Origin of the sequence: Enterobacter sp. 342, assembly GCF_036663495.1 — a bacterium.
Taxonomy (GTDB): Bacteria; Pseudomonadota; Gammaproteobacteria; order Enterobacterales; family Enterobacteriaceae; genus Enterobacter.
In genome coordinates this window covers 1-57,671 of sequence record NZ_JAWUEI010000012.1, presented here as the reverse complement: position 1 = coordinate 57,671, position 57,671 = coordinate 1, and the positions used below count along the sequence as shown (strand labels likewise).

The following is a 57,671-nucleotide window of genomic DNA, read 5'->3' as shown; positions in this document are numbered from 1 at the left end:
CTTCATAAAAGTAGTTCACGGTGATCATGCACCAGATGCCACCCGTCAACAGTTTCTCGTTGTCTTTCACCATCTGCGAAGGCACCAGGGCATCCTTAATGCCAAGGTTAGAGAGCTGGGCTTCGTAAACGTCTTTCTTCTGGTTTAACTTTACCGTGACCTTATCGATAATTTTGTAAGAACCACGCTCACGAATCAGTGATTTTACTTTTTCCGCTTCATCCGGCCGGACGTAGTTATCAGAGAGAATACGCTTAACCGACTGTAGCCCCTGTTCGACAACCTCATCGTCATCGGAGGCACAGTACATACCGAGAAGATATTCCAGTACGTAAACCGGAACATTCGCCCCTTCTTTCAGCTGCTTCGTCAGGTCCTTACGCACCACGCGACCGCGAAAGTGCTGATTCAACAATGAATCCAAGTCCTGAGCCAACACAGAGGCTGCTTCCATGTTACTGGCTGAGTTATCCTGCTGTTGCATAACGCCTCACTTAGAAGAAGTCATCCTGGAATGCCAGGTCGATCGTTATCGGGTAGCGACCATACTCTGTTGCGCTGTCCGCATTCTCCAGGATCAGAACATATTTGTTTTTACGGTTGAATGCCGTCCCCATGAGTTTCATGGTTACATCGCGGGTGCGTTTACCCATATCGTCACTATCACTGTCAAAGCAAACCGTTTCCGTGCCGGAGACAACCTGGTTGTTTTCATCTACGATAAAGATATTCAGCGTGCGCGGCTCATTTAGCTCATTCACTGCCGAAGTCTGAATAAAACCGACTTTATCAATGCTGTTAACCAGCTTGATCACCTGATCCCGCGCAACAACGGACACGGGCTGTCGCTGGAGTTGCTTCTCAGCCGCTTTCTTTTCAAGCGAGCGAATCTTCAACACAGGAACACACACCTCCTGCAGCATGGCTCCGCCATGAACGAAACGAGCCCCCCCTACGAAGTGGAAACGCTGTATCCCTTTGGGTAACAGGAATTCACTCTCATCGCTTGAGCCAGCAGTATCTGCCAGTTTACCGTGCCAGCAAAATTCACTTTCAGGCAGCTGATGACCCACAATAAAGCGCTTATTCGCTTCAATAGTGTCTTTGGCTTTACTTTCCAGTTTCGTTTTATCCTGCTCCACCAGCGCTTGTTGTTGGAACAAGAAACCATGATCGGAGGTAACAAAAATTCGGCTGGCATTAAATCGGCTACGCAGGCGTGAAACCAGATCTTTTAGCTCAGTGATTGCACTTCGGCAGGCCTCAAACGTTTTATCTTCGGTTGCCGCCTTATCACCCATGGCATCGATAGTGTCGTGCCAGATATAAACCACGGAAGCGTTGCGGATTTGCTCGTTCACTTCCTGGTTATTGGCGTTCTGCAAGTCCTTTGCTTTCAGCGCTACCCCATTCACTTTCTTCAGGATAGCGGCGCGTTTATCAAATCCGTAAGTGGACATCCCATCGGCGTAGACTACGCCAGAATTATCAGGAAGATAGCTCAACGACTCATGGGGTAACAGCGCGGCCATACCCAGTTGGGTATAGCTTGGGAGCACTCCAGTCTGGGAGCGCAGCTCTGCGCTGAAGTGCTTCTCATGGTTGATATGCCTGCCCAGCTCTTCCGCCACTTCGTAGCGCAGTGCATCCGAGATCACGACAAAAACGCGTTTCACCTGAGAGGTGTCAAACTGACGTTTAACATTCTCCTTATAGAAATTGCGCTGCAGTGGTATGCCAGTAAATTGCCATGCCTGCATACGGTTTTCCGCTTCCAGCAGTTTGTTCCAGCCGCGACTCAGCTCAGCCAGATACCAGTTGCTGTACAACTCTTCAATGAATTTATCCAGTTCATGCAGGATCATAGCCCCTTTGCTGTGCACCGGTGCGGCATATTCATTAAACAAACGATAGGTCTGATCGAAGCGATAAATTTCGTCGCAGTAGGCCTTCCAGAACGCGCCTGTATCGGGGAAATTAAACCCGTCAGTGTAGCGGTTACGCAAATTCAGCAAGCGTTCCGCCTGACGAATAGCATTCCAGATAGAAAGATACTCTGGGCGGGTTTGGCTCCAGTATTTCGCACTGCGCTCTGAAACCAGCGCTTTAAACGAATCTCTGTCCAGAGTAGTGCTCTCTTCCTGCAACTGTGTCACCAGACCACGGATAATAAGTTGTTCAATGGCCTCGAAGGTTTCACATTTTGCCAGGGCGTACGGTGAGCTGTAGTTGTAGTGCTCTTTTGGCAGCAGTGTCTGCTGCAAATCCTTTGCACAATAATCGTATTCTGCTTTATAGCGACGATCGTTACGCCACGCTCCCATAAAGGCCAGAGAAGATGCTCGGCCAGCAGCGGTAGCCAGTACATTTTTACTTAACCAGTCACGATGCGCTTCATCACCCTGCGCCCAGAGATCGGTACAGAACAGTTTCAGCAGCAGGTTTTCCAGTGACGGAGTTTCAAACTGGTACCCTAGCTCAAGGCGAAGAATTTCCCAGAGCACCTCATCCAGGCCAAGTTTCTTCAGTACAGCGAAGGTGTTCTCCAGCGCACTATCATCCTGCTGCCGTGCCGCGACAAACTGCTGAACCAAAGCAAACAGAATCTCTTTGGTTTCAAATGTACTGGCCCCAACCACCACCGCTAGCATTTTCTTATCGAGAGAGCTTTCTGTTTCCCGTTCAGTGACCCACCCTTTTAGAATCTGAGTGCGTTTGACGGTAAAGAAGGCTTTGCGCAGCTGAATATGTTCGCGTAACCCCAGCTGCGGAATACCCAGCGAATTCAGAGTTATCGCCGCATAATCAGCGTGGAATTCGGTGCTATAGAGGCGAATATCCAGCAACCAGTCCTGTTCGCGAGCGGGAACCTCACTGGTGAAATAGAGTAAAAATTTCTGCTCAGGCTCGTCGATTTCGAGTCGTTTTTTTGTTGCGAGCACAGAAACGCCGCGCATTTCCAGCAGCACAACGTTGTCGAGATCCAGTTCATTGAGCGAATCAGTGAAACGTTGTTCTGGGTCATGCCAGAAGACGATGCGGTTGTCGGTAAACTTCTGACGAAGTCCGGATTCCAGTTCTTTAAATTGCATAATTAATTTTCTTCTACAGGCAAATTCATTTCATGCCAAATAAAGTCAAGGTCAGCAGGCACCGGCATTTCTCTGAACCATACATCAACTGAAATCGCTTTCGGCATAGTAAGTAATCGCATGAAAGCGGGGGTCACAACGGCTTTATAAAATTTTTTGCCGTGAACAATGGTGCGCAACTGTTCATCAACAGGTAACTGGCGAATTTCGGACAGCTTGTTCTGATATCTTTGCAGCAACAGCCCAGGCTCCAGATGTTCATACCAACGCTGGCAATGAGTCAGAAAACCCTGCTCAGTAATCACCTGCTGAGGATCAAGAAGGTCTCGGTTAAACCCGAGTGATCGCAGTTCATCCCAAAGCGGGTTGATAATAGACCATGCTGCTCCAAACTGAATCCAGCTATCCAGATTTTCGGTGATTAAGGCTGTAATCGACTGTACAGCGACTTCCCTTTCTGGTGGAAGATTTGCTCTTCGCATTGCTGGCAGTCCGGACAAAAGCTCACTCGGGACAACAAGATAGTTTTCAATGCAAAATCTGGGCAAAACTAGCAGGTTACGAAGTTGCTGTTGCCTCTGGCTAATTTGAGCATTATCCCACTCATCTCTATCAACAACGCCCAGCCATGTCGGCTGCGCTGCAAGAATTTCTACCACATTGCGTTTCCCACCAACTTCGGCAAGAACCCATCTCGTTTCCCATTGGGGATCAACTTTTTTTAGGAGCTGAGTAAAAACGAGTTCGTCCGTTTTTCCCTCAACGACTAACGCTCTTTTACCTTCGGTGATTTTTGTCTCAAGGATGGTCTTGATATGCCACTCAAACTCCTTCATTGCTCATCACCTTTTTCAACCGAAAGAGGATAGCGGAGTCCTAAACTTTCGTAGCGCAGCCAGACGTCAGTAGCATGGGAAGTTAAAATAAGCTGACCATGCTTTTTCTGGATAATGTTTTCCAGTGTCGCAAGCAGAGGCGAAACCAGAGAAGGGTGAAGGTGCAGATCCGGTTCGTCGATTAATACGACGCCACCCGGCTGAAGCCAACGTTGAACCATAAAGAGCATGATCAAGACCTGATGCTCACCAGAACTCAGTTCATCCAGCGTATGAGTATCGCCGTTAGCAAGTTTGACCTGCTGACGCTGTCCCGGCAGTATCTCTTCTTCAATGACTTTCCCTGAGAAGAACTGATTCAGCGTTTTCATCATCTCTGGATACAGCTCAGGGAGCGTCGCTTTCATGTTGAACAGCGAGGCTTCCAGCTGATCTTTCCAGTCAGTGGATGGAGAGTAAGTAGCTAACCAATTTTTACTTAGGTCATCAGGCGCTAATGAAGAAAGATTGTTCTTTGGAGTAATCCAGCGGCGTTCTTCTGCATCCAGATAGATGATATTTGGAACGGTCAGAGTCATACCTGAATTGAGCCTTCCAAGTACAACTTGTGCACGAGTAATTGAAAGTGTCTGTAACCACTCATCAAGCACGTAATCTGTGACAAAGCCATTTTGAGTCATCAGGCTGGCTTTCTTTTTCCCCCCACTAACTTCCCCAATCCAGATTGTGTTAGACGGTTGTTTAGTGATGAGTTGATCAACAGCGTCCTCATTTCCGAAGAATAAACCAACACGAATAGGGGACTGGTTAGAACATTTGAGATCGGAGAAAACCACGGCAAAAGTGCCCCAGCGCTCTAACCACTTTCTTGCCGAATGGCTCGCAGGCATTGGCTTTTTATGATCAAGCCAATACCCTAATGCATCCCACAACATAGCTGCGCCACGAAGCAGCGTCGATTTACCGCATCCGTTCGGGCCGGTGAGCAGGACATTATCCTCCACCTCTCCCGTCCAGTCGTTTTTGAAGCTAATTTCCGCATCGCCCAATGGGCCAACACTCTGCGTATAAATCGCCGCTATTTTCATCAAATCTCCTCAGGTGCGCTACCGGTAATGGCCTTCACATCCGCCAGCAGATCGCCAAATTTGCCGTAGTTAACCTTAACGCCGTCATCGAGATCAATAGTGATACGCATATCAGCATAGTGACGCAAGCGATCGTCAAAATTGCGTAGCTCGTTGAATTTTTTGGTCAACCCATCCAGCTCTTTTTTCAGGCGCGTGGTGGCAGCTCCCGATTCAGCACTCTTAAGCTGATCGTTTACCAGGTCGATATTGCCCTGGTAGCGCGCCAGCAGCGGAACTACGTATTCGGTACGCATACGCGACAATGTGCCTTCATTATAACGGTGCAGATACACCAGGCACTCAAACGCTTTCTCTTTACCGGAGCTGAACAGCCAGTAAATCGGGCGTTTTTTGTACATCTTCATATGATCTTTCCAGAACTGAGTGGAAAGATAGCGGCGAATAGTATCCAACGAAGATTCGCCTTTTTTCGGCTTGATTGCGTACAAACAGAGACTTTCGGCTATGAAATCGAGGTTTTCCTGCTGGTGTTCTTCCCCCCAGACGGTGCGGACAAACTCTTTCACGCGGGCAGTAACGTCGTCGTCGAACCAGTTGGAATCCATCAGCGGCAGAATGCCATCTTGGTCGGCAGGGAAGGTTTTGTAGGCACCTTCGGCGACTAATTCAGCAAAACCTTTGTTACTTTCGTGGGCGTAGACTAGGCCTTCACGATCAAGGGAGTAGCGGCCCATCTGGCAGCCAATAGCATATGAAATAACATCACTGATAATATCACAACACTCTCGTGATTTTATATCCTCATTATTAATATAGCGATATGCTGGATTTGATAGCAATGTAATTTCTTCCGGCTTTAATGATACATTAGCAAATTTTAAATCATATGCCTTAGCAATTACATCATTAATTTGCGTTTCAATACGGTAAAGTTTATTATATATTTTTTGAGAGAAGGTGATGAACATTTCATAGCTTTCTTTAATTTCATTGCTTTTTCTGAAAACCAATTTGTCAGTACTAAAATCAGGTGCTAACTCATACATATTCCAGTCAAGCACTGAAATATCATAAGCTTCCTTGGCTAAACTATCGACACTTGTAACATCCTTATATGGGATTTTCTTTACGCCAACCATATTAAAATCTAGTGTCGGACACAAAACATCAAAAAATAATTTAGCAATTTTTGAATTTAACAACGCCGCAGTTGAGTAAATGCTAACATCAGGGCCAAATAAACAGCTACCTTTCGTATCGAATAGAAAACCCGATGGGCTTACCCTGCAACCGAAGTCGCCGCTGGATAATGCAGAATATGTTATATTTGGCAAGCAATAGTACTCTCGACTTTTGAGTCGAACATTCATCCCTTGAGTCAAAGTAGAGGTAAACGCCTTCATTTCTTTGCCATTTTCATACCAATTCACAACTAATTCATTATTACCGAACCATTTTTTATAGGAGCCTCCCTTGTTATACGGGAACCATTTACCTGCTGATTTTTTTAAATCATCAGGATTCTGGCAAAGCCTATCAATCTTATTTAAATCAACCTCAAACCAGTACCTCAAAAAACGTTCATTATCTGAGGTTGCCATGCCTTGCCTAAACAACCAATTATTTTCAATTGGTTGAAAAGACAAAAAGGTATTTATTATGCTTTCATCAACCCAATAAGCAACTGGTGCACCCGGTATTTTTTTAAAATCATATTGAATAATATTATTAAAACTATTTTTTCGCTCAAGCAAGGCATTTTTTTTATGTTCTTCGATACCGTCTGTTAATCGAAAAAATACCGGCTGATATCTTTCAGAAGAGTTATTACTTATCACCCATGCCGTTGTTTGAACGACTTCGCCTGAAATCTGTCCAAACGCCCGCGCCCCCAAATGTGCCATAGTGATAAAAGTTTTATTATCCAGCAGCCAACCGCGAAGCGCTTCATAGCTCGACAGGAACATCCACGACTGCATATTTACTTGCGCATTAAAGCCGTTCTCTTTGAGCAAATAAAATGCATGCTGCATAAACATCGCAAATAAATCAGACTTACTGTCAGGAAATTGATTTTTAGCAAATTTCTTCAGCTCACCATTCATCCCTTTCCCCCCCATATACGGCGGGTTCGCTACCACCGCATCATAGCGCTGCGCCAGGATCCACGCCTGCTGTATATACGGGATCAGCTCCGCCGCTGCTTCCTTCTGCTGAATGTCGCCCTCAATAGCCAGACGATACAATCCATCCAGAAACGCTTTCAGCGCCGCTTCATCTTCATGTGGAACCTGAATCAGCGATCCCAACGTTTTTGCGCTGGTGAAAAGCGCCAGCGTACGTATCAGCAGCTTATATTCAGCGCTGTCAATATTGGTCAGTGCCGCCCCTTCTGCAAACATATCTCCCATGCTGCCGCGCTGCACTTGCTGGTGAAAGTTCAGCTTGGTCCACAGTTCAGCGATATCCAGTTTACTTTCCTGCAGCGAAACGATATTCAGGCGAACGCCACGGCCCAGAATACGACGATCGTCCTGACGGGCAAGCATCAGCATCGCAAAACCGGAAAGCTGCGCCGCACGGTCATCAATATCTAGGCCGAAAATATTGTTTTCCAGAATCAGTTGCGGAATGTCACGGGTACGGTAACCGCGCTCTTCGTAAATCGCCTTCAGCACTTTATAAGCTTCGGTCAGGATATGCCCGGAGCCACAGGCCGGGTCCAGCACTTTAATACGTTCCGGTTCAATACTCGATGGGGTGATAGCTGCCAGCTGCGCCTGCACCTCTGGCGTTTGCTCCGCTGGCTCAATGTAGTACGGCATTTTGCCTTTCAGGCTGGAGTCCGGATAGGTTTGCAGCCACTGGCGACCCACCGAGTTTTGCACCAGATATTGCACAATCCAGTTCGGAGTAAACAGCTGGGTAGCAGCAGGAATATCTTCGCTCTTCACCACCTTGCCGATCACGGCATCTTTTTTCTCGGAAATATAGAACTGATACAGCCAGCCGATCACTTCGACCTGTTCCCAGTCTTCTTCAGGAATGGTGTCCACCAGACCGCGCAGAATGGAGTCGGTGCGAGTCAGGTTATCCGGCAGAACCAGTTCGATATCATCATTGACTGCTTCGAACAGGAAAGGCATCGCGCCGTGCAGCGCATGGCATTGTGCAAGCAACAGTTCACGGTACAGCTCTTCATCACGATCGCCAGCCAGCTTCATCTCCACGAGGCGCGCTTTGTCCAGATCCAGAGCTTCAGCCACTTCCGGCACATGATCCAGAACCTCAAAACCACCTTCCAGCGTCGGGTGAGACAGCATACGGAAACCGTGCTCAAGATAGCCATGCAGCTCCATATAGCGTATGGCGCAGAAGCGGTTAAACCAGGTGTAAGCGATATGCTCAACCAGCACTTCGTAACCCTGATTTTCTGCACGTTTGACCAGACGCTCACGACGTGACGCCAGTGATTTATCCAGCGAGAACTGACCATAACGCACACTGTCGCCAAGATCGGTTGCTTGCGCAATTTGCAGGTTGCCTTTTTTATCGGCCTCAATACCCAGCGTGGTCAGTTTTTGCATGACCGCATCGCGGAACTGTTTACGTGCCACTGGGGCGTATTTTTTGATATTTGACGTATTCATGTGAAGTCCTGAAAAGGGCAGACAACGCCTGCCCTGAAAATGGGGAATATTACTGAAGCTGTACGCGTTCGCCTGCGTTAATGGCATCCATGAGCGTTTTATGCAGCTGTTCCAGCGCTTTGTCGACCTGTTCGGCGTTATCCAGCGTTGTCACACCCGCAGCTCGTTCCATTGTTTTACGCGTGTTCACGTAGATGGTCTTTTTCAGTTTGGGTTCAGGCTTATCGATGGGGTCGATAATTCCTGGCTGAGGCGGTTTTTTCGGGTCAGGCACTTTCTTACGCTGTTCCTCAACCCAGCTGTTCAGCCGTTCGTTCGCTTTAAATTGAAGCGCCCTAACCTCAGCCTGTTCTTCCATGATTTGCGGAATCAGACCGTTCTGCTCTACTTTCTTACGCGATTGCTGCATCGGGTGTAAAAGCGAGTGCTGCAAGTCAGCAGGGACGTGCATCTCCAGCATGCTTTGCTTCAGCTCATTGATATGACCATCGATCTGTAGCAGCGCATGGCTTCGGTATTCTTCCACCAGACGCTGGTTGATGGTTTCAACGGTTTCAATCAGCGGGATAATCCGGTGCAGCTCTCCGTAAGGTCGTGCCTTACTGTAGATCCCTTCCAGCTCCTGCAAAGCCTTATGGGCCGTTTCGTCTTTATCTAGCGCGTTACGGTTAGCTTTGAAACTGCCATTCAACGCCATACTCAAGCGCTGCCAGGTGGCGTACTGGTTTTTGTAGAAACTGACCAAATCGTCCCAGTCTTCCGAGAAATCTTTAAGATCGTCAGCCGCTGCGGTGATTTTTTCAATCACCGCGTATTCTTCTTTCTCGTTGAGGATCCCGTTCAGCAATACCAGGCCTTCTTCTATCTCTTTACGGCCAGGGTTTTGTCCATTCTCTGCACGAGTTTTAAAAACGGTCAGTTCGCTCTTCCAGCGGCCAAAGAGTTCGCGAATATGAGAGACTAGAGGCTGTTCTTCACGCTCGTTAAACGGTTCTCCGGCAATCTCAGCCATCAGCTGCGCAGCTTTAGTCAACTGCGCTTCGTCATGGCGACGAACTTTATGCAGACGCAAATCGCTGTAACGACGTGAATTATTAAACGCATCCCACGCCTGCTTCAGTGCGATTTCACTGCCTTGCAGAGTGAAGCTGTATTTACCGCTGCGTGCCAGACGGGCCACCAGCAATTTGACCTCATCCTCCGGCCAGCCAAATGGGCGACGGCCAAAAGTGGTAAGAATATCCCGCAGGTAAACTGGCTTATGAGTCTCAATACTCATACTGATCCAGTTGTCCACTTCACGCATCGCCTCTGGGTTGGATTCTTCCATATCACCGAGGTCGAGCTGGGTATCATTTTCTACTGTCAACAGCGCGTGAGTTTCACGATTTACGTCTCCGGTACTAAGACGCAGCAATTTTAGCTTAGAGAAACTGTTCTCGATAACGTAACCGCAGGCTGCATCCACGATAGCTAACGGCGAAGAGGATTTCTTATCCAGCCGTTCGCCCAGCGCCCAGACATCAGCCTGAGCCAGCAAGCCTTCGATCTGCGCCTTCAGCGTTTTTTCGCGCATGCCATTTTCACGGCCTTTTTCTGCCAACAGCGTTGCCTGTTCCGGGCGTTGACCACTTTGCTTGCTAAGGAAGGCTTTGGTCTGCGCGTACATGGTCAGGTCTTGCCAGGTACGAGCCTCGTCAGGCAGGCAAATTAAGATGCAGTCTTTACTGTCCGTCATCAGCAGACTGTTGGAATGCGCCCCCTTGTAGCTCTCGTAGTTCGAGTCCAGTGGCGTGAGCACTTTAACCACCAAATCGTTAAGATTTGCGCCATCCAGCGGATGCCCGTTACAGAAGCGACTGATATCAAAATCCTGCTTATTGGCCGGATAGCGATATCTTTTATTCTTTAGGATCTCTTCGAAAATGATGGTTGAGAGCTGCTTATTGATAGTAGTGAATTCCACGTCAATATTGCGGATTTCGTTTTCAATCTCTTTTTCTTCGTTAGTGAGGAAAACGAATTTGTCATCTATACGCGAAATCAGCATCTCAGCCTGCAGACGATTAAGACTGGCTTCAATCTGTCGACGGAGTTCCACTTTGTCAGTATCAATACGCTCGATAGAGAGCGTGACGAGATTGTCGAGAGTACTTTTCAGCACATCGACGTAGCGGATTAGGAACAGCGTCTTCAAAAGTTTACCGTCAAATTCCGTCAGCGACGGAGACTGACAGGCCTGAATGATAGTGCGGCTAACGGCGGGTTCCAGGAAGCTTTCAATCGCAGAATAGAAACGCCAGAAGGGGACCAAGCTATCCAGACCATCTTCAGAAATCTGGACTGCTGCCGACTGGAAGGCATCCAGCAGAGAGCGCTCCCCCATTGCCAGTTGCTTACCAGCTGCCCCTTTGGTACGAATAGATTCAAAGACCTTTTGCAGGATCTGGTAATGCCACGGTACAAACGGATAGTTATCCACGAACTCGCGGCTGTTTGTATAGGCACGCAGCGTAGCTGTCGTTGTCGTGTCAAACGCCAACTGGTTACGCAGAATATCGCCTTTTTCCTGCCAGACAGCTTCCAGCGCCGGTATTGCCGCTTCTGTTTTCACCAGCAGACGTTTTTGGATAACTTCTGAGGTATTTGAGCTGGAGAGTTGTAAGCGCGTTGAGAAACGTCCCTGAATCTTGGAGAAATCCTGACCGTCGCGACTGCTCATACCGCCAATGGCGGCATTAATGTCGGCCTGGGAAGTCACAATCACCCATGCGCGTCCACCGCAAATAACGCCCAAGTTTTCGGTGATGGTTTGCAGCTTCAGCATCATCTGGGCATCTTTGCCAATAAACTGCCCAACTTCATCGACCATAAACAGGATGTTGCGGTTGCCTTGACTATCCAGCCACTCTTTAACCCACGTACAGAAATTTTTGATATCCAGAGGGAAGTTCTTATCAAGTTGCTCGATCCACTGGCGAGAAGACTCTTCACTCTGGCCTGTAGCAACACTCAGCGCCTGAGCCATCTGATCGTTTATCATCAGATAAACATCACGTTCATCTTCCCAACGAGAGCCAGTGATATCCGCAAAGGTGGCTTTAAAGGTATCAAACTGTCCACGCTTATCGAGTTCACGTTCCAAGTGTGCAATATGCGGGAAGTCCCCACAATAACCAGCCAGTTCGTTAAAAACTTTCAGAAAGACTTTGAGGATGGCATCCACGCCATCTTCAACATTCGCACGTGAGTCAATATTGAATAGAACGGCATCAGTCGGATGCTGAACCGATTTTCTAATATCGGCCAATAGCAGTGCATCATCAATTTTCTCTTCAAAGAAGGAGAGCGCATTACGCGTGACTCCATTGTGGCTAACTTCGCGGTTCGCCAGCAGATAGGAAAGGATCTTAATGAAGTGTGATTTACCGGACCCAAAGAAGCCTGAAACCCAGACGCCCATTTTGTCGGCAAGCTGTAATCTGCCTGGTCCAGTAGCAGGGGCATAGACTTCAAAGAACTGACGCAGGTGACCATCGAGCTCCCGAGTAATGACGTACTCATCCAGTTCTATCCAGGCGCTTTCGTCGTCGGTCTGCTCGGCTTTAACCACGCCGTTAATATTACGTTTTAGCGGTTTCTCAAAAATTTGTTCAATATTCATTGCTGTCGTCTTTTAACGAGGAGTCAAAGTCGCCGCAGGTCCGGTTTCAGGTACCAGTCTGAAGGCGCGGTAATAGTTACGGGAATTAATGCCAGCGAGTGGTGAAAGATCATATCCGCTGTAGGTGCCTGGATAGAACATCAGCAGTGGTGTAAACCCCATCACGTCCTGAAGTGCGCTCATAAGCTCATGACCGCGAACCAATGGCCAGGCGTTACCGAGGCCCGTCAGAATGACAAATTGCTGCGCCGGAAGATCGACCGTGCGCGCAATATATTCCGCGATTTTTTTCTGGCTCAGTGGGGCTGCCAGATGCTTTTTCAGTGTTTCAAGGCCAAGCTCAGGCTCTCGCTGACAGATACGGTCAAAGAGCTTACGTTCCTCCAGCATATCGATGATTATCTGGAAGATATTTAGTGTTTTATAGGTGTACTTTTTATCCAGTTTTTTGAATAAAAAGTGCAGGTATTCGCGGACCTGAAGCTCTTGCTTTGCCGGATAATCAAAGATCCAGAATCCAATCTCATTGCCGGAACCTTGGTTTTTCAAAAAACGGTCGTCGCCGATACGTTCTTCTAACTGTTTTAATCGATATTCAAGGATCGGGTCATTCATACGTTACCCTCCAGAATAGGGAGCAGTTCGGCTTTGTTTAAACGATGCAAGGCCGTTGCAACATCTGGTTGAAGGAAAACGTTTTGTAAATTGCGGCGGCGTGGGCTATCCAGGTAACCAGCTTCTGCCAGTGCCTTAATCAGATTGTTACCCATCTTTTGGATAGATGAATCAGAGAAAGCCGCCAGCTCCGGGTGCAATCGCAGATTCTCATCCACAAACTCCCTCCAGCAATTTATACCAAGCTTTTCTTTAAACTGTTGACGAGCCGGATTTACGACATCAGCAACAAACCCCGCAACAATTGGAGACTGGACCATCAATGCAACCAATAGCATTTGTAGACGTTCGCTTTCACTACCATCAGCAATCAGTTTCCAGCACTCCCGATCCAGGGTCATCAATCGCAGCCTTAAGGTTCGGGCATAACGATTTGCGGTACTGATAGAGGACGTCTGAAGAATGTTTTCATTGATTATTTGCTGCTGCCAGGTCGTTTCATCTGGTTCAGAAAGCAACAGTTCAGCAATGGTTCGGCTCTCCCGGACCATCAACGAACCGCCCAGCAGATCGCCAATCCAGCGTTTGTCATTTTTTATCATGGTGTTTGTCATCAAAAATCCGGAATGCTGCTCGCAAAAATCAAGTAATGATTGTAATCGGCATGCAGGATAGATGCTATGACTATGGTCAGCTCAATATACGTTCACAGTACGAGTGCGTTCACAAAAATAGGAGGGTTAACCTTTTCCTGTATCGTAAGCGTTAACCGGACGCCGTATTGACACTGGTCAGGCAGGTATAGCCACGTTCCACGGCAGAAGTTCACCAACCCTGTTGGAAGGCCACTCAGGCAGAACGCTCAGGATGTGGCGCAGATACGCTTCCGGATCGATACCGTTCAGACGGCACGTTCCGATCAGTCCGTACAGCAGTGCACCACGTTCGCCACCATGATCGCTCCCGAAGAAGATGTAGTTTTTCTTTCCCAGGCAGACTGCGCGAAGCGCCCGCTCCGCGGCGTTATTGTCGGGTTCCGCCAGACCGTCACGGCAGTAGTAACACAGGGCATCCCACTGGTTCAGGGCATACGTGAACGCCTCTCCCAGCCGGGATTTTTTCGACAGTGTCGCACTTTTCTCCACCATCCACTCATGCAGTGACGCCAGCAGCGGCGCACTCCGCGACTGTCTGGCCGCCAGACGCTCTGTCTCCGGCATGCCGCGTATTTCCGCTTCGATGGCGTACAGTTCGCCGATGCATTTCAGCGCTTCCTCCGCCGTGGCGCTCTGGCTGCTGATGTACACGTCGTGGATTTTTCGGCGGGCATGCGCCCAGCATGCCGCCTCTGTCAGCACGCCGCCTTCTCGCGATGTACTGAACAGCCGGTCATACCCCGCGAAGGCATCTGCCTGCAGGACGCCACGGAAGGAGCGAAGGTGCAGCTCCGGGTGTTTTCCCTGCCGGTCCGGTGAGTACGCGAACCACGCTGCCGGAGGATCTGACGAACCGGCATTCCGGTCATCCCGGACATACGTCCAGATACGCCCGGTTTTCGTCTTCTTTCTGCCCGGTGCAAGCACCGGAACCGGAGTGTCATCCGTATGCAGTTTGTGGCAGTCCATCACGTAGTGGTAAAGGGCCTCATCCAGCGGGGCCATTAACCGGCAACATGCATCCACCCAGTTGGAGAGCAGAGCCCGGCTCAGATCCACGCCCTGACGGGCAAAGATTTCGCACTGGGGATACAGCGGCAGGTGTTCGCAGTATTTGGCCGTTAACACGCGGGCCAGCAGACCCGGCCCGGCGATACCCCGATCGATGGGACGTGATGGCGCGGGAGCTTCAACGATACAGTCACATCGGGTGCAGGCCTTTTTCACCCTGACCGTGCGGATCACTTTCAGGGCGCTGGAGACCAGTTCCAGCTGCTCCACGCTGACTTCGCTGAGGTACGCCATACCGCTGCCGCATTCCGGACAGCTGGTTTCCGCAGGATCCAGCCGATGTATCTCGCGGGGAAGGTGTGCCGGTAACGGGCGACGATGGCGGGACTGACGTAACTGCCGAGGTACCTGCGGATCGTCTTCCCGTCCGTTGTAGCGATCGCTTTGCTGCTCCTGCTGTTTCAGCAGGGCTTCGGCTTCTTCAACCTGTCGGCGAAGTTTTTCGGAGCGGGTACCGAACAACATTCGACGCAGTTTTTCTATCTGTGCCCGCAGATGCTCTATCTCGCGCTCTTCGTTCTCTATTTTCTCTTCTGCGCGGGCCAGTGCAGAACGCAGGAACGACTCAGTCTCTGCAACGAGACTGAGCTGACTGTCTTTCTGGCGAAGCGTGTCTTCCAGCGCAGCGATACGGGCGAGATAGTCGTGATTCATAACCGCTTTTATAATGCGGTTATGATTTTTTTACAACATTGTCAGTGAGTTAAGGCGGGATATTTTTGGCTGGCGCCAGTCCAGCTTATCAAGGAGCATGGCAAGTTGTGAGCGGGTGATCGCGATTTTGCCGTCGCGTACAGCAGGCCAGACGAACTGTCCCTCTTCCAGGCGTTTGATAAACAGGCACAGACCATCAGCATCAGCCCAAAGTATTTTCACGGTATCGCCACGGCGTCCCCGGAAGATAAACAGATGGCCGGAGAAGGGATCCTCATCCAGAACGTGGTGTATCTGTTCGCCCAGCCCGTTGAAGGATTTACGCATATCCGTGGCCCCGGCGACCAGCCAGATGCGGGTGCCTGACGGGAGGGATATCATTGTGTCCTCCCGGTCAATTCGCGGATCAGCACAGCCAGCAACTCTGACGACGGGTTCTCCAGCGTCATTTTCCCATGGCGGAACTCAACATGACAGGAAGTGGCGCTGGCGTGAGCGGAGGAGAACGTACACAGAGTGTCATTCTCTGCGGCGGGCAACGGGTCGTTGATAACGTCGACGGACAACAGAGTCGGAGAAGCCGGAAGAGATTGAGGTACCACCGGCCCCACGATAGTTGCAGGCATTCGACGAGAGATTCGCCCCTCTCTCTGCCAGAGGCGTAGCCACTTAAAAATGAGATTATTATCAACGCCATGTTCCCGCGCCAGTTGTGCGACGTTGGCATCTGGTCGTGAAGCCAGTTCGACCATCCGAAGTTTGAAGTCACTGGAATAGACGGTACGCGATTCAGTTCGCCAGTTGGCAGCATTTTCCATGAACAGAACTCCTTCTAAATTAGACGGAGCTCTAAGCTAGCGATCCCGGGACTGGAATCACAGGCGGCAGTGACTTGACGCTTACGAATGATTGATGTTCTAGGTCCAGAGAAGCGCAGACGGCGCAGCGTTCAGGAAAAAATCGCCATTGTTCAGCAGAGCTTTGAGCCCGGAATGACCGTGTCGCTGGTCGCCCGTCAGCATGGCGTTGCTGCCAGTCAGCTGTTCCTGTGGCGTAAGCAATATCAGGAGGGAAGTCTTACTGCTGTGGCTGCCGGAGAAGAAGTCGTGCCTGTCTCTGAACTCACAGATGCGCTGAAGCAGGTTCGGGAACTTCAGCGCCTGCTGGGCAAGAAGACGATGGAAGTTGAGATCCTCAAAGAAGCGGTGGAGTACGGCCAGTCGCGAAAATGGATAGCGCACGCACCCTTGTTGCCAAAGGACGGGGAATAGCCCTGGTCAGCCGCACCATGGGTGTGTCGCGTGCGCAGCTGTCACTGCGAATTAACCGTTCTGTCGACTGGCAGGACAGACGCTGTAACCGGCGTAATGACGAAGCAGACGCTGAAATACTGTCGAATATTCTCGACATCATCAGCGATATGCCCAGTTACGGCTATCGTCGTGTGTGGGGTATCCTGCGTAAGCAACGCCGCAGAGAGGGACTCCCCCCGGTCAATGCCAAACGGCTTTACAGGGTAATGAGCGAGCATAACCTGTTGTTGTTGCATGACAAACCAGAGCGACCGAAGCGTGAACATAAGGGCAAAGTCGCGGTGGCAAAAAGCGATATGCGGTGGTGTTCAGATGGCTTCGAGTTCGGCTGCGATAACGGCGAAAAACTGCGGGTAACGTTCTCGCTGGACTGCTGTGACAGAGAGGCCATAGACTGAGCAGCAAGCACGGGAGGCTACGACAGTTCGACGGTGCAGGATGTGATGCTGAGGTCGGTGGAAAAGCGCTTCGGCGACAGGTTGCCAGCCACACCAGTGCAGTGGCTGACGGATAACGGTTCAGCGTATACCGCGCATGAAACGCGGAGGTTCGCGAGAGAACTGAATCTGGAGCCCTGCACAACAGCGGTGAGCAGCCCGCAGAGTAATGGCATGGCCGAGCGGTTCGTGAAAACGATGAAAGAAGACTATAGCGCGTTCATGCCAAAACCGGATGTGAGAACAGCCCTGCGAAACCTTGCAGCAGCGTTCACGCATTACAATGAAAACCACCCGCACAGCGCGCTGGGATATCGTTCACCACGGGAATACCTGCGGCGGCGAACCAGTAATGGGTTAAGTGATAAAAAGTGTATGGAAATACAGGAGCCAATCCACTAAATTTTTAGAACATAACGCTTATTTATTGTTGTTTGATTTTTTTAAGGAAAAAGATTGTGAATACATTTAACCGAACTACCACATGCATCGTGATTTCCGCAGCATTGTTACTTGGAGGCTGTGCCAATACCGGAAGCTCTCTCCTGTCTGGGACAAAGCCGGATCCTCGCCTTACCACCACAGAACAATCACAGTTTTTTAGCGCTTCTGGTGCACAAGGTTGTGGCGTAGGCGCCGTATCCGGCGCAGCTCTCGGCGCGTTAGTAGGGGCGCTAGCAGGTGACTCGAAGAAAGCGCTTGCCGGCGCTGCAATTGGTGGCGCTGCTGGCTGTGCTGCAGGTATGACCGCTAACTACTATCTTGACAGACTGAAAAAAGATTATGCCTCCACCGCCGATCGTCTGCAGGCAATGGATAACGACATCAGCAAAGATACCGCAGCGGTTGAAAAATCGACGCTGGCGATGAAACAAGTTATTAGCGAAAACCAGGCCACCTTAACCAAAATCAGCATCCAAAAAGATAAAGCTGGATTTGATAAAGCCGGTGCGAAAACCCAGCTGGCGCAAATTGATGCCAACATCAGCAAGATGAAAGAGACCATGAAAGGCATGAAGGATAAAGAATCTGCCTATAAGGTCGCTTTACAAGGTCAAACGACCACCACAAGTGCAGAGAAAAGCAAGCTGGCAAATTTGAACAAAGAATATGCCAATCTCAATAGCAAGATTGCTGCTCTGGAACAAGAAACCAACGAGCTGTATGAACAGCGCCAGGCGATCTCCCTTGGTTAACCCTTTCGGCCGATAGCATTATCGGCCGGTTTAAGACTGCTTAAAGCAGCGTTATTCGACGCTAATGATGGATTATTTGATGAGAAAATACGCACTTCTTGCCGCCCTTGTCCTTACGGGTTGTACTACGTCTCCCCAGGACTGTGATTTACACGCACAAGATCCAAGCTTTATTACCAAACTGAGCTGCGCCACGTCGGGTGGTTATCGTCAGCAGGTTGATCAAAAAGAACAGCAGGTTCGCCTGAGCCAATATCAAAATGAATCGGCCAGGCAACAGCAGGATTATACCCAAAACAGACAGCAGACCTTAAATCAAAAGCTGGCAGATGAACAAGCAAGGCTAAATGCCGTGCGTTCGGATCTGTCGCAGACTCTCGCAAAACTGAAATCAAGCAAGATTCAAAGCCGCGAACGCCAGCAGGAAATTGCCAAATTGCAGGAGCTGCAGCGCCAGTCACAAACGGCAACGAGCGCCAGCGAAATTTCAGCGATTGAGAAAAAGGTCGCCGAAGCCAAGCACAAAATAAAAGTTCTCGAAGAAGCAAATACGCTCCGCTAAAAGCGCAGAAAACGTTCCGGCTGTCTGAGATGCAATGATACACATCTCATGCATATCACCCACAACAATAATGATTTGCTTATGCAACGATTAACAACTGCCGCGCCGATTCATGAAGCAACGCTGACAACCTATGAAGAGACGGTCGGTATCATACATCGTCATCTTCCCCCTTCACTGGCGCTGCTGTATGCCACCGCGCGTCGCAATGCCGAAGGACGCCTGGAGTGGTGGACAGCACGTCAGGGGCTGGCTAAACCTTTTTCCGCACTGAATGACGCCGAACGGCTGACTGTTGAGAATAAACGTCAGCAATATCAGGACATTCTGGCGGGGTTAATCAGCCAGCTGGCCGCGCGCGGCGAAGATAAGTCAGCACATGCGTTGCAAACGCTACTCACCCAATCACACCACCTCGACGGCTATAGCGTCGGCGGCGAACCGGTGTTGGTCAATTGGGCCACAGCCAGCACAGCGGCGCCCCTCCATACGGTAGTGGTTATCCCCTGGTGCCGCGGTTTTCTTCCTTGGCTGGCATTATTGCTACTGCTGCTCCTACTCGTCGGTGTCTGGTGGTGGTTTACACATCGCCCGGCCGTGACGCTCCCCGTTGTTACACCAACCCATACCGAATTAACTGACACCAATCCCAGCGTGAAGCTTGAGAAACGTCAGGATTTTGGCCGGATAAAAATCAATCTGCAGTGGAAGCAGGGGGACCACAAAGAGCCTGTCGATCTCGATATTGCCGCCTTTGTGCGCTTAAAAAACGGTGAAATCAGCGGCGCTGAGGCGCTGAGTCATTTGCCCGGCAACTATGACCAGCCACCGTATCTGCTGCTGCAGGAAGATCTGCGTGAAGGCAATGACGTGGATGGCGAATGGCTTTTCGTCAACGGCAGCCACTGGCAGGACATTGATGAGGTGCTGATTTATAGCTTCATTTACGCTGGCACCGATAACTGGCAAGGGACAAACGCCTCCGTCACCCTCTATGTCCCCGAACAGCAGCCGATTACATCCATGCTCACGGATAGCGACCAGCGTAATAATGTCGCCGCCATCGCCAGGCTCAAAAATGTCGATGGCAATATTCAGGTTGAACGCCTTGACCGTTTCTTCCCCGACCGCGAGTCGATGGATAAGCACTATGGCTGGGGTTTCAAATGGACGCCCGGCGCGACCAAAAATTAGCCTGCACCACTGTGGCTTTAGTCAAATTACAGCCTTTAAGGGTTAGATAATGCGAAATTCGATTCAGGGACCACTACTTCGTACCGGAAATAACTCTTCATTCAAGGCGCTGGGTGAAACGGGCTATCCTGTTTTCAAGATGGCCTTCCAGCTACGCGAAGCCATCTATCGTCTTGATGCAGGGCGCGATCTGGCCCGTCATCTGGCTATCCCGCAAAACGATCAGGGCGGTGACAGAACCGACTGGTACAGCAGTTTTCCCGGCGATGTTATCCCGTGGAGCGGCGCAAGCGAAGCGGAGCGAGAATCGGCGCGCCAGCAATTTAATGCGTTTCGAATGGCAGTACAGTCACTAAGCGAACAGTTGCTCAACGCGGAGCAAAGCGGAACCGGCGGCGATCGTCGGGTCTTTGCCCAGTTGCTAAAATCTGTAACCCATTTCCCCGATTATGAGTTTGTCTATCTCGTTAATGGAACGCTGGTGATCACCTTTTGGGGGTTTGTCCACCCGGAAGGGGAACAACGTCACCCGATGCATTGGCTGAGTTCATCGTCCGTTCCCGCCGCCGCCCTCGCGGCCGTTCCGCCGCAGGCCAGCGCCACGGAAAAAACCGTCGAACCCGCTCCCGCGCCCTTTGTTGATGTTCGAACGCGCCGCTGGCGCTGGCGTTGGTTGCTATGGCTACTTTTGGCGTTACTGCTGCTGGCGCTGCTGTTAGGGCTGCTCCGCGGCTGCGCTCCTTCTCTTTCCCTGCCGGGCCTCCCTGGTCTTTCTGCGGATAAAACCACGGTCACCGCTGAACCTGTGGCTACGCACCCGGCCACCAGCACCCATGACGTGGCGATCAGGGGGTCAGAAACCGCCGTTGGCGCTCGCGCCGTACCCGGCATTGTGGAAGGGTCAACCGCGGACGCGCATCCTGCGCTGGATTCAACGGTGCCCGCGATGCCTGCCGACACATCTGACAGAGCGGTAGACGGCGATGCGACGCCGCCGCCGGCTAACGCAAATGAAGCCAGCGTAGAACCGCCACTGCCGCCCGGCGTACAGGATACCCACGACGAGCAGACGCCTCCGGGCGTGACTCCGGTAACCGCCCCGCCGCTCGTTGCGCCGCAGGGCGAACCGTTAACCCTCCCGGCCACCCTGCCGGACGGCCCGGCGAAGTTTCTTAACGGCGAATGGCGCGTGAATGGCGGTATTCAGGACAAGCACACCGGACGCCCGCTCCAGCTGCAATATAATTTTGACCAGGGCAACGGTACCGTCAGCATCCGCCAGTCCAGCGGCGTAACGTGCCGTGGCCCAGCCAACGGTAACGTGCAGCAGGGGGCGCTCAACATTACCAACCCTGAGCAAATGACCTGCAGCGATGGCTCAAACTTTATTGTGCCGACCATCGAGTGCAAATCACCTTCCGCGGGTCATGCCGATTGTATTGGCAGCAACGATGGGGAAAAAACCTTCCCGATTCGTATGCTTCAACCTAATTCCTGAACAGGGACGAGATAACTATGTTGCCCGAGATTGTATCTTTTGATCGTCAAGTAACCCTGGTAGGCGACTCCGGGATCCAGTTTATGGATTTTGGTTTGTCTCCAGGACGTTTGCCCGCCGGTGAATTTGTTAAATTAGCCAATGGCGTATTGACCCGTTTAATCTACAACGAACAGCGTGATTACTATTTTTATCAGCCCAGCCCGGCAAATATCGAGAAGGCTAAAAGCCAGTACGATATTCCCGTTGAGCAGAGTCTTAAGCTGTTTGACGGGACATGGTTGCCGCTTCCCCTACTCCGTTTCAGCCCGCCTGACGTCTATCAGGAAGGGCCGCTAAACTGGGCGCGTTTTCGTATCGTCAAGCTGGACAAGCCTGATATGGATGGGCATAGCCATCGAATGACGTTGGCTATCGATACTCGCGTAATGGCCAAACAGCAGGCCGCCGCCGACCTCAGCCCGAACCAGGAAGATGTCAATGCCGGGGCAACCTTTGCGGTGGCGACAGCCACCTATGCCCTCAACTGGTATCTCACGCAAGAGTGGATTGTCGACTGGCTGAAAGAGGTATTTAAAGAGGCGAGCAAAGGCCGGGATATCGACGAACGCGAGCAGGAGCTTAACCAGCAGTATCCGCTGGCGCACTACCTTAACCTTCTTTCACTGATGGCGATTCCCGTCGAAGGTTTGCAAAGTCAGACCGCCCCCATCATTGAATTGCCGCAGTTCAGGGTCATCGCCAATCGGGAAACTAACGCTATCAAGCCTATTCCCGTTGATTTGATCCTCGATGTCGGTAACTCACGCACCTGCGGTATTCTCATTGAAGATCATGGGCAATCAGGTTCAGGTATGCAGCACAACTATGTGCTCAAATTGCGCGATCTTAGCGCGCCGGAACATGTTTATACCGAACCCTTTGAAAGCCGGGTCGAATTTTCACAGGCCTTCTTCGGCAAAGATCACTGCTCGGTGCGTAGCGGCCGCCACGATGCCTTCCAGTGGCCGACGATCGCTCGTATCGGCGGAGAAGCGGGTCGTTTAGCGGCGCGCCGAAAAGGCAGCGAAGGTTCAACCGGCCTCTCCAGCCCTAAACGTTATCTTTGGGATGAAAAATATTACGGTCAGGGCTGGCGATTCAACGGTAGCTACGTGCAGGACAGTAATCCACTCGCCACCGCTGCGCCGTTCGCGAATCTGATCGATGAACGGGGCGAGGCGTTACACACCATCGAAGATGAGATGGATCGCATCCCGGTCTTTACGCCACGCTATTCCCGCAGCTCGCTGATGACCTTTATGCTCGCGGAAGTATTAACCCAGGCGATTAGTCAGATTAATAGCCCGGAACAACGCATACGTCAGGGACACGCAGGTATTCCGCGTCAGCTACGCCATATTATTCTGACCGTGCCGCCCGGTATGCCGATGGCTGAACGTTGCGTACTGGATGACCGTATGCGTCAGGCGGTCGGTTTAGTCTGGAAAGCGCTACGCTGGCACAACGGCGAAAACGATCCTTATGAGGATGAGCAAGAAGATCATAGTCAGACAAACATTAAAATTCCGCTGCCGAAAATCAGGGTCGAGTGGGATGAAGCGTCCTGCGCGCAGTTGGTTTATCTCTACACCGAGATAAACCAAAACTTTGCCGGTCACCCGGAGTCGTTTTTCGACGCCCTTAGCCGACCCGACAGCACGCAACGTGAAAGAATATCCATCGCATCTATCGATATCGGCGGCGGCACCACCGATCTGGTCATCACCGATTATCATCTCGATCGCAATGGTCATAGTGGGGGCGGCGCTAACGTCCATATCATCCCGCAGCAGCGTTTTCGCGACAGTTTTAAAATTGCCGGCGACGATATTCTGCTGGATGTCATCCAGTCCTATGTGCTTCCAGCCTTTGAGCAGGCGCTGCGTGAAACGGGGGTCATATCCGTTGAGACGCTGATGTCTCAACTGTGCGGCTCGCAAAATATTAGCGCGGCGGAATCCGTGCTGCGCCAGCAGCTCACCCTCCAACTCTTCGTTCCCCTCGCGTTGCACATTCTGGGTAAATACGAGCAATTCGATCCGCTGGACGAGCAAACGCATATCGTGATTAACCAACGTGTCGGCGATCTACTGCCGGTAGGTTCTCTGCGTGATGAAGTCGAGAGCTTTGTTCGCCGCGAAGTACAAAAAGCTGGTGGTCCGACCGATTTCAAACTAGCGGAGGTAATGCTCACTCTGCCGCTCGCCAGAGTGCATAACGATTTGTGCTCGGGTAAGTTCAACATTGATAAAGTGCTAACCGCGCTGTGCGAAGTGCTGAGCTATTATCATTGCGACCTGCTACTGCTGACGGGCCGCCCTTCGCAGCTGCCGGGCATTCAGGCAATTATCCGTCGCAACCTGCCGTTGCCGCCGGGGCGTATTTTACCTCTGCACGGTTATCAGACCGGCACCTGGTATCCGTTCCATAAAAATGGCCATATCGACGATCCGAAGAGCACCGCCTCCGTTGGCGCGATGCTCACGCAACTGTGCGCAAATCACAGCATTCCTAACTTCCATTTCCGTACCTCGGCGCTGAAGCCTTACTCAACGATTCGCCATATTGGCACCATTGATATGGATAACCTGATTCGCAGTGCCGATATCGTTTATCGCCATATCGAATCGGAGAACGGGCAGATAAAATTGCCGACATTCACCGACGAAAATGGCGAGAACACCACGCAAAGTATCATCATGCGTGGCGATTTGCGGCTGGGTTATCGTCAACTGGATGCCGAACGTTGGGCCGCCGCACCGCTTTATACCTTACGTTTTAGCGAAGAAGGCCGTAAGAAGTTTTCCGCCGCCTTCTCCGTGGATAACGGTTCACCGTACCTGAAAGTGAGACTGGCTATCGACAAAGGCAAACGGGCGCGCCAACTGGGCTTAATCAGCGATCGGCTGATGATTGCGGATATCACCAGCAACACCGATAAGTCATTCAGCAAGCGTGATGTAGATCTGGAACTCAATACTATGCCCGATACGGGGCTCATTGATAGCCGACACTGGCTCGATAGCGGGAGTGTTAAAAAATAATGAATAGCGATCAAAAATCTCTCACTCAGGGCTGGGCAGCTATCGCTCAGGGCTGTCAGGACGCACTTGGCTGGGTTGATGCAGTGCGTTCCGGTTCACGTCGCCTCGACAACGAGGCGGATAAACTCAACCTTAGCTTGCTCCGCACGCGTAACCAGGCCAATAGCCTGACGCTGGTCGCCAGAACGCCAATGACCTTCGGTTTTTTCGGCATTTCTCAGGCCGGGAAATCCTATCTCATCTCCGCATTGGCAGCTGGCAGCAATGGTTCACTGGAAGCCCTTTATGGCGAACGGCGCGTCGACTTTATCAAAGAAGTGAATCCCGTCGGCGGTGGTAAAGAGGCCACCGGCCTGGTCACCCGCTTCACCCGCCAGGCCCCCGCCGCGCCTGCGGGCTATCCTGTGCCTCTGCGCCTGTTCAGTGAAATCGATCTGGCCAAAATTCTGGCAAACGCCTGGTTTAATGATTTCAACCACGAGCAGCTGAGCTTTCAACTTGATGAAGCCAGGGTTGAAGAGCGACTGCGCCCCTTCCTGCAACGCGCCACACAAGCAAAAAGCTATAACGGCGTGAGCCAGGAAGATGTGGTTGCCTTATGGGATTACCTGAACGCCTCGTTCAGAAAATCGGTTGAAAAACTTGAACACGCCTATTGGCCGCAGGTGTTGAAAATTGCCCCTGCGCTGAGTCCTGGTGAACGCGCAGAGCTATTTTCTTTATTGTGGGGAGAACTGCCGGCCCTCACCGAGACCTATCGTTCATTAGCCAATGTGCTGACCAAACTCAATCATGCCCGGACGGTGTTCGCCCCGCTGGAGACGCTTATCGATCACAGTAATGGCAGCATTATGAACGTCGACAGCCTTAACCGGCTAGGCTCCAGCCAGGATCGCCACGTGGAGATCCGCTACTGGAAAGAGGAGCAGCAAATCGGCAGCGCCAGCTTAACCCAGGCGGAACTGGCAGCGTTAACCACCGAGCTTATCTTCCCGTTAGCGGAAGTCGAGGCCGACAGCGTCGTGGAGCAGGTCGATCTGCTTGACTTCCCTGGGTATCGCGGGCGTCTTAAAATTACCGCACTGGAAGAGGCCGGTAGAGAGGGGCTTAATCCCATTTGCCAGCTTCTGCTGCGCGGTAAAGTCGCCTATCTGTTTGAACGTTACACCGATAATCAGGAGATGAACGCGCTGGTCGTGTGCGCCAGCTCCGCCAAACAGAGCGATGTTGCTGACGTTGGTCCGGTATTAAACCGCTGGGTAGAAAAAACGCAGGGTAAAAGCGCCGAAGAACGTCAGGGCCGTAACCCTGGGCTGTTCTGGGCCATCACCATGTGCGATATGCGCATCAACAGCAGTCTGCAACTCACCACCGAACAGTTAAAAGAAGGCTGGGAAGGTATGCTGCACATGACCTTGCTGGAGCGTTTCGCCCAATATGATTGGCTGCAGCAATGGGCGCCCGGCCAGGCGTTTAATAACTGTTTCCTGGTGCGAAAACCGGGGCTGGATAATCCGTTCATCGACCTAAAAGACGGTACAGAACAGGAGCGAAACAAGGAAGCGTGCATCACCGAGCGCTATCGCCAGAAGCTCGACGAAATGGGCAGCACCTTCATTAGCGCTAAAAACGTGCTGCAACACGTCACCGAGCCGAGCAAAGCCTGGCACGCGATGCTCGAGCTCAACGATGGCGGCATGGGACGCTTAACCAAAGCGCTGCGCGGCGTCGCGCATCTGGAATTCAAGCTGGCACGTTTGCAGCAACAACTTGAGCAGTGTCGCGAGGAGACCGGCAATCGCCGCCTGGGCCGCTGGTACGAAAAAGACGGCGACGGGCAGCTCGTGAAAAAACAGGCCATCGCGAAAGAGCTATGGCAGGGGCTGTCCGCCTGCTCCCACAGTATGGGAGAGCTAATTAATCGTCTGGATCTGCCGACGCAGGAGCTTAATAACATCTATTTAAGCATTCGCGACCGCAACCCGGAACCGTCAAACGATGGCGACAGCCTGGCGGCAAACGCGTTTACCGCCAGCCCATTTGGCAACAACCCCTTCGGTGATAACCCGTTTGGCAGCGATCCCTTCGCCGACGCACCGGCTGAAATCGCCGTGGTTGACGCGCCAGCGTCAACTGCCCAGGAAAGAGTCGGCCAGGACGATGATTTCGCCCATCAGGCGTTTAAAGCCTGGGTCGCGCATTTGCGTGAACTGCCGCAGCAAGCGCCGCAGTGGCGTCAGTTGGGGATGAACAGCGAACTGATTAATCATCTCAGCGAAGAATTGATCACCGCAGCCACGCGCCTAGATCTGGAAGGCACGCTGAAACGCGCGCTGGCGGGTCAGGAGCAAGCGGGTACGCGGCGTGAACATCTTATGGCACGCCAGGTTCTGCGCGCCCAACTGACTATGCGTGATTTTATCGCCTGGTTTGGTTATCTCACTCTACCGCCTGAAAAGGTGCCCAACAGCTATGTTGGCGAGAAAAATAAAGTCTTCCTGCGCCAGAAACCGCTGATGAACGACGAGCTGCCGCAGCTCGCCGCCGTTGCGCCGCAGCCGGGTGTCTCTTATCTGGGAGACTGGCTATCCGCCCTGATGAGCGTCGTACTTGATAACGCTGGTCATAGCGCCACGCGCGATATTTCCGTCGAACATAATCGCCAACTTGGTCAAATTATCAGCCAATTGAAACAAGAGAACATGCCATGCTAGCTAAAATCATCGCCTGCCAACCGGCAGAGCCGGGTACCGCACAATTGATGGTTCGCCTGCGCGGCGAAACTGCGGTGCTGCCCGATCTGACCTTTACGCTTTGTAATAACGAGCAGAACTATCTGCAGCCCGATGGCAGCTGGAGCCCTGCACAGCACTGGTTTACTGTCAACGGCGGTTACTCCCTGGCCAACGGCAGCGGCTTTCGTATCGGCCCTACTCTACTTGACCCTTTGCTGGCAAACGCAAGCCAGGTCCAGATTCAGATCAAGCTGGCTTCAGGAGAAGTGCGCAATACCACCCTCCAATTGGTGCGTGATGAGTTGCTCTCTTCTGAAGCCAGGGGCGCGACGGGTAATTACAGCAGCAGCAGTATGCTGGCAACCCCAGAAACCGACTCCGCACCAGCGGCCATCGTAGAAGCGCCCGTCGCAGAATCTGAAACCATTGCGCCGACCATTCATGCCGAGCCGCAGCCGCAACAAAAACCTGCGGCTTCCCGCCTCCCGCTCATCATCGCCGCCATCCTGCTTTTAGTGGTGATTGCTGGCGCGCTTTGGTGGTTCATGGGCCGGGACAAAGGTCAGGAGGTGGTCCCGGCGGTACAAGCTCAGCAAGCCCCCGCAGCCGCCGCCCCTGAAGCGACGAACACCGAGCCTAAAGCCCCGGCTGGCTGTTCCGCACAGAGTTTAGACACGCTGAGCGAGCTTGAATTCGTGCAGACGTGCGTTCAGGAAAAACTCGATAGCGATAAACTGCTGGCCATTATCCAGTCAGCGAAAGAGGCGAAGAAATGCGGCATCGCCCAGCGCCTGTACGCAAATCGCGCGCAGGGCGGCGATACCAAAATCGCCCTGATTTACGCCGGTGAGTACGATCCGAAATACCATCAGGCAAGCGAATGTTTCAAAGAGGCGGATAAAGATACCGCGGCCTATTGGTACGAAACGGTACTGCAATCAGAACCCGAGAACCAAACGGCTAAGCAGCGCCTTGAGGAGCTAGCAAAATGACCCGGACTTTTTTTTGCCGTCTGGCGCTGCCCTTATGCGGCCTGTTGTTCAGCGGGCACCTCTTTGCCGCCGAGGGCGATAAACCGCTGCTTCAGGAAGGGAAGAAAACGCTATACCAGCGCATCCTGACGACGCCAGGCTGTAAGCTTAGCGACAACGCCGGGGATGAAAATGGGCAGCTTCAGCCTGCCTTTAGCAGCCTTTATGTTTATCAAAAGGAAGAGGCTAAGGGGCAAAGCTGGCTTAAAGTCGGGCCGGATAGCTATGGCAAAACCCTTGGCTGGTTGCCGAAATCCTGTACCGTAGACTGGAAAATGCAGCTGACGCTGGCGTTTACCAACCCGGCCAACCGCGATCGGTTACTCTTTTTCAAAGAGAAAGAAAGTCTGGATAACATTCTTTCTGCCCCCGATCCTGTCTCTCTGGTGGCGCCGCTGCGCGCCAAATTGAAGCGTGACGGCCACGCTGAAGGTATTCAGGCCCAGGAGCCGGAATATTTTGTCGATCTGCAAAAGCAATTTTATCTGCTGCCAATCCTGAGCGGCGAAGAGGTCATGACCGAAGATGGCTTCTATACGCGCCTGCTCAACGTGGCCTCCGTCAGCAAGGCGGATGATAACGCAGCGGCAAAACAAGATAACGACGTAAACCAGTTGAAAGGCTTTAACGCTTCGGTGGTGTTCGTTATCGATTCAACCATTTCAATGGGGCCGTATATTGAGCGCACTAAAGAGGCGGTCAATAAGATCTACGACAAAATTAAACAAGAGCATCTGGATGAGCAGGTCAAGTTTGGTTTGGTCTCTTATCGTTCAAATACCAAAGCCGTACCGGGACTTGAATATAACACCCGCATTTTCGCCGACCCTAACCAGGTCAAGGACGGCGCGGATTTTCTGCAGAAAGTCGCCGATCTTAAAGAAGCGAAGGTCTCAAGCTCTTTATACGACGAGGATGCCTATTCCGGCGTGTTATCAGCTATTGATGACATTGACTGGAGTCCATTCGGCGCCCGCTATATGGTGCTGATTACCGATGCTGGCGCGATTGAGGGCAGCAATAAACTTTCAGGAACCGGCCTTGATGCCAGCCAGCTCCGTCTGGAAGCCGGTAACCGCGGCATTGCTATTTATACGTTGCACCTGAAAACCGCCAGCGGCAAAGCAAACCATACCAAAGCCGAGAGCCAGTACCGCGATCTCTCCAATTTTGATAGCACGCAATCTAACCTTTATCAGGCGGTGAATGCAGGCGATATCAAAATGTTCGGTCAGCAGGTTGATGCCCTGGCGTCAGCCATTACGGAACAGGTGAAAGCCGCCTATATGGGGGATGCCGCCATTGGCAGCGCGCTGTATGCCAAAGATGAGGGGCAAAAGCTCACGGCGGAGCAGAAATTGCTCCAGGATACGGCGTTAATCGGGCATGCGATGCAGTTAGCCTATTTGGGCAAACGCAACAGCACCCAGGCCCCGCTGGTGTTCCAGGCCTGGATTAGCGATCGCGATCTGATTAAGCAGAACATCCCCACAACAGATGTTCGCGTGCTCTTAACCAAGGGACAGCTGAGCGATTTAAGCGATGCCGTCAGCCAGATTCTGAAAGCCGCTAATGAAGGGATGATCTCGCCCACTAAGATGTTTGAACAACTGCGCACCGTTGCGGCAACAATGGGGACCGATCCTAACCAGTTGAAACAGCAAGACAGCGCGAGCATCGGCGATCTTGGCGTGCTGGGCGAGTATCTGGCCGATCTTCCCTACAAAAGCGATGTGCTGAATCTCGATGAAGAAACGTGGAAAAGCTGGGATGGGCTGTCACAGGAGAAATTTATCCGCACACTGTCATCCAAGCTGCGTCACTATCAAAAATATAATGCAGATGTCGACCGCTGGGTCGAGCTGGCGCAAGGTAGCGATCCGCGCGATCGCGTGTATCCCATCCCACTGGAAATGATGCCCTGATGCTGCACATTGAAGACTTGTGCGTGGTTCGTGGTCAGGATCATCAGGCTCACCGTGTTTACCTGCCGCAGCTTTCGCTGCGGCCAGGCGAGGTGGTGGCGGTAACGGGTGAAAGCGGCTGCGGTAAAAGCACGCTTCTGGAAGCCATTGGTTTAGTGTTGCATCCCAGCAAAATTGGGCGTTACACGCTCAGCAAAGGGACACAGCAGCAGGATATTGCCGCGTTGCTTCTGGGCGAGCGACATAATACACTCGCTGCGATTCGGGCACGCGAACTTGGCTTTGTATTACAAAACGGTGGCCTCCTTCCCTACCTGAACGTCAAAGATAATATTCTCTTGCCGTGCCAGCTGCTGGGAGCCCGCCCTGACAGCACCATGCTGGATAGGGTCATCGAAACGCTAAAACTGTCGCCACTACTGGCAAAATATCCTACCCAGCTCTCCTTTGGCGAACGGCAGCGCACCGCTTTTGCGCGCGCGATATTACATCGCCCGGCGCTGGTACTGGCAGATGAACCGACGGCGGCGCTCGATCCCTACAATGCCCAGAAATTATTTAGCCTGTTTATCGAACTAGTCCGTCAGGAAGACATGATGGCGCTGGTCGTTTGCCATGACTGGCCTCTGGTCAAACACTTCAATTTACCCTGTTTAGCTGCGCAGCCAGAATCGCTGACGGCGTCATCACAGAGCGAACGGGGAGGTACTTACTTTGTCCTTTAATCGTGCAAGACTGCTCGGTCGCCTTGCAATGCAAGACCTGTGGCACGATCGCATCATCTCTTTTTGCATCGTCTCCTCTCTTGTTGCGGTCATCGCCCCTTTACTGCTCCTTTTTGGCCTGCGCTTTGGCATTGTGAACCAGTTACAAAACGATCTGGCCAACGATCCCCGCAATCTGGAGATCCGCATGTTGAGCAGCGGAAGCTACGATCAGCACTGGATCACGCAGCTACGGCAGCGGCCTGATGTCGGCTTCGCCATCGGGCAAACGCGCTCGCTCAATACGCTGACTGACTTGCAGACGGACAGCACACATTTTATTGAAAATGCGGAAGTCATTCCGACAGAGGCTGGCGATCCTTTGCTCGGCACGCAGGTGCTCCATCATGACCATGAAGTTGTTATTACTCAGGAAGCGGCACGCAAGCTGGCGGTGAAAACCGGTGATACGCTCACGCTACGCGTGAGTCGTATGCTCGATGAACGCCGCGAATGGGGACGTAAGCGCGTGACCGTGGTGGGGATTTTGCCAGCCACCTATTTTAATCGCCCCGCTATCTTTACCCGCCCCGCGTTATTAATGGCTCTTGAACATTTTCGCGATGGCTATGCGGTAACAGCGTTAGGGGTCGCCAGCGGCGCTCAGCTTAACGGTAACGCGCCGCGCTACGCCCGCGCAAGGTTGTACGCACGCGATATTGACCATGTCGCCAGCCTTGAACGCGATTTGCGCGCCCAACGCATCGAAACCACCAGTCGGCTGGCGGATATTGAGAATGTAAAAAGCATTAACCGTGTGTTGGGCATCATCTTTAACACGATCGCCATCACCGCGCTCATTGGCTGTATCGCCTCGTTAATCGGCTCGTTTATCGCCAATGTCGATCGTAAACGTAAGCATATTGCTGTACTTCGTCTGCTGGGCTTCACGCGACCAGCCGTAGGCGTTTACGTCATTAGTCAGGGCGCTTTGCTCAGCCTGATGGCCTATATCGGCGGTTTTGGCATCTATTTTTTAGCCAGCCAGATATTTAACCGGGCGCTGTCCACAAGCCAGGCCACCGGTCAGATGATTTGCAAGATAACGCCCTTACACGGCCTTATCGCCCTCTTACTGACGCTGGTTGTGGCGACGCTGGTTGCCGGTATCGGTGCCTGGCGCGCGATCCATATTGAACCTGCGCAGAGCCTGCGCGAGGCATAACCCTTATTTTTTTAATTTGCCCTAAGCATCTATTTTAGCGGAGATCGTTCATGGCCTTTACTCCTTCCACATTATCGCGCTGCCTGGCGCTAGCCCTGCTGGTGAAGATCTCCCCCGCGCTGGCAGAACCGTGGGCAGAGAAAACCTATAATCCGAAGCCAGATAGCGATGACGTGATTTTGCCTATGCCCTGCGAAGGTTCGATGGTATTTCGTCGGGTAGAAATTCCAGTAGCCGGTCCTCTGGATGATATTCCCATCACCTTAGGGGAAGATGGCGGTGAATGGGGCTTTGTGGAACACAGTTATCCCACGTTTATCGCCGGTAGCTTTACTGAAACGCCCCAAAATAAAGGCCGTTATTATTTAATGGCGAAATATGAGCTGACGGCATTGCAATATCAGGCATTAACTTCCGATACTTGCCCGACACCATCGCGTAAACTTAGCCTCCCTCAAACCAGCATCAGTTGGTTTGAGGCCGTTAATTTCTCCGATAAATATAACCAGTGGTTACGCGCAAACGCGCTCGACAAGCTGCCGAAAGAAGATAACAAGCCAGGTTTTTTACGACTGCCCACCGAAGTAGAGTGGGAGTTTGCCGCGCGCGGCGGTCTGAAAGTGGATACCGCACAGTTTCGTGATTCCCGTTATCCGATGGACGACATCAAAAATTATGAGTGGTATTCCGGTTCGCAGTCCTCAAACGGGAAACTTCAGCTCATCGGTCTGTTAAATCCTAACCCGCTCGGCCTGTACGATATGTTAGGCAACGTCTCTGAGATGATGTTTACCCCCTTCTACCTCAATAAAATTAATCGATTGCATGGCCAGGCTGGCGGTTTTGTGGTGCGTGGCGGCAGCGTGATGTCCAGTGAGTCGGATATCCGCAGCGCTAGCCGTAAAGAAATTAACTATTACGATAATGCCCAGCCTTTTACCAGTAAAACAATGGGCCTGCGGTTGGTGCTGGTTTCCCAGGCAATTACCTCAACGGACCGGGTCAAACTTCTTGAGAAAAACTGGTCGACTCTCGGTGATGATAAAACGGGCGCAGAGAGCAGCAAATCCGGGTCCAATGATACGGCGAAAGCGTTAGGTAGCCTGGCTTCTGGCGTTGAAGACGGCGAGCTGAAGAAAAAGCTGAAAGATCTGGAAAACCAACTTCGTGCCAGCAACCAGCAGCAGCAAGAAGAAAGAGCACAGTCTATCCGCGCCAGCCTGAATCTGGGCTCTTTTCTCTGTACCAAATTACAGGACGATGGTCGTTTCCTTGACTTCCTCAATCACAATTATGAGCTGCTGTGCAAAGATAAAGACAGCAGCGATGCCAACTGTGCCATCCGCAAAAATAAGCTGGCGGAACAAACCGATCGTCTACAGCAGCTAACGAGCTACTACGCCAGCAGTCTGGTGGATTCCGGCACCCTGTATGGGCAAGCAGGGCTAAAAGGCGAAGTGAACGTGTTCAATCAGATGCTGATGCTGAATAAACGTCTTTCCGGTCTTAAGCCGTTCCTCGCTGCTCATTGGCAGAATCAGCAAAAATACCTAGCGAACGGCAAAATTGATACAGCTGGCTGGCTGGATACCTGCAAACAAGTAAAGAACGGCCACTAATCGTAAACATGTCAGTTTATAAAGGAGTAAGGAACGTGAAATTAACTCTACGAATTGCGGCGTTGACCATTGTCTGTATGTCACTCAGCCAGACAGCTTTAGCTGCGTCTTACAGTGCGGAGGATCAGGAACAATTAACGCTGGAATGCCTGCTCACCAATAATAAATACGCCAGCGCCTTTATTGCGCAGGATAGCGCGGGATATGCCCTGGGAACCCAGTCTGCTCCGACTGCTGAGCTGAATCTTGTCACTAATCAACCGGGGGTTAACGCCTACTATAATTCTCAGATGATCGCCGGTGGCTCGCTTTACTGGATACGTGTCGTCAAAGGCCCCTATGAATATATTGTTTACGATAAAGAGCAGCACGGCGATATGTCAGGTGTGGTTGTCACAAAAAAAGGGAAAAGAATCTTCCACAAAGATTGCAAGGAACCTATCAAGGTGGGTACACAAAACGATGGCAGCATCTTTAGCCGATTTGCGCAAGAAGATACAGAAGGCGATCGTATTATCGATTTAATCAACAAAGCATAAACGCTTATTTCGTCGTAATGGGGATGTATATCTATCATCCCCATAGAAGGCAGCTAAAGCTATCCGCTTTTTTGTACGCTCATTTTTAATGGTTGATAATATTGCGGATCAAACATCGACAGTGGCAGAGCATGGACTGAACCATCCGAAGACGTTTCCTCAACGTCGGTAATCACGATGTTGGCTGTATTTTCAACCGCATCACAGCTGAATTCAGTTGCCGAAAGGGTTGAGCGAGTTGCACTGCTATCGCCAAACGGCTGAACATCAAGAGTTCCTTTTTCCAGAACGGCTCCCGATTTATCAGTTAATTGTAAGCTGACTGTCAGGTTATTGAATGTCCCATCACCGCCGTTATCCAGCCGGAATACCAAAGAACACACGCCCTGCACCCAACTGCTATCCGTATTACGAATACTAATATACCGATGGTCATTCTCCGTACTCACTGCGGGGCCAACCATGCCGCCACAAAGTACGGCCAGCAATAAGCTGCATAATGTTTTCTTAATCATAATCTTCTACGCCCTCATTCCTCACGCCGCCTCACAAAATTCTGTTCTCTTCCCCGATACGTATGTCGGTTTTAGCCTATTTCAGTGCCAACTCAATCTGTTCTATTGCTTTCTAAGCATATTGTAATGAGCTATATGGTTAAAAAATAGTAATACACTAAACAAACTAGCACTTCAATTTAAAAGCGTTACTCACGAAAAAATTAGAGCGATAATTAGTTCGTTAAAAATAATAACATTACAAAATTAGTAATGTCTATTCTTTCTTGTTGCTTGTAGAAAAAACAGCCTAATCAATAGACCCTATGCAAAATTCATTGAGATGGATCATTTGAGTATATGAACGGTTTTGCTAACGTCATTAATCGTTATTATGTAAAACGTTGTTTTGTTTTCCTACGTATACCTAATGCGGAATATAAGGAAATAGCATTCTATAAAGATATTGGTGAAGAATAATTAATGAGTAGTTATTGCATGGGTGTTTTTAAAAAGTTAATGAATGATTCCATGAATAACATAATATCAATTAACAAATAGGTGTAAAAAGTAATGGCTACTAAAATTCGCATGGAGAATCCACGTACTGGCGAGACAGTAACAGGATTTTATGGTTTTTCCTGGACTACATTGTTTTTCGGAGCGTTTCCAGCTCTTTTCAGAAAGGACTTCATAACCTTCATCGGTACTTTTATCGTGCTGATTATCCTTGCTTTTCTCACCATGGGTATTGGCTCGATGATTGGCATGATTATTTGGGCATTCATGTATAATAAGTACTATACAACTAATCTTATTAAGAAGGGTTTTGCTTTTGCAGGAACCAACACAGAGAATGAGCTTGCATCAGGTAAGCTTAATCTCCACTTAAATGCTGATAACTGCCTCACATACAGAATTGGTAATTAAGTATCCAATTGAGCCACCAATGAGTGGCTCAAGTATTCATTATTCTTCAGGTACGAACTCAGTTGTTACCAACGGTGCAAAACTGATCCACCCCAGCGGTTGAAAATTGATCCAGGGGTTAATCTGCTCCTCTGAATACAGGGGAGCTTATGATCACTTTTGAGATTCGTATGAAAATTAAAGTCCTGCACAAGCGGGGAATGAGTATCCGGGCCATCGCCAGAGAACTGGGTATTTCGCGCAATACTGTCCGCAGCCACCTGAATGCCAATCCTGAAAAGCCGCAGTATTCACCACGCCCGGCATCATCATCACTGCTCGATGAATACCGCGATTATATCTGTAAGCGGATCAGCGACGCGCATCCCTACAAAATCCCGGCTACCGTTATTGCCAGGGAAATCATGGAGCTGGGCTATCGTGGAGGTCTGACTATCCTGAGGGAGTTCATCCGTTCGCAGACACTCCCCGTACAGGCAGAGCCGGTTGTTCGCTTCGAAACCGAGCCCGGACGGCAGATGCAGGTTGACTGGGGGACCATGCGAAACGGTAAGTCTCCCCTGCATGTGTTCGTTGCTGTTCTGGGGTACAGCAGAATGCTTTACATCGAGTTCACCGACAACATGCGCTACGACACGCTGGAATCCTGTCACCGCAATGCGTTCAGCTTCTTCGGCGGCGTACCGCGGGAAGTTCTGTACGACAAGATGAAAACGGTAGTGCTCCAGCGAGATGCTTACCAGGCCGGACAGCACCGGTTCCATCCTTCCCTGTGGCAGTTCGGCAAAGAGATGGGCTTCTCTCCGCGGCTGTGTCGCCCCTTCAGGGCACAGACTAAAGGTAAGGTGGAGCGAATGGTGCAGTACACCCGCAACAGCTTCTACATCCCGTTAATGACGCGTCTTCGCCCGATGGGGATAACCGTCGATGTTGAGACCGCAAACCGTTACGGTCTGCGCTGGCTGTACGATGTGGCTAATCAGCGGAAGCATGAAACTATCCAGACCCGCCCCTGTGATCGCTGGGTGGAGGAACAGCAATCCATGCTGGCACTGCCACCGGAGAAAAAACAGTATGACGTGCAGGTTGACGAAAGCCTGGTGACCTTCGACAGGCAGCCGTTGCATCATCCGCTGTCCATCTATGACACGTTCTGCAGAGGAGCCGCATGATGGTCGAACTACAACATCAACGGCTGATGGTGCTTGCTGAACAGCTCCAGCTGGACAGCCTTATCGGCGCGGCGCCGGCACTGTCGCAACAGGCAGTGGTTCAGGAATGGAGCTACATGGACTTCCTGGAGCACCTGCTACATGAGGAGAAACTGGCCCGGCATCAGCGTAAACAGGCGATGTACACGCGGATGGCAGCCTTCCCGGCGGTGAAGACGTTCGAGGAGTACGACTTCACCTTCGCCACCGGCGCACCTCAGAAGCAAATCCAGTCGCTGCGTTCCCTGAGCTTCATCGAACGTAACGAAAACATCGTGTTGCTGGGCCCCTCGGGCGTGGGGAAAACACACCTAGCGATAGCCATGGGCTACGAGGCAGTACGGGCTGGCATCAAGGTTCGCTTCACAACAGCAGCAGACCTGCTGTTACAGCTATCGGCTTCCCAGCGTCAGGGGCGTTACAAAGCGACACTCAATCGTGGTGTCATGGCCCCCAAACTGCTCATCATCGACGAAATAGGCTATCTGCCGTTCAGCCAGGAGGAAGCCAAGCTGTTCTTCCAGGTCATTGCCAAACGTTACGAAAAGAGCGCGATGATCCTGACCTCTAACCTGCCGTTCGGGCAATGGGACCAGACGTTCGCCGGGGATGCAGCGCTGACATCGGCAATGCTGGACCGGATCTTACATCACTCACACGTAGTCCAGATAAAAGGAGAGAGCTATCGACTGAAGCAGAAACGAAAGGCCGGGGTTATAGCAGAAGCTAATCCTGAGTAAACAAGGTGGATCAATATTAGACCGTTGGTGGTGACGGTAAGTGGATCACTTTTTACCCGTTGTTGACACTTGAGATCACGGAGTAAATTGCGCATGGAAAGCATGGCCTTCAACTGAGGGATTTGCCGGGAAACCTGCTCCGGGGTGAAATCTTTCATGCTCCGGAAGGTCAGGCTGATGTTGTCTTCGCTGCCGTCATCAGCCAGCGTGTTTTTAACGGTCAGATTGACGTTTGGGGAATATTCGGACAACACTGAGTCGAAATTATTTTTATTCAAATCAACTTTTTTGCGCTCAGACAGGGGGGCAGACTCCTGACTATTACTGAAGTCGCCCGCCACGAGCAATTTCAGGGGGAGCTCCGTTTTCTTGCTCGCGCCACCAGTGTGCAAATCAAGTTTTAAATTAATACGCACTTTAGGGATTTCGGACTGAAAGGAAGAGTTAGACATGGCTGTCCCTGTTCTATGAAGTAATAGAAACGGTCAATGCCAGTGAGAAATAAATAAGAAAAAATTACCCTGCCAGAACAACTTTTCGGTTCGCGTCATCCGACGTAAATAAAAACCCCGGAACTAAAAAGCGGGCGCATTCCATCCACCAGCATGCCGACACTGTATTTTTGAGCATTTGCCTGAAATGGAAAATTTCGGATAAGACCCAATAGCCGGAGTATAGGAACGTTCCCTGCCAGATCGGAAATGAAAAAATGTAATAATATTTTACATTTCTAAGCTTTAACAATTAAAGATCATCTTTCTGATTTATAAGAATTTTCTTGCATAACCCCTTCAGGCCTGTGGGATAAGGATGTGCGGCAAATGATCAGTTTATCTTAGGGTGCATATCTGTGCGAAATACCACCAATCGCATGAAATCTCTGGTTTTGTATTTTTATCGAAAAATGTGAAGCCGGACGTGACTGAGCATGTGAAAAATTGACGACATTTTCAGGTTTTCATCATTTCTGATTATTCACTTAAACGGTGCTTATTTGTTTTCGTCAGAAGAAAATAAATGTCATGACTGCCCTTTACACATGCCTCAATACCAGAAAGTAAGCACGACCCGGATATCTGCCATTCAGGGAATGGGTTGTGATCAGACTGACTAATGCGTTGAGAATGTTTGTTCTATTGCTCAGGTTGTAATGCGATCCGGTTCAACGCCATCATGACTGGCGGGAGGGCATGGGCCTGAAAAACCTCTGCACATGTTGACAGGTTGCCCGTCACCAGAAATTCCACCAGCGCAATCAGTTTACCCTCATCCGAAAATCCACCGGTCAGTGCCGACTTCCTTACCAGCAATGCATCCGTATCGCTGAATTCCTGGACCAGAAGCGCTTCATTGTCCCAGTCCTCGTCACTCACCACTGCATTGACCCAGTCCTGCGATTTAAGTTGTTCAATTGCATACGTCAGCCGGTACAAATCCGACTGAGCAGACACCGGCCCCGAGCACGAAGACCAGAGATATTCCAGACGAGTGAATAAGCTGGCAGCAAAGCCCTTCTGGCGCCCAAGTGTCATCAGACTCTCAATATCGGATGCGATAGCATGCGGAAACCGCTTTTGCTTATACGCCACAGTCAGCCAGCGCAGCAAAAATGCATGCTGAGTGGCGACAGCGCCTGACCATCCTGCTGCACGGTACGTAATGCGACAAGGGCGCACCAGGCAAAATGTGCAAGTTCAGCGACGGTTTGTTCCGGAGGTAGAGTATCGTGAGTTCTTTTCATCAGGGAATTATATCGGTGCTGAGGGTACCGGAAAAGACCAAAAAGTGATCGTGTGGGGTCAGACGGAACATCATCACGGTAACCAGTACGCTCACGGGCAAATAACACCCGTTCTGGCCGTAATCACGGGAGGTACCATGTTATCCATTCCGGCCTTCAACCGGCCAAACGGCACGGTAAAAGCGTTCTTATCTGAACGACTAATGATGAAAGATGACATGCTGGTAACGTTATTATCAGTGTGTATCACCGCACACCATGCCTCTCTGAGTATCCTGCTCATGTCCTGCTGTACGACCCCATCGCGCAAGGCCCCCAGCGTATCAAGATTAATCAGCAGCAGTATTTTGCGCTCTGGTGCACTGGCAGACTCCCACATCCATCGCAGGATCGTTGGCGGTGAACTCTGCCGCGCCTGCTGACGCTGGCGCGAATATTCGCCGGTGCGCTGCCAGACTTCAGTATGAAAACGCAGAATCAATGACCGGTATTCGCTCATGGTTTCTCGATACGGCAATTTCAGCGTAAAGCTGAATGCCGCCAGTCGCGGGTAATGGTCAACGGCCTGTTGCAGAAATGCACGCGTACTGACGGCATCCGCGCTGACAGCATCAGAAGCCCGTGTGTAAGAATGATTCACAATGCAGACTCTCTTTGGGTTAAATCAGGGAAGACCCCGCCAGTGCGGCGGTATCTGGTTCATAAAGGCGAGGGAGGACTATCCGGTACTGTAGCAGTAGTTTCTCTGCCAGTTCACTTCTTCGATGCTGTAGATACCGGTCTGGCATCGGTAACAGTGCTTCACGCCCTGATAATGGTCGCCGCACCACACACAGTACCAGGACAGCGTCATCACCGTAGCATCCAGTCCGTTGAGCATATTGCGCAGCTTCCTGTGCCGGGCCCCGGCTTTCACTTCCGGGTCGAGATGGGCACAGTTCATCAGCACATCCCGGGCCACGGTCCGCGTATCGTGTTCAAACCACGCAGGGTCGCTGAAGGTGCCAGCATGCAGCACCAGACGACAGCCACAGGAAGCACAGCTCCATACCTGCCCCGGTGCGCTCATGGCTTCACCGGCCGTCACAAAGTGACCTTCACGGTCATTTGCCAGGTAACATTTCAGTACGCGCATGCCGTTACCTCTGCAGTCCGGATTTCAGCATCAGAGAGCGTCCTGCTGAACTCACCGGTTCGGCAGGTCAGGCAATAGCGCTCACCGTGATAATTACTGTCGCAACCACTGCAGTGCCAGACGGCGCGGTAAACCAGCGGACGGGCATCCGGTACATACCATTGCAGCTGCCGGATATGGCGGGTCCCTTTCGCTTCCAGGTTGACATACGGACAATGCTGTCGCCCGTTATCTGTCAACATGTCGGACCTGTGTTCAAAGAACGGTCGCTCAGTGTTGTATTCAGGATGGTATCGCAGCGCACTGCCGCACAGGTGGCAGGTGTAGCGGTCATACGGATACCGTTGTGCTGTTCTGGCTCCGGTGAGACGACCATTACCGTCAAGGGCGATGAAAGATTTGGCGTACATCGTGGTACTCCTTACCGCCAGACGACACGCAGGCGTAAGCCGTCCCGATATGGGCTGCATGGCTGCGTGAATGGCGGGTCAGTTATGCGTTAGCGGAAGATGATTCTTGGTATTCAGTCTCTGCAGCCCACCGGGATTACGGTTGTGCAGATGCTACAGAGGTGCGAAAACAAACGGGGCAGGGTCTGGCACCACAATACTGCCTGCGGCAACGGGGACACTTACAGCGCGCCGGGATGTTCTGTGGTTTAGTACGGCGTTGTTTTTCCATCAACAAACCTCGTCTGCTCAGGCGCCACGGGAATCTGCGATACGCTGCTGCATCCAGGTTTCCACCTCGCTTCTGCGCCAGCGCGAACTGCGGCCCAGCTTAATGGGTTTGGGAAACAGACCGTCGCCAATCAGTTTATAAAACCACTTGTCCGTCATACCGGTGTACGTGGTGATAAAAGTCATGTCGATAAGCGGGTCCTGAGCTGAAAGCAGTGTGTCAGGACTGGCATTAATGTTCGAATTCGTCGTGGTCATGGTATTTTTCTCCCTCTGAGGATATGGCTGTCGGGAGACGTCCGGTAGTGGTTGAATCATGGGGTTACCGGTTCGCCTCAGAGGATAGGGAAACGTTGTAAAAAATTACCCGGCCCGTACGTTCAGGCCTGGTGAATCGATATATGCCTGGCTCAACCGCGGCTGCAACCGAAGTTACGTTCACCATCGCCGGTGACTTTGGTTTCGCGTTTGGCAAGATAAGCGGCCTGCGCCAGCGCCTGTTGAAGCTCTGTGGTATTACCGCGCGTCAGCCAGGACACCGGGCTCTTCGGGAAGCGGGCCAGAACGGCATGCGCCTGTGCATCCACCTTCAGAGCACTGCACCACGCCTGTTTAATCATACCTGCGAGCGAATCCGGGTCCTGGTAATCCCCCGGTCCGCACCACGTATCGCGGTTCAGCAACAGCACCGCGTGGTAATGCTTCTTCCCTTTGATTTCACCAAACTCCCGCGCCCAGACAAAACGCAGCGTGGTCGGCCAGACGCGTTTGCCCTCGCGACGTTGACGCGCCTGAAGGGCTGTAATTCGGGCTTTCAGGGAATCGGTGAAACGGGAGATAACGGCTGTATCGCTTGCCGCTGGCGTATCCGGCAGACGGAGGTCAACACGCAGGGCCAGTAAGCGGGTGTAAGCGTTAAGCGCACAACTGAAGGTATCGGCGATGCGTTGCTGCCAGAAAGGGTCGTATGTGTAACTCATTAAAATGGACTCCGGTGGGTTATCGTTCATAACCATTACCAGCGCCGTAAAAAATAACTTTTTGCCTTCAGCGGGTCCCTAAGCAGGTCCCCAGAGATGGCAGGATTCGATAAAATATCGGGGGTGGCAGGGAGATATATGCAACGGGTAGCAGCACAGTGACTGAAGCCATGAGGTCAATACGAATTAACAACGATTCTGGCGCAGGGTGACCCGAATACTGCGAAAAAACAGTCTTCCCGTTACCGACATCTCCAGGGCTACAGTGAACAATGGACATGGAAAGAAGATAACCAGAGGAAATAACAATGATTGTTGACGTTGAGGAAACCCCGGCGATCGCGCTGGCACTGTTGAAAGAAATACTTCACGACTGGTAAAAGACCGTTCCACCATCCTGGCCCTCAACCTGGCCTGTATTTAACCGGCTGGTTGAACGTCATGACGAGATGGTGGTGGTATACAGGGAGATAGCGCCCAGCAGTCTCTCCAGACAACAGCTCTGGGTGCTGCTTGAGCAGATTATCCATGCCGGTAGCTTTGGAACCGATGAGCGCTTTGCACAACTACGGGCTGATCATCAGGAGCTTACGGCCCTGAATGACAGTATCAGCGCCATGAGCCAGAAACTGGCTGAAATGCTGGAGCGACGTACAGAGCTTAGTGGGAACGGTCACTTTCATTGCGAGCGTATGCGTAAACTCACCGAATTTATCGATGATGCCGGAGAGAAGAACGATCATTATCAGCTTCACCTTAAACCAGAACTGCAGCGGCTTAATAGTTTCGATCGGCTTTGTTGAATAAATAAGATTTCGTGCGAACGACCCTGTAGCTGGCTGGATTTTCAGGCAATACGCACGCTTTCTGGCATCCCAGCCTTTGTCATCCTGTTCAACGCACGCACCATGGCCATAGCTTCCGCTACCTGACCATCGTAGTCACGCAGCGTCAGTGAATCTCCCAACAACTGCTTCATTCTGTACATTGCCGTTTCCGCTATCGAGCGACGGTTATATTCCGTTGTCCATTTCCACCGTGCATTGCTTCCGCTCAGCCGCTGAATAGCAACGGCACGGTTGCGGTCTGCGTACTCACCGGGCCAGTAACCTGCTCCTTTTCGGGGAGGAATAAGCGCGCTGATTTTTTTGCGGCGCAGTTCATCGTGACAGAGCCGGGTATCGTAAGCCCCGTCTGCCGCGGCTGCCCTGATTTTTCTGTGAGTCTGCCGGATAAGGCCCGGGAAGGCTTCTGAGTCCGTGACGTTATTCAGCGACAGGTCTGCACAGACAACTTCATGTGTGTTGCTGTCAACAGCAAGATGCAACTTTCGCCAGATACGACGGCGCTCTTTGCCGTGCTTTCTGACTTTCCATTCGCCTTCACCAAAGACCTTCAGCCCGGTGGAATCAATCACCAGGTGTGCGATTTCACCCCAGGGGGACGTTTTGAAACTGACATTAACCGACTTTGCCCGCTTACTGACACTGGTGTAATCCGGGCAGCGCAACGGAACGTTCATCAGGGCAAAAATGGAATCAATAAAACCCTGCGCAGCCCGCAGGGTCAGCCGGAATACGCGTTTAATCACCAGAACGGTGGTGATGGCGAGATCAGAATAGCGCTGGGGCCTTCCTCGTGATGAAGGCGTTGCCGACTCATACCAGGCCTGAATCGCCTCATCATCCAGCCAGAAAGTGAGGGAGCCACGGTTGATGAGAGCTTTGTTGTAGGTGGACCAGTTGGTGATTCTGAACTTTTGCTTTGCCACGGAATGGTCTGTGTTGTCGGGAGGATGCGTGATCTGATCCTTCAACTCAGCAAAAGTTCGATTTATTCAACAAAGCCGTTTCGATCTTAAGTACTGGCCTGACATTGCCGGGATTATTCGTTCGCTGGGTATGGAGGAGGTTGAGGTTACATTTGCTGATGAAGCGACGGAGGCGATAATTAATGCACGCCGCCCTTCGCTGACGGATTTCTTCAGAGCGTTATTCGATAACATCGGTATGCAAAAAACAGGGGATTACTACGCCTTACCACGAACGTTTAAACTCTCAGATGCAGCGCTGGCGACAATTTGTAATATCACCCGTAGTTTGCCACCCGATGAACTCGTTGACGCCGCTTATGTCAAGCGTACCCGTCATCGTCTGAAAACACAGGGTTTTAGCGCGATATGGTGAAGCCACCAGCCCATGTGATAGTCATTGCCAGATTTACTTAAGCGTTTGATGTTTTGTATTGACCAGGTTTAAAAAGGGTCTGTGGTTACCCTGAAAAGCGAATATGACTCCGGCGGGATGTATATACCCGGGGTAAGAGCCCCTGTACCAGCCCCCGCTGCCATCATGATATTACTACCTCGTTCAATAAACCCGATAAATAATCGTTGTCGGGACTACTGTTAAAACGCTCTGTAACGCATCACGCTCAACGTATTCATACCATCCACAGATTTCCATTAGCGTTATCTTTTATGCGATTACAGGGGCTTACAGAAAGCTTCAGTAACATTCAGGTTTATAACATCAAACCGTTTATCAGATAACTTACGATAATGCGTTAATTGTTTCTCAGACACTGAAAGATTTGGCCATAACAATACGCGATGTTACCTGCATTATCCGGCCTGCGGTACATGCCCGAACTATTACTCCCGACAAAATCTACATACCCGGATTTATGGTTCGTTGATGTAATCAATACCCTTGCACATACTTAGCGTATTAACACGATCCTTTCAGCTTCCATTGGTTATCACATTACCTGTTATAGTCAACCCTCGTAATAACACGTTAAACAGACAGGCTAACACCAGTAGCACCCACCGTGTATTTACACTTCGCACAACGCTGCCATACGCTCAGTCCATCCTCCGGCAATATTATCGACCGCACTACCCTCCCTGAAGATTTACACACCAAAGATAATATCACTAAGTTTAATATCTAACGTATTTACTCATTTACGCAGTCTTATCTCAAAGTAATGGCCTCGTCTTGTCTCTTTATAAAGGGAAATGACTGAGAGAAAGCACTGTCTGACGAGTAGCCTCACCTGCCGGTTGATATCATCGGCAACTACCTTTTCAACTGTAATATTGCCTTTCAAGTGATACTCTCTTCCAGGCTGTCATTCATCCCTCTGAGTAATGTTCTTGTACTAACTGTTGTTTAACCATAAAGAAAGGGCTATCTTTATTATATTAATACCAATCCAACACATCGGGCCTGACTGCAATACCAGAGCAGGTTACGTCAGGCCTGGTCTATACGCGATAAAAGCCATGCACGTTCACTCTGGAATTATCTTTACCAACACCCCCCCAAAAAAACACTTTGCCGCCTCAAATAACCTCAACCACTATAACGCCCAAATTTACACAACTCACAGAAGCCATCTCCCTGATTCTGAGCAATGAAATGAAAATATACTAGGGTAAACCTGCCTGCTGCCAGAAATTCCCTCTGAAGCGAACCCGGTATCATGACGGGGTGAAGACGAGAGCATGCAGAAGAACAAACGGAGGAATAAGATAAAGTTAAAGAGTAGTGGGTAAGCGAACAAGAATCCCTAAAAACAGAGCACAGAAAGAAATAAATCATTAAAAACAGCAACATTAAAACCATGGTAAAACCGTGATCAAACCAACATAAAACCACAATCTTACTTCACGATGACTACCAGATATGTTTTTTAGTGACGATAAAACCATTGTCATGCTACTTTATCCCCACAACAATCACTACACAAACCACTACTATGTAGTTTGTTTTATGGAGCCTTTTATAATGGCAATAAATTACATTAATGGCAGACAAATACCCGTTAAAAATCGTGACATACGAATCTGCAATTTTTATATTGCCTGGTTAGAAATAAACAAAAACATCAGAGCAGAAGGGGTTAACCGTCAGGAAGCAGGCAGCTGCCATCAGGCAGTTAATCATCTCCTCAATAAGTACTATCCTGATAAAGAACAGCAAGACAGACTCCTGGCAGATATGCATACCGCCTGCGACGAGAATATCTTACCTGCAGAAAAATTTGACTGGATTGAAAACGACGAGCGGGCCGCATTCTGGATGTGGGGTTATCTCTGTGAAGCGAGTGACTATCAGCTTGGTATTCTCCGTTCAGGAGATGCCCCTTTCGGTCAGAACTGGTATCAGTTCCTTCAACTCAATAAATCCCCGGCAAGCCACCGGGAAAGAATGCAACTTCTCTTCAATTTCTTTGACTGGATAATTATTCCTGCCCCACCAGTTAATCACCTTAAGAGCCAGGTAATGGACAGGCTCAAAGACCAGTGGAAAAATATTTACAGCAAACCTGCTCCGCTGAAATGGTTACCTGATGAGGAAGAGGCGGTACTGTGGGCATGGAACAGTCTTAAATCGCTACAGGAAGAAAGAAACGCCCCCACCGGCGGACTTTCATTTACGCTTTCTTCGCCGGGGCTGAGCACCTGGTTTACCCCTCTGAGCCATGCTGAACGAAATTTAGCGCTACGTGCCGCACTTGATTTATGGGATGACGCACCGGATACCAAACGGCTATTCCTGCTTAATCTGAATAAAGCCTGGAATCAGCAGAAGCTACGTCAGTCCCGCACAGATAAAAAAGCACTCAATACGTACCTTAAGAACGAAACTAAAATGCGACTCGACTTTATGGCTGAACGCAGCGGAGTTCGCATCAGCGATATGCTGGAAACTCTGATTAATGACCATTACCGAAAAACCTGTGGTGGTGAGTGAGGACTTTGAGCTAAAAACAAGGTGAGCGGAGGCAGTAATACAGCCCATACATGACATTCAAAAAAATTTCAGACCTATATTACCTGTGTGAGAAGGGCAGCAGAAATGCTGCCATTTTGTTATTTCACTCACGGAGGTTAATGTGTCAGATAAAACTGAACAGGGTCTTGATGGCCTGAAGCAACAGCTGTCTCTCCTGCCCGAAACACTCTCCCGTACGATACTAAATCGCATCCGCCAGCACATCCATTACGAGCCGGTCGTTGGCATTATGGGTAAAACAGGGAGTGGGAAAAGTTCTCTATGTAATGCGCTCTTTCAGCAGCCCCTAAGCCCGGTCAGCGATGTGCAGGGCTGTACCCGTGAACCGCTTCGCTTCACGCTCGATATTGGCGGGCGTCGCATGACGCTGGTCGATTTACCCGGTGCCGGTGAATCTCTGGACTATGACCGTGAATACCGGCAGCTATATAAAGATCAGTTACCGACGCTGGATCTTATCCTCTGGGTGATGAAAGCGGATGACCGGGCCTGTGCGACCGACGAAGCGTTTCACCGGTTCCTGCTCAATTGTGGCGTCTCACCGGGCAGCATTGTCTTCGTCATTAACCAGGCCGACAAGGCGGAACCCTCGCTGGAATGGGACAGGGAAGCGTGTCTGCCCTCCACTGGCCAGTTGCTGACGCTGACCACCCGAAGCGCAGCCATCTCACGGCAGTTCTCCTGTCCTTATCCGGTTCATGCGGTGTCAGCCAAAACAGGCTACAACCTGGCCCGTCTGGTCGAAACCATGATATTTGCCCTGCCCCCGGAGGCCAGCAGCGGCGTTTTTCGTCAGGTCAGGGAAGAGCACCGGACTACGGAGGCAGAGAGTACCGCCCGACAGGATTTCGGCGATCTGCTGGGTGAGTTATTCAGCCGGATAGTGGACGCCATTCCGCTGCCAAAGGCGGTCCGTGAAGCGCTGGGAACGATCCGCGACGGCATTGTGAATGCCGCTTCTGCGCTGTGGCACTTACTTTTTTGAGGTGGTGGAAATGATACTCAGGACACTGACATGGTCCCTGTTACGCATGCGGCTGCGCTATATCCGAAGACGGGTGGTTAACAGGATCCTGGATTACTGAACCGTACCGGGTTTCTTGGAGACTAAACTCTCAGTGAAAGGAGACCCAAAATGAAATCACAATCCGCCAAACGCTATCCCCCTGAACTGCGTGAGCGCGCTGTCAGAATGTTGTTGGAACACCGTGATGAGTATGACTCTGAGCCGGATGCCATTCGTGCCATATCGTCAAAAATCGGGTGCCATTACGACACCCTACGAGCCTGGTTGCGTCAGCATAAAAATGATGTCCGTGGTGGTGTCAGCCCCGTCAGCACTGATGATGGTGGACTGAGCACCAATGAGCGCCAGCGTTTAAAAGAACTGGAGCGTGAAAATCGGGAGCTACGCCGCAGCAATGATATATTGCGCCAGGCCTCAGCTTATTTTGCTCAGGCGGAGCTCAACCGCCACTGGAAAAAATAATGCCACTTATGCAGCGTCTGAGTGGTACACACGGGGTCGGGCCGGTATGTCGCGAACTGGATATTGCCCCGTCGACATATTACTGGCATCAGCAACGCCAGCTACATCCTGAGAAATGTAGCCAACGAGAAAAGTGCGATGCTCAAATTATCCAGGAGATAAAACGCGTTTACGGAGAAAATTACAGTGTCTATGGGGCACGAAAAGTCTGGCGTCAGTTGCTCCGCGAGGGCTTTAGCGTCGCCCGGTGTACTGTTGAACGCCTGATGAAAATAATAGGTCTTCGGGGCGTACTCCGTGGCAAAGTCATCAAGACCACGATCGGTCGTAAAACAGCGGCAGCAGCGGATCTGGTAAACCGCCAGTTTGTGGCAGAACGTCCCAATCAGCTTTGGTGTGCAGATTTTACGTACGTTAGCACCTGGCATGGCTTCGCCTATGTGGCGTTCATCATCGATGTGTTCGCAGGCACGATCGTTGGCTGGCGGGTCTCATCGTCGATGGAAGCAAGGTTCGTGCTGGATGCTCTGGAACAAGCTCTGTGGGCACGTCGCCCCTCAGGTACAATCCATCACTCGGACAAGGGCTCCCAATACGTGTCACTGGCGTACACCCAGCGGCTGCAGGAGGCGGAGCTGTTGGCGTCGACAGGCAGTACAGGCGACTCTTACGATAATGCCCTGGCCGAGAGTATCAATGGCCTTTACAAAGCGGAAGTGATCCACCGTAAAAGCTGGAAAAACCACACGGAAGTGGAGCTTGCGACACTGGCGTGGGTGGACTGGTTCAACAATCGAAGGTTACTGGAACGGCTAGGACACATACCGCCGGTAGAAGCCGAAAAAGCTTATTATACTACCAGTACAAATAATGATCTGGCAGCCTGAGCTTCCGGACTAAACACTCTCCAAAAAAACCGGGGCGGTTCATACTGCCGGCGCGCAGGCTGGCCGGAGAAAGAGATCCACAGCGTCCGTTGGGCTCTCATCCTTCTGTTTCGCCTCTTACTGCGTTTACTGAGGGCGAGATTAATAAAACGCAATACTACAGCCACCTTCAGCCCTGACAACGCCTCCTGCTGACCGGCTTTATGACAGAGTATGACCGCGTAACGCTCACCAGCTAAGCGATGTGAAATTATCATCGTAAATTCAGACAGTTATCGTGGGAAAAATATTGCATCTTTTCTGCCGCGCTGTCTTATCGCTGGTCATATCCTGTCCACACCGTCCTGCATAATAACCGCATGAGTTATCTCGGTATTTTTCATTCACGGAGGGCATATGCGCGCCACGAACCCTGCGCCCCGACACGACAGGCTGGCACTCAGGCTGTCAGTTATTATTAGCCGGCTTTTTGCTGGTGAATCCCTTTCACTAAAAGCGCTGTCCGGTGAATTTGGCGTATCTGAACGCACCCTGCGCCGGGATTTCTCTCAGCGTCTGCTGCATCTGGATCTGACTGGCGATAACGGCTGCTGGCGGTTACGAACAAACCCGATGCGCGACCATACTCCTGGTGCGCTGGCGTTTGCCCGCAACACCGGAATAGCCCGTCTCATTCCCTCACAGAGCCGCCATCTGATGCAGCTGTTGATGGATGAAAACGGCACATCTCCATGCCTGATAGGCCATGCACAGCAGCCCGCGGGGATCCTCCCGGACTGCTTTGAGCGACTTGCTGAAGGCATTTACCACCACCGTCTGGTCAGCCTGTTGGTTAAGGGGATTCGTCACGACCACCTTGAGCCCTACCGGCTAATTTTCTCACATGCAGACTGGTATCTGGTGGCCAGCCAGTATGGTGCGATACGGGTATTCAGGGTTGAGGAGGTAACGTCGGTCTCTTGTCTGAACGCTCTTTTCACCGGCGCAGTGAAACCAGCGCACTCATTGTAGACGCGGATTTCATCAATGCCCTTCCGCATTTTCACTTTATCAGCAACGTCATTCATACCTTCCGGGAGCTTTCTCCCGAACCTCACACCAGACCAAAAGGAGTTAAAACATGAAACACGGTACAGCCCTGCTGCTGAGCGCAGGAATGATGCTGGCATCGCTGTCAGCCGTAAATGCCGCTACGCCCGATGCCCTTATACAGGCATACCACCAGCGTTGCGGAAAGCCCGTCTTCTATGCGCAGACCGTTAACCACAAAAAGGAAGTCGAGATTTGCATCATCACCCCGTCGGTATCGTACTCATTCGGCAGGACCGGCGCAGAACATAAGGAAATGGACCTCACCGTACCGGCAAACACCACCACGTACGCTTACCAGAGCAATCAGGTAATCAGTCTGCAGGAATTCACAGTCAGAAACGGAGACACCTCATACCAGGTATCTGCCGGGACAAACGATGAAGGCAGACCGTTCGCGTCCCTGGACGTTTACAAGGGAACACCTGAGTCGGGCCAGCATCTGGCGGAAATCCGGCTCGACCCGAACACGGTGGTGAACAACATCAGCCATGCCCTTGCACAGGAAGGCGTGGTGCAATCGGACAGCCTCTGAGCAGAGGCGTTTTAACGAATGGATATTAACACAATGATTCACAGGCAATTAAAAATGACGACGGCTTCCCGGGGCGCGTTACTGGCCGTCACTCTGCTGTCAGCTCTGGCCGTGAGCGGCTGTGGTGACAAAAACGAACAAGAGTTTATCCGGGGCTGTAAGTCCGGTGGCGGAACCACCGCGGTCTGCGGCTGTATCTGGGATGAGCTGAAGACGAAATATACCCACGGGGAACTGGAGAAAATGAACCAGCAGTACGGCTATGTCCCCCCGCGTTTTATGGACAACATGCTGAGTGCCGCTCAGCAGTGCAGAAAATAAGGACTTACCAGAATGGGGCTTGTTATTAAGTATTTCGCAATTGCCTTTGGCATCGCGCTTGTGGTTGTCCTGTTTAACGTGTTCGGAAATACGGGCGAAATCCGCAGTTTCGGGCAGGGGATGGGGTATCTGTTCTGGATGACGCTCGGCCCCGGTGCCGGTATGACTATCGGCGCGTTCCTGCGCCAGTGGCTGATGCCGGATGCGGTATACACCAGCGAAGGTATGACCGGGCTGCTCAAAGCCCGCTTGTTCTGGCTTGTGGGGCCTCAGTGCATCGGCTGGCTGGCCGGTCTGATAACGGTTGGCAAACAGCTTATGTAACACCCACGGCGGATTCATCAACAGTTGCCCGCCTCTTAGATAATTTAAGGAAACGTTCATGCGTAAACTATCTGCCGTTCTGCTGGTAACAACACTGGCATTCACTGGCATCGCTCACGCTATCCCCAATATGTGGACCAGCGGCTTCGGCATGGGAGTGACCGAATACATCATCACCAGCCCCGAAAATGTGATGTTTAACCTCAATTGCACAGGCAACCCCGATGAGCAGAACATCCTGCAGCATCACGTCATGCTCACCTTTCCCGATGGTTCCGGGGCAGACTCACATGACGACCATACCGCCATCACGCTGGTAATAAACGATCGACAATTCCCGCTCCCTTCGTCTCTGGGATGGCGTAATGCGGACAATGCCTGGTCGCAGTTTATTACGGCTCTGGGACAGGCTGCACATTTTGATGTGTATGTGAATGACAGGAAAGCCGGCAGTTTTAACCCGGGGATCAGGAATACACAGCAGGAGCTGAAAAATATCAGCGACTGTGAAAATACGGCCGGTTAATTCACGGAAACACTCCCCCCACTCGTTTAATACAGGAATTTAGTTCATGACAGATATCACGATTAATACCCTCAGCCAGCGGCTGAATACCCGTACGCTGCATTTTGTCCTGCTCAGCATGGTCACCTGCGGCGTCTGGCCCCTGCTCTGGCTCTACAAAAAGCAGGATATCATCAGCGAGACCACGGGCTACCCGCTTTACGGCAATCTGTTTATTATCTGGCTCACCGTCTGTTTCGGGCTCAGTCGTCAGTTGGGTGCCATGGCAGCACCTGACCCGTACGGTTACGACTCAACCGGCGATATCCTGCTGGCCATCAGCGGGCTGCTCTCAATAGCCAGTGGTGTGATGTATGTGGTCTGGGCTTTCAAGGCCAGAACCGCGCTGCGTCACTTTGCGCTGAACACGTTTCGCTTTGACCTGAAGATGAACGTCTTTTATACCGTGCTGTTTAACGTCTTCTACATCACGTACTGCATCAATGACATGCAGCAGGCGCTGGCGAAACACCAGATTATTCACAGGAACACCACAACACCGGGTGAACATGCTCCGGCCCAGGCGGCAGAACAGACGAACCAGCCCTGACAACTGCCACAACACAGGTATTACACACCACCAACGCCCTGCTCATCCGAGCGGGGCGTTTTCTTTTATTTCTCAGAAAGGAAATTTCCATGCGCTTAGCCAGCCGTTTTGGCGCTGCCAGCCTCGTGCGCCGCGACCGCCCATTAACCCGCGATGAACTGGCGCACTACGTGCCCAGCGTCTTCAGCGAAGAAAAACATGAATCCCGCAGCGAACGTTACACGTACATCCCGACCATCACCCTGCTGGATAACCTGCAGCGGGAAGGCTTCCAGCCGTTCTTTGCCTGCCAGACACGCGTGCGTGACCTGAATAAACGCGACCACACAAAGCACATGCTGCGCCTCAGGCGTGAAGGCCAGATTACCGGTAAACAGGTCCCCGAAATCATTCTGCTTAACAGTCACGACGGCTCCAGCTCATACCAGATGCTGCCGGGGTTGTTTCGTGCAGTCTGCCAGAACGGACTTGTCTGTGGCGAAACCTTTGGGGAGGTGCGCGTGCCGCATAAGGGTAATGTGGTGGAGAAAGTCATTGAAGGGGCTTATGAGGTACTGGGGATATTTGACCGGGTCGAAGAAAATCGGGATGCGATGCAGTCACTGTTACTCACGCCACCGGCACAGCAGGCTTTTGCAAAAGCCGCGCTGACGTACCGCTTTGGTGAAGATCACCAGCCGGTGACGGCATCCCAGATACTGACGCCCCGCCGCTATGAAGACCGTCAGGACGATCTGTGGTCAGTTTTCAATCGTTGTCAGGAGAACCTGCTGAAAGGGGGTCTGCCGGGACGTACTGCCAAAGGCAAGCGCAGCCATACCCGCGCGGTTAAAAGCATAGACGGAGACGTTAAGCTCAACCGCGCCCTCTGGGTAATGGCGGAAGAACTACAGCAGGCACTGAGCTGATGCCACCGCTACCTGATAACGCCCACCAGGCAACCCTTTATCCGACCGCCCTGGAAAACACTCCCTGCAGCCGCTCCATCTCCGATGACGACCTGTGCGCCTGGTGCTCACACCTTCTTTATCGTCCCGGTGAACTCAGCCTGTGCCGCTTAATCCTCCCGGAGGGCCACTGGCCCTCACGATGCGATGCAGATGGCTATGCACAGTCCTGCCCACAGCTACTCCTGACCACATCACCTGCTGAACTTACCTGCCAGTAACGCATTCCTTCACCATCACGCCTCAAATCACCTTTTCCACACATCAGGCTCCCGTTTACCGGAGTCGCACTTATGACCTTTCAAAAGGAATAACCAATGAATAACGCTACAAATCTGCAAACCCTTTCAGACCTCGAAAATACCAACACTCTCATCGTCACGTTGTTGCCCGATGAACAGCGTATCGGCTTCTGGCCACAGCACTTTGGTTCCATCCCGCAGTGGATGACCCTTGAGCCGCATATCTTCGCCTGGATGGACCTCTTCTGTGCAGACTATTGCGGGGGTATCTGGCAGTTTTACACGCTGAGCAACGGCGGTGCTTTTATAGCCCCGGAGCCCGATGGTGATGACGTTGAAAAATGGACGCTGTTCAACCCGATGAATGGCAACGATGTGGAAATGAGCGCAGAGGCCGCGGGCATAGCAGCCTGCCTGATGGCTTACAGCCACCACGCCATGCGCACCGAATGCGACGCCATGACGGAGCACTATTACCGTCTGCGGGACTACGCGCTCAACCACGCGGAATGCAGCGCCATCATGCACATCATTGACTGAGGATCCCGCTATGGAAACACAGTTACCACTGTTTGCCGCCGAATTACCGGCATCCGCACAACACACCATCCGTGAGGCACTAACCCTGCTGGAGCGTCAGTTACGCGAACCCGGTGCGTCATTTACCTCCAGTAGCTCAGTACGTGACTGGCTGCGCCTGCAGCTTGCCACACTGGAGCGCGAAGAGTTTACCGCGCTCTTCCTCGATAACCAGCACCGGCTGATTGCGCACGAAACTCTCTTCACCGGCACCATCAACCATACGCAGGTCTATCCACGGGAGGTGGTAAAGGCTGCACTGAAATATAACGCTGCTGCCATGCTCGTGGCGCACTGCCATCCTTCAGGGCACGCAGAGCCCAGCGATTCAGACAGACGGATCACAGAACGTCTTAAGCAGACGCTGGAGCTGGTCGATATTCGCCTGCTGGACCACCTGGTGGTTGGCGGGATGGATATAGTGTCTTTTGCCGAACGAGGCTGGCTTTAAGGAGACCGGTGATGAAGATTATCAGCAAACGCCAGGCGATGGCGATATACCGCCAGCATCCGCAGTCCCGGCTGTTCCGCTTCTGCACAGGGAAATACCAGTGGTCCGGCAGCATCTGCCACTATGCCGGACGGGAGGTGCAGGATATCAGCGGTGTGCTCGCCGTATTCGCTGAACGCCGCCAGGACCGCAACGGCCCGTATGTTGTCCTGCGCAGCGTTACCCTGAATTAACACATAGTTAAGGATTACTTAAATGCAAAGCTCAACAAATGTAGCAAACCACGATATTGCCGCCTCCTGGTGGGGACTTAAGCCTGCAGCTATCCCGTGTTTTGGCGCACGACTGGTACAGGAGGGCAACCGGCTGCATTACCTGGCTGATCGCGCCAGCATCACCGGCACCTTCAGCGAATCAGACCTGCGCCATCTGAATCTGGCATTTCCACTGCTGTTGAAACAACTTGAGTTAATGCTCACCAGCGGTGAACTCACTCCCCGACATCAGCACGGCGTCACGCTCTACGCAAAAGGACTGACCTGCGAGGCAGACACCCTCGGCTCCTGCGGGTACGTTTATCTTGCGATTTATGCGACGCCACCTGCGGCACAACCCGGAGGAGAATAGCCATGCAACACGCCTGTAAAATCAGCGAGGTCATTGAACTGCTGAAACAACATCAAAATGACGACTTCGTATTGTGTTCACTCTGGTACGAAGACGATGTACACAATGTGGATGAGTCTGTTACGACAGAAGAGGCCAGAGCGGCATTATGCCATGCAGCCAGCCATCACGACGCAGAACAGGGCATTAACTGGTTCACACTGGAGGCCGCACTTGACGCCATCAGACAGTAAGTGGATTACCTGAAAAACACCGTAATTCACCATCCCCCTTCACCGTAATCCCCCCGACCATCAACATCTTATTTATTTAACAGAGATCAACTTTATGCAAACCTTACCCACCATCCCGACGAGGAAGGTATCGTCACACCCGTCGCCGGTAGAAATCTGGCAGCAACTTCTTACTTATCTGCTGGAAAGGCATTACGGCCTTTCGCTTAACGACACACAGTTTGGTGATGGCAATGTGATCCAGCAGCATATTGACGCCGGGATTTCACTGGCAGATGCACTCAATTTTCTCGTTGAAAAATCTGAACTGGTACGAATTGATCGCCCCGGTTTCTCCATTCAGCATCAGTCTCCGTTCATCAGCGCTATTGACATACTCCGGGCCAGAAAGGCCACCGGCCTGATGCAACGTACCGGCTATAAGGCGGTGACTTGCGCCATCAGTGGGCAGTCATCCAGGGGGCAGCAATGAAGCTGTCCCTGACGGTGGAAGCCGATACCGTTAATGTACTGGCCCTTAATGGGGGCCGGATCGCCGTCGATATCGATGGTATTGAGCTGGCTGCGCTGATTGATGTGGTCAGTGATAACGGGTATTCGCTTCGTGTTGCTGATACCCCAGGGAGGTTGGTTGTTGAAGATCAGCTACCACGTACCGCCCGTCTGAATGGGATCCAGTGCAGTACCGCTCATATCACGTGTGAGGATAACGCTATTCTCGACCAGGTCACTCTTCAACGCCACGACGGCGGCAACAGTGACTGGATACTGTGCACCGGCTACGGTTACCTGCTCAGACTTAATGCTCGCTTATACCCAGTGCTGGAACTAAAGAGATTGGGGCTTTCAAAGGGCTGCCGTCGGTTAGTGACCACACTGATACGACGTTACGGGATCGATATGCTACATCTGGATGCAGCGGGTGACCTGTTGCCGGGTTTTAGCACCTTCAACTGGTAGTCTCTCCTTCCGACATGCTCAGTCTCTGCAACACATCCGCTCAGAATAATCACAGCCCTGTATTCACCACACGCATAAACGCCAGCCCTCACCGACTGGCGTTTTGCTTTATATAAAGGACATAAACTATGTCAGAACTTACTCTCACCGAATCCGAAGTGTTAACCGACAATACCGATGTAATTTGCTCGACCAGCATTGAACGTATCGTCACCGGACGCAACGCGGCGCTGGCTCAAATTGAAACGCTGATACAGCAACTCGACGATATCTCGACACTGACTAGCAACATCGGCGGTGGTAAAGCAAATGAATGGGGAGTACGGCAATACCGTTACGACTGCTGGTTGATGGATAAACCAGAAACAGCGATAAAAGCCATCACCCAAAATATCGATCGCAGCATCTGGAAAGACCTGATGAATAAGTCGGGAATGCTGGCGCTCATGGACGCACAGGCACGCGACGAGTGGTACAACAGCCTGGAAAAGGACGATATTCCCGCTATCAGTGAAGAGAATATTCTCAGCACCTTTGAGCAACTACATCAGAGTAAAGCAGAGGTGTTCGAGCGAGGGATCATTAACGTGTTTAAGGGACTAAGCTGGGATTACAAGAGCAACAGCCCCTGCAAATTCGGGAAGAAGATCATCGTTGATGGTCTGGTACAATATGACCGTTGGGGATTATTAGGCGACAATTACCCCGTCCGCATCGCGACAATTACTCTGGCCTGTTTGTAATCTGAGCGTCCTGTTTCTTC

55 protein-coding genes, 2 pseudogenes and 1 other annotated feature (1 of these 58 running past the window's edge) are annotated in these 57,671 nt (G+C 51.4%); of the genes and pseudogenes, 37 read left to right on the top strand and 20 right to left on the bottom strand.

Going from position 1 to position 57,671, the window contains the following annotated elements; genetic code table 11:
* From brxL to V6E55_RS11940, 11 genes are all read right to left on the bottom strand, one after another.
* Nucleotides 1-484, bottom strand: the beginning of a protein-coding gene (gene brxL, locus V6E55_RS11990; protein WP_264975996.1) for a protease Lon-related BREX system protein BrxL. Its footprint begins 1,592 nt before the window's first position; only the first 484 of its 2,076 coding nucleotides appear in the window; the start codon lies at nucleotides 482-484; the stop codon falls past the left edge of the window.
* 10 nt (nucleotides 485-494) lie between these two features.
* Entirely contained in the window at nucleotides 495-3,092 is a 2,598-nt protein-coding gene (gene pglZ / locus V6E55_RS11985; RefSeq protein ID WP_264975995.1) for a BREX-1 system phosphatase PglZ type A, read from the bottom strand.
* Nucleotides 3,093-3,094: 2 nt separating this feature from the next.
* Entirely contained in the window at nucleotides 3,095-3,928 is an 834-nt protein-coding gene (locus V6E55_RS11980) for a hypothetical protein (protein WP_316942897.1), read from the bottom strand.
* Nucleotides 3,925-5,016, bottom strand: a complete 1,092-nt coding sequence (locus V6E55_RS11975; protein ID WP_316942896.1) for an ATP-binding protein — start codon at nucleotides 5,014-5,016, stop codon at nucleotides 3,925-3,927. Before V6E55_RS11975 ends, V6E55_RS11980 begins: the two co-directional genes overlap by 4 nt.
* Nucleotides 5,016-8,669: a BREX-1 system adenine-specific DNA-methyltransferase PglX gene (gene pglX, locus V6E55_RS11970; protein ID WP_316942895.1), complete on the bottom strand. Its 3,654-nt coding sequence runs from the start codon at nucleotides 8,667-8,669 to the stop codon at nucleotides 5,016-5,018. The genes V6E55_RS11975 and pglX overlap by 1 nt, the downstream gene beginning before the upstream one ends.
* A 49-nt stretch (nucleotides 8,670-8,718) precedes the next feature.
* On the bottom strand, nucleotides 8,719-12,333 hold the full coding sequence (gene brxC, locus V6E55_RS11965) for a BREX system P-loop protein BrxC (RefSeq protein ID WP_316942894.1): 3,615 nt from the start codon (nucleotides 12,331-12,333) through the stop codon (nucleotides 8,719-8,721).
* Between the two features lie 12 nt (nucleotides 12,334-12,345).
* The gene (locus V6E55_RS11960; protein WP_103199125.1) at nucleotides 12,346-12,948 is read right to left on the bottom strand and encodes a DUF1788 domain-containing protein; all 603 of its coding nucleotides are present in this window, start codon (nucleotides 12,946-12,948) and stop codon (nucleotides 12,346-12,348) included.
* Nucleotides 12,945-13,562, bottom strand: coding sequence for a DUF1819 family protein (locus V6E55_RS11955; RefSeq protein WP_264975990.1), 618 nt, complete (start codon nucleotides 13,560-13,562; stop codon nucleotides 12,945-12,947). Before V6E55_RS11955 ends, V6E55_RS11960 begins: the two co-directional genes overlap by 4 nt.
* Nucleotides 13,563-13,739: 177 nt before the next feature.
* A complete protein-coding gene (gene tnpC, locus V6E55_RS11950; RefSeq protein WP_264975989.1) occupies nucleotides 13,740-15,329 on the bottom strand; it encodes an IS66 family transposase in 1,590 nt (529 codons plus the stop codon).
* A gap of 30 nt (nucleotides 15,330-15,359) precedes the next feature.
* Entirely contained in the window at nucleotides 15,360-15,710 is a 351-nt protein-coding gene (gene tnpB / locus V6E55_RS11945; RefSeq protein ID WP_004189161.1) for an IS66 family insertion sequence element accessory protein TnpB, read from the bottom strand.
* Nucleotides 15,707-16,147: a transposase gene (locus V6E55_RS11940; RefSeq protein ID WP_264975988.1), complete on the bottom strand. Its 441-nt coding sequence runs from the start codon at nucleotides 16,145-16,147 to the stop codon at nucleotides 15,707-15,709. Before V6E55_RS11940 ends, tnpB begins: the two co-directional genes overlap by 4 nt.
* Before the next feature lie 87 nt (nucleotides 16,148-16,234).
* On the opposite strand from V6E55_RS11940, the pseudogene V6E55_RS11935 reads away from it, so the two are divergent.
* The 13 genes and pseudogenes from V6E55_RS11935 (at nucleotide 16,235) to V6E55_RS11875 (ending at nucleotide 34,393) form a co-directional block, all read left to right on the top strand.
* A pseudogene (locus tag V6E55_RS11935) lies at nucleotides 16,235-17,481 on the top strand (IS3 family transposase).
* A gap of 56 nt (nucleotides 17,482-17,537) precedes the next feature.
* The gene (locus V6E55_RS11930; RefSeq protein ID WP_032747578.1) at nucleotides 17,538-18,275 is read left to right on the top strand and encodes a glycine zipper domain-containing protein; all 738 of its coding nucleotides are present in this window, start codon (nucleotides 17,538-17,540) and stop codon (nucleotides 18,273-18,275) included.
* Between the two features lie 79 nt (nucleotides 18,276-18,354).
* The gene (locus V6E55_RS11925; protein WP_023288353.1) at nucleotides 18,355-18,837 is read left to right on the top strand and encodes a hypothetical protein; all 483 of its coding nucleotides are present in this window, start codon (nucleotides 18,355-18,357) and stop codon (nucleotides 18,835-18,837) included.
* A gap of 81 nt (nucleotides 18,838-18,918) precedes the next feature.
* Nucleotides 18,919-20,031: a tellurite resistance domain protein gene (locus tag V6E55_RS11920; RefSeq protein ID WP_072096726.1), complete on the top strand. Its 1,113-nt coding sequence runs from the start codon at nucleotides 18,919-18,921 to the stop codon at nucleotides 20,029-20,031.
* 49 nt (nucleotides 20,032-20,080) lie between these two features.
* Nucleotides 20,081-21,529 (top strand): SrfA family protein, encoded by a 1,449-nt coding sequence (locus tag V6E55_RS11915; protein ID WP_023288354.1) that lies wholly within the window; start codon nucleotides 20,081-20,083, stop codon nucleotides 21,527-21,529.
* Between the two features lie 17 nt (nucleotides 21,530-21,546).
* Nucleotides 21,547-24,615, top strand: a complete 3,069-nt coding sequence (locus V6E55_RS11910) for a virulence factor SrfB (RefSeq protein WP_023288355.1) — start codon at nucleotides 21,547-21,549, stop codon at nucleotides 24,613-24,615.
* Complete coding sequence (locus tag V6E55_RS11905) at nucleotides 24,615-27,329, top strand: putative virulence factor (protein ID WP_017901257.1); 2,715 nt, start codon at nucleotides 24,615-24,617, stop codon at nucleotides 27,327-27,329. The genes V6E55_RS11910 and V6E55_RS11905 overlap by 1 nt, the downstream gene beginning before the upstream one ends.
* Nucleotides 27,323-28,342 carry a hypothetical protein gene (locus tag V6E55_RS11900; protein WP_316942891.1) on the top strand — a complete coding sequence of 340 codons (1,020 nt, stop codon included), beginning with the start codon at nucleotides 27,323-27,325 and terminating at the stop codon, nucleotides 28,340-28,342. The genes V6E55_RS11905 and V6E55_RS11900 overlap by 7 nt, the downstream gene beginning before the upstream one ends.
* Nucleotides 28,339-30,306, top strand: a complete 1,968-nt coding sequence (locus V6E55_RS11895) for a vWA domain-containing protein (protein WP_316942890.1) — start codon at nucleotides 28,339-28,341, stop codon at nucleotides 30,304-30,306. The genes V6E55_RS11900 and V6E55_RS11895 overlap by 4 nt, the downstream gene beginning before the upstream one ends.
* Nucleotides 30,306-31,031, top strand: coding sequence for an ABC transporter ATP-binding protein (locus V6E55_RS11890; RefSeq protein WP_023288357.1), 726 nt, complete (start codon nucleotides 30,306-30,308; stop codon nucleotides 31,029-31,031). Before V6E55_RS11895 ends, V6E55_RS11890 begins: the two co-directional genes overlap by 1 nt.
* Nucleotides 31,021-32,235 carry an ABC transporter permease gene (locus V6E55_RS11885; protein WP_025999345.1) on the top strand — a complete coding sequence of 405 codons (1,215 nt, stop codon included), beginning with the start codon at nucleotides 31,021-31,023 and terminating at the stop codon, nucleotides 32,233-32,235. Before V6E55_RS11890 ends, V6E55_RS11885 begins: the two co-directional genes overlap by 11 nt.
* A 50-nt stretch (nucleotides 32,236-32,285) precedes the next feature.
* A complete protein-coding gene (locus V6E55_RS11880; RefSeq protein WP_023288359.1) occupies nucleotides 32,286-33,854 on the top strand; it encodes a formylglycine-generating enzyme family protein in 1,569 nt (522 codons plus the stop codon).
* Between the two features lie 35 nt (nucleotides 33,855-33,889).
* Entirely contained in the window at nucleotides 33,890-34,393 is a 504-nt protein-coding gene (locus V6E55_RS11875; protein ID WP_017901263.1) for a hypothetical protein, read from the top strand.
* 59 nt (nucleotides 34,394-34,452) lie between these two features.
* Here V6E55_RS11875 and V6E55_RS11870 read toward each other — a convergent pair whose 3' ends face one another.
* On the bottom strand, nucleotides 34,453-34,908 hold the full coding sequence (locus V6E55_RS11870; RefSeq protein ID WP_032747566.1) for an IrmA family protein: 456 nt from the start codon (nucleotides 34,906-34,908) through the stop codon (nucleotides 34,453-34,455).
* 552 nt (nucleotides 34,909-35,460) lie between these two features.
* Between V6E55_RS11870 and V6E55_RS11865 the strand changes: the two genes are divergently transcribed.
* From V6E55_RS11865 to istB, 3 genes are all read left to right on the top strand, one after another.
* On the top strand, nucleotides 35,461-35,817 hold the full coding sequence (locus V6E55_RS11865) for a hypothetical protein (RefSeq protein ID WP_031521479.1): 357 nt from the start codon (nucleotides 35,461-35,463) through the stop codon (nucleotides 35,815-35,817).
* Between the two features lie 149 nt (nucleotides 35,818-35,966).
* Nucleotides 35,967-36,989: an IS21 family transposase gene (gene istA / locus V6E55_RS11860; RefSeq protein WP_032747563.1), complete on the top strand. Its 1,023-nt coding sequence runs from the start codon at nucleotides 35,967-35,969 to the stop codon at nucleotides 36,987-36,989.
* Complete coding sequence (gene istB, locus V6E55_RS11855) at nucleotides 36,986-37,768, top strand: IS21-like element ISSen3 family helper ATPase IstB (RefSeq protein WP_032747561.1); 783 nt, start codon at nucleotides 36,986-36,988, stop codon at nucleotides 37,766-37,768. The genes istA and istB overlap by 4 nt, the downstream gene beginning before the upstream one ends.
* Here istB and tssB read toward each other — a convergent pair.
* From tssB to V6E55_RS11820, 7 genes are all read right to left on the bottom strand, one after another.
* Complete coding sequence (tssB, locus tag V6E55_RS11850) at nucleotides 37,711-38,220, bottom strand: type VI secretion system contractile sheath small subunit (protein ID WP_032747556.1); 510 nt, start codon at nucleotides 38,218-38,220, stop codon at nucleotides 37,711-37,713. The genes istB and tssB overlap by 58 nt on opposite strands.
* Nucleotides 38,221-38,901: 681 nt before the next feature.
* Nucleotides 38,902-39,375: a DUF2913 family protein gene (locus V6E55_RS11845; RefSeq protein WP_239661200.1), complete on the bottom strand. Its 474-nt coding sequence runs from the start codon at nucleotides 39,373-39,375 to the stop codon at nucleotides 38,902-38,904.
* Nucleotides 39,376-39,600: 225 nt separating this feature from the next.
* Entirely contained in the window at nucleotides 39,601-40,149 is a 549-nt protein-coding gene (locus tag V6E55_RS11840) for a YagK/YfjJ domain-containing protein (protein ID WP_031521473.1), read from the bottom strand.
* 78 nt (nucleotides 40,150-40,227) lie between these two features.
* Nucleotides 40,228-40,644 (bottom strand): putative zinc ribbon protein, encoded by a 417-nt coding sequence (locus V6E55_RS11835; RefSeq protein ID WP_032747550.1) that lies wholly within the window; start codon nucleotides 40,642-40,644, stop codon nucleotides 40,228-40,230.
* Nucleotides 40,632-41,054 carry a putative zinc ribbon protein gene (locus V6E55_RS11830; RefSeq protein ID WP_072002000.1) on the bottom strand — a complete coding sequence of 141 codons (423 nt, stop codon included), beginning with the start codon at nucleotides 41,052-41,054 and terminating at the stop codon, nucleotides 40,632-40,634. The genes V6E55_RS11835 and V6E55_RS11830 overlap by 13 nt, the downstream gene beginning before the upstream one ends.
* Nucleotides 41,055-41,342: 288 nt before the next feature.
* Nucleotides 41,343-41,582: a helix-turn-helix transcriptional regulator gene (locus V6E55_RS11825; protein WP_028016384.1), complete on the bottom strand. Its 240-nt coding sequence runs from the start codon at nucleotides 41,580-41,582 to the stop codon at nucleotides 41,343-41,345.
* A gap of 152 nt (nucleotides 41,583-41,734) precedes the next feature.
* Nucleotides 41,735-42,304, bottom strand: coding sequence for an inovirus Gp2 family protein (locus V6E55_RS11820; protein ID WP_028016383.1), 570 nt, complete (start codon nucleotides 42,302-42,304; stop codon nucleotides 41,735-41,737).
* A 449-nt stretch (nucleotides 42,305-42,753) separates the two neighbouring features.
* Between V6E55_RS11820 and V6E55_RS11815 the strand changes: the two genes are divergently transcribed.
* Nucleotides 42,754-43,107 carry a hypothetical protein gene (locus tag V6E55_RS11815; protein WP_316942887.1) on the top strand — a complete coding sequence of 118 codons (354 nt, stop codon included), beginning with the start codon at nucleotides 42,754-42,756 and terminating at the stop codon, nucleotides 43,105-43,107.
* Nucleotides 43,108-43,151: 44 nt separating this feature from the next.
* On the opposite strand, the gene V6E55_RS11810 is transcribed toward V6E55_RS11815, so the two are convergent.
* A complete protein-coding gene (locus V6E55_RS11810; RefSeq protein ID WP_442881659.1) occupies nucleotides 43,152-44,075 on the bottom strand; it encodes an IS5 family transposase in 924 nt (307 codons plus the stop codon).
* A gap of 130 nt (nucleotides 44,076-44,205) precedes the next feature.
* Here V6E55_RS11810 and V6E55_RS11805 point away from each other — a divergent pair, with 130 nt between their 5' ends.
* The 20 genes and pseudogenes from V6E55_RS11805 to V6E55_RS11710 form a co-directional block, all read left to right on the top strand.
* Nucleotides 44,206-44,490: a hypothetical protein gene (locus V6E55_RS11805; protein ID WP_316942885.1), complete on the top strand. Its 285-nt coding sequence runs from the start codon at nucleotides 44,206-44,208 to the stop codon at nucleotides 44,488-44,490.
* A 1,506-nt stretch (nucleotides 44,491-45,996) separates the two neighbouring features.
* Nucleotides 45,997-47,067 (top strand): hypothetical protein, encoded by a 1,071-nt coding sequence (locus tag V6E55_RS11800; protein WP_316942884.1) that lies wholly within the window; start codon nucleotides 45,997-45,999, stop codon nucleotides 47,065-47,067.
* A gap of 142 nt (nucleotides 47,068-47,209) precedes the next feature.
* Entirely contained in the window at nucleotides 47,210-48,094 is an 885-nt protein-coding gene (locus V6E55_RS11795) for a GTPase family protein (protein ID WP_021314685.1), read from the top strand.
* A 150-nt stretch (nucleotides 48,095-48,244) separates the two neighbouring features.
* A protein-coding gene (locus V6E55_RS11790) for an IS3 family transposase (protein ID WP_410493451.1) occupies nucleotides 48,245-49,485 on the top strand; the annotation gives its coding sequence in 2 pieces (ribosomal slippage) (nucleotides 48,245-48,560 and nucleotides 48,560-49,485; 1,242 coding nt in all).
* Nucleotides 48,553-48,669 (top strand) — a sequence feature (AL1L pseudoknot). Its footprint overlaps the gene before it by 117 nt.
* 396 nt (nucleotides 49,486-49,881) lie before the next feature.
* Nucleotides 49,882-50,496, top strand: coding sequence for a helix-turn-helix transcriptional regulator (locus V6E55_RS11785; protein WP_316942882.1), 615 nt, complete (start codon nucleotides 49,882-49,884; stop codon nucleotides 50,494-50,496).
* Between the two features lie 109 nt (nucleotides 50,497-50,605).
* Entirely contained in the window at nucleotides 50,606-51,109 is a 504-nt protein-coding gene (locus V6E55_RS11780) for a hypothetical protein (protein WP_004856844.1), read from the top strand.
* Between the two features lie 54 nt (nucleotides 51,110-51,163).
* Nucleotides 51,164-51,430 (top strand): hypothetical protein, encoded by a 267-nt coding sequence (locus V6E55_RS11775; RefSeq protein WP_021314684.1) that lies wholly within the window; start codon nucleotides 51,164-51,166, stop codon nucleotides 51,428-51,430.
* 12 nt (nucleotides 51,431-51,442) lie between these two features.
* Complete coding sequence (locus tag V6E55_RS11770; RefSeq protein ID WP_004856838.1) at nucleotides 51,443-51,754, top strand: hypothetical protein; 312 nt, start codon at nucleotides 51,443-51,445, stop codon at nucleotides 51,752-51,754.
* 58 nt (nucleotides 51,755-51,812) lie between these two features.
* Nucleotides 51,813-52,280, top strand: coding sequence for a hypothetical protein (locus tag V6E55_RS11765; protein WP_316942880.1), 468 nt, complete (start codon nucleotides 51,813-51,815; stop codon nucleotides 52,278-52,280).
* A 46-nt stretch (nucleotides 52,281-52,326) separates the two neighbouring features.
* On the top strand, nucleotides 52,327-52,869 hold the full coding sequence (locus V6E55_RS11760; protein ID WP_004856832.1) for a DUF4234 domain-containing protein: 543 nt from the start codon (nucleotides 52,327-52,329) through the stop codon (nucleotides 52,867-52,869).
* Between the two features lie 89 nt (nucleotides 52,870-52,958).
* A complete protein-coding gene (locus V6E55_RS11755) occupies nucleotides 52,959-53,777 on the top strand; it encodes a DUF932 domain-containing protein (protein WP_004856830.1) in 819 nt (272 codons plus the stop codon).
* Nucleotides 53,777-54,037 carry a hypothetical protein gene (locus tag V6E55_RS11750; RefSeq protein WP_049287279.1) on the top strand — a complete coding sequence of 87 codons (261 nt, stop codon included), beginning with the start codon at nucleotides 53,777-53,779 and terminating at the stop codon, nucleotides 54,035-54,037. Before V6E55_RS11755 ends, V6E55_RS11750 begins: the two co-directional genes overlap by 1 nt.
* A gap of 96 nt (nucleotides 54,038-54,133) precedes the next feature.
* The gene (locus tag V6E55_RS11745) at nucleotides 54,134-54,598 is read left to right on the top strand and encodes an antirestriction protein (RefSeq protein ID WP_004856826.1); all 465 of its coding nucleotides are present in this window, start codon (nucleotides 54,134-54,136) and stop codon (nucleotides 54,596-54,598) included.
* Nucleotides 54,599-54,608: 10 nt separating this feature from the next.
* Entirely contained in the window at nucleotides 54,609-55,088 is a 480-nt protein-coding gene (gene radC, locus V6E55_RS11740) for a RadC family protein (protein ID WP_021314683.1), read from the top strand.
* An 11-nt stretch (nucleotides 55,089-55,099) separates the two neighbouring features.
* Nucleotides 55,100-55,321 carry a DUF987 domain-containing protein gene (locus tag V6E55_RS11735; protein ID WP_004856822.1) on the top strand — a complete coding sequence of 74 codons (222 nt, stop codon included), beginning with the start codon at nucleotides 55,100-55,102 and terminating at the stop codon, nucleotides 55,319-55,321.
* A 22-nt stretch (nucleotides 55,322-55,343) separates the two neighbouring features.
* Nucleotides 55,344-55,715 carry a type IV toxin-antitoxin system YeeU family antitoxin gene (locus V6E55_RS11730; protein WP_316942878.1) on the top strand — a complete coding sequence of 124 codons (372 nt, stop codon included), beginning with the start codon at nucleotides 55,344-55,346 and terminating at the stop codon, nucleotides 55,713-55,715.
* A gap of 2 nt (nucleotides 55,716-55,717) precedes the next feature.
* The gene (locus V6E55_RS11725) at nucleotides 55,718-55,948 is read left to right on the top strand and encodes a hypothetical protein (RefSeq protein WP_004856818.1); all 231 of its coding nucleotides are present in this window, start codon (nucleotides 55,718-55,720) and stop codon (nucleotides 55,946-55,948) included.
* Between the two features lie 94 nt (nucleotides 55,949-56,042).
* Nucleotides 56,043-56,420 carry a TA system toxin CbtA family protein gene (locus V6E55_RS11720; protein WP_004856815.1) on the top strand — a complete coding sequence of 126 codons (378 nt, stop codon included), beginning with the start codon at nucleotides 56,043-56,045 and terminating at the stop codon, nucleotides 56,418-56,420.
* Nucleotides 56,417-56,908 carry a DUF5983 family protein gene (locus V6E55_RS11715; RefSeq protein WP_004856810.1) on the top strand — a complete coding sequence of 164 codons (492 nt, stop codon included), beginning with the start codon at nucleotides 56,417-56,419 and terminating at the stop codon, nucleotides 56,906-56,908. Before V6E55_RS11720 ends, V6E55_RS11715 begins: the two co-directional genes overlap by 4 nt.
* A gap of 128 nt (nucleotides 56,909-57,036) precedes the next feature.
* A pseudogene (locus tag V6E55_RS11710) lies at nucleotides 57,037-57,594 on the top strand (DUF4942 domain-containing protein); the annotation flags it as partial.
* Nucleotides 57,595-57,671 lie beyond the last annotated feature (77 nt).

Coding starts and splice junctions, on each gene's coding strand:
- V6E55_RS11940 (WP_264975988.1), bottom strand. CDS start 16,147: ATGGAAAATGCTGCCAACTGGCGAACTGAATCGCGTACCGTCTATTCC.
- pglX (WP_316942895.1), bottom strand. CDS start 8,669: ATGAATACGTCAAATATCAAAAAATACGCCCCAGTGGCACGTAAACAG.
- V6E55_RS11825 (WP_028016384.1), bottom strand. CDS start 41,582: ATGACCACGACGAATTCGAACATTAATGCCAGTCCTGACACACTGCTT.
- V6E55_RS11785 (WP_316942882.1), top strand. CDS start 49,882: ATGCGCGCCACGAACCCTGCGCCCCGACACGACAGGCTGGCACTCAGG.
- tnpC (WP_264975989.1), bottom strand. CDS start 15,329: ATGAATCACGACTATCTCGCCCGTATCGCTGCGCTGGAAGACACGCTT.
- brxC (WP_316942894.1), bottom strand. CDS start 12,333: ATGAATATTGAACAAATTTTTGAGAAACCGCTAAAACGTAATATTAAC.
- V6E55_RS11720 (WP_004856815.1), top strand. CDS start 56,043: ATGCAAACCTTACCCACCATCCCGACGAGGAAGGTATCGTCACACCCG.
- V6E55_RS11820 (WP_028016383.1), bottom strand. CDS start 42,304: ATGAGTTACACATACGACCCTTTCTGGCAGCAACGCATCGCCGATACC.
- V6E55_RS11835 (WP_032747550.1), bottom strand. CDS start 40,644: ATGCGCGTACTGAAATGTTACCTGGCAAATGACCGTGAAGGTCACTTT.
- V6E55_RS11975 (WP_316942896.1), bottom strand. CDS start 5,016: ATGAAAATAGCGGCGATTTATACGCAGAGTGTTGGCCCATTGGGCGAT.
- V6E55_RS11780 (WP_004856844.1), top strand. CDS start 50,606: ATGAAACACGGTACAGCCCTGCTGCTGAGCGCAGGAATGATGCTGGCA.
- istA (WP_032747563.1), top strand. CDS start 35,967: ATGATCACTTTTGAGATTCGTATGAAAATTAAAGTCCTGCACAAGCGG.
- V6E55_RS11805 (WP_316942885.1), top strand. CDS start 44,206: ATGGAGGAGGTTGAGGTTACATTTGCTGATGAAGCGACGGAGGCGATA.
- V6E55_RS11915 (WP_023288354.1), top strand. CDS start 20,081: ATGCGAAATTCGATTCAGGGACCACTACTTCGTACCGGAAATAACTCT.
- V6E55_RS11745 (WP_004856826.1), top strand. CDS start 54,134: ATGAATAACGCTACAAATCTGCAAACCCTTTCAGACCTCGAAAATACC.
- V6E55_RS11815 (WP_316942887.1), top strand. CDS start 42,754: ATGGTGGTGGTATACAGGGAGATAGCGCCCAGCAGTCTCTCCAGACAA.
- tnpB (WP_004189161.1), bottom strand. CDS start 15,710: ATGATATCCCTCCCGTCAGGCACCCGCATCTGGCTGGTCGCCGGGGCC.
- V6E55_RS11715 (WP_004856810.1), top strand. CDS start 56,417: ATGAAGCTGTCCCTGACGGTGGAAGCCGATACCGTTAATGTACTGGCC.
- tssB (WP_032747556.1), bottom strand. CDS start 38,220: ATGTCTAACTCTTCCTTTCAGTCCGAAATCCCTAAAGTGCGTATTAAT.
- V6E55_RS11725 (WP_004856818.1), top strand. CDS start 55,718: ATGCAACACGCCTGTAAAATCAGCGAGGTCATTGAACTGCTGAAACAA.
- V6E55_RS11920 (WP_072096726.1), top strand. CDS start 18,919: ATGCAACGATTAACAACTGCCGCGCCGATTCATGAAGCAACGCTGACA.
- istB (WP_032747561.1), top strand. CDS start 36,986: ATGATGGTCGAACTACAACATCAACGGCTGATGGTGCTTGCTGAACAG.
- V6E55_RS11900 (WP_316942891.1), top strand. CDS start 27,323: ATGCTAGCTAAAATCATCGCCTGCCAACCGGCAGAGCCGGGTACCGCA.
- V6E55_RS11760 (WP_004856832.1), top strand. CDS start 52,327: ATGACAGATATCACGATTAATACCCTCAGCCAGCGGCTGAATACCCGT.
- V6E55_RS11955 (WP_264975990.1), bottom strand. CDS start 13,562: ATGACAAACACCATGATAAAAAATGACAAACGCTGGATTGGCGATCTG.
- V6E55_RS11910 (WP_023288355.1), top strand. CDS start 21,547: ATGTTGCCCGAGATTGTATCTTTTGATCGTCAAGTAACCCTGGTAGGC.
- V6E55_RS11750 (WP_049287279.1), top strand. CDS start 53,777: ATGCCACCGCTACCTGATAACGCCCACCAGGCAACCCTTTATCCGACC.
- V6E55_RS11880 (WP_023288359.1), top strand. CDS start 32,286: ATGGCCTTTACTCCTTCCACATTATCGCGCTGCCTGGCGCTAGCCCTG.
- V6E55_RS11755 (WP_004856830.1), top strand. CDS start 52,959: ATGCGCTTAGCCAGCCGTTTTGGCGCTGCCAGCCTCGTGCGCCGCGAC.
- V6E55_RS11830 (WP_072002000.1), bottom strand. CDS start 41,054: ATGTACGCCAAATCTTTCATCGCCCTTGACGGTAATGGTCGTCTCACC.
- V6E55_RS11960 (WP_103199125.1), bottom strand. CDS start 12,948: ATGAATGACCCGATCCTTGAATATCGATTAAAACAGTTAGAAGAACGT.
- V6E55_RS11905 (WP_017901257.1), top strand. CDS start 24,615: ATGAATAGCGATCAAAAATCTCTCACTCAGGGCTGGGCAGCTATCGCT.
- V6E55_RS11730 (WP_316942878.1), top strand. CDS start 55,344: ATGCAAAGCTCAACAAATGTAGCAAACCACGATATTGCCGCCTCCTGG.
- V6E55_RS11980 (WP_316942897.1), bottom strand. CDS start 3,928: ATGAAGGAGTTTGAGTGGCATATCAAGACCATCCTTGAGACAAAAATC.
- V6E55_RS11895 (WP_316942890.1), top strand. CDS start 28,339: ATGACCCGGACTTTTTTTTGCCGTCTGGCGCTGCCCTTATGCGGCCTG.
- V6E55_RS11800 (WP_316942884.1), top strand. CDS start 45,997: ATGTTTTTTAGTGACGATAAAACCATTGTCATGCTACTTTATCCCCAC.
- V6E55_RS11775 (WP_021314684.1), top strand. CDS start 51,164: ATGACGACGGCTTCCCGGGGCGCGTTACTGGCCGTCACTCTGCTGTCA.
- V6E55_RS11735 (WP_004856822.1), top strand. CDS start 55,100: ATGAAGATTATCAGCAAACGCCAGGCGATGGCGATATACCGCCAGCAT.
- radC (WP_021314683.1), top strand. CDS start 54,609: ATGGAAACACAGTTACCACTGTTTGCCGCCGAATTACCGGCATCCGCA.
- V6E55_RS11765 (WP_316942880.1), top strand. CDS start 51,813: ATGCGTAAACTATCTGCCGTTCTGCTGGTAACAACACTGGCATTCACT.
- pglZ (WP_264975995.1), bottom strand. CDS start 3,092: ATGCAATTTAAAGAACTGGAATCCGGACTTCGTCAGAAGTTTACCGAC.
- V6E55_RS11865 (WP_031521479.1), top strand. CDS start 35,461: ATGGCTACTAAAATTCGCATGGAGAATCCACGTACTGGCGAGACAGTA.
- V6E55_RS11770 (WP_004856838.1), top strand. CDS start 51,443: ATGGGGCTTGTTATTAAGTATTTCGCAATTGCCTTTGGCATCGCGCTT.
- V6E55_RS11870 (WP_032747566.1), bottom strand. CDS start 34,908: ATGATTAAGAAAACATTATGCAGCTTATTGCTGGCCGTACTTTGTGGC.
- V6E55_RS11890 (WP_023288357.1), top strand. CDS start 30,306: ATGCTGCACATTGAAGACTTGTGCGTGGTTCGTGGTCAGGATCATCAG.
- V6E55_RS11925 (WP_023288353.1), top strand. CDS start 18,355: ATGAGAAAATACGCACTTCTTGCCGCCCTTGTCCTTACGGGTTGTACT.